The sequence below is a fragment of the Stenotrophomonas sp. STEN030 genome, from assembly GCF_056759995.1.
This window is the reverse complement of record NZ_JBRREB010000028.1, coordinates 1-55820: the sequence shown is the minus strand read 5'-3', so window position 1 is coordinate 55820 and position 55820 is coordinate 1. Positions and strand designations below refer to the sequence as shown.

Annotated in this window: 55 protein-coding genes and 1 riboswitch (1 of these 56 running past the window's edge); of the genes, 32 read left to right on the top strand and 23 right to left on the bottom strand. The window is 63.6% G+C overall.

The features are described from left to right. Positions 1 to 363, bottom strand: the 5' portion of a protein-coding gene (locus tag ACVOLR_RS11475) for a copper chaperone PCu(A)C (protein WP_481536527.1). The gene continues 81 nt to the left of window position 1, outside the view; only the first 363 of its 444 coding nucleotides appear in the window; the start codon lies at positions 361 to 363; the stop codon falls past the left edge of the window. A 36-nt stretch (positions 364 to 399) separates the two neighbouring features. Between ACVOLR_RS11475 and ACVOLR_RS11470 the strand changes: the two genes are divergently transcribed. The 4 genes from ACVOLR_RS11470 to ACVOLR_RS11455 all read left to right on the top strand — a co-directional run bounded on the left by ACVOLR_RS11470 (position 400) and on the right by ACVOLR_RS11455 (position 4053). Beyond that, a complete protein-coding gene (locus ACVOLR_RS11470; protein WP_481511116.1) occupies positions 400 to 1182 on the top strand; it encodes an enoyl-CoA hydratase/isomerase family protein in 783 nt (260 codons plus the stop codon). 92 nt (positions 1183 to 1274) lie between these two features. Then, on the top strand, positions 1275 to 2186 hold the full coding sequence (gene tesB, locus ACVOLR_RS11465) for an acyl-CoA thioesterase II (protein WP_481536526.1): 912 nt from the start codon (positions 1275 to 1277) through the stop codon (positions 2184 to 2186). 3 nt (positions 2187 to 2189) lie between these two features. Next, complete coding sequence (locus ACVOLR_RS11460; RefSeq protein WP_481536525.1) at positions 2190 to 2777, top strand: pathogenicity-like protein; 588 nt, start codon at positions 2190 to 2192, stop codon at positions 2775 to 2777. A 61-nt stretch (positions 2778 to 2838) separates the two neighbouring features. Then, complete coding sequence (locus tag ACVOLR_RS11455; protein ID WP_481536524.1) at positions 2839 to 4053, top strand: RNA polymerase sigma factor; 1215 nt, start codon at positions 2839 to 2841, stop codon at positions 4051 to 4053. A 66-nt stretch (positions 4054 to 4119) separates the two neighbouring features. Here ACVOLR_RS11455 and ACVOLR_RS11450 read toward each other — a convergent pair whose 3' ends face one another. Further along, positions 4120 to 4704, bottom strand: a complete 585-nt coding sequence (locus tag ACVOLR_RS11450) for an EF-hand domain-containing protein (protein WP_481536523.1) — start codon at positions 4702 to 4704, stop codon at positions 4120 to 4122. Between the two features lie 150 nt (positions 4705 to 4854). Between ACVOLR_RS11450 and ACVOLR_RS11445 the strand changes: the two genes are divergently transcribed. The 3 genes from ACVOLR_RS11445 to ACVOLR_RS11435 all read left to right on the top strand — a co-directional run bounded on the left by ACVOLR_RS11445 (position 4855) and on the right by ACVOLR_RS11435 (position 7422). Beyond that, complete coding sequence (locus tag ACVOLR_RS11445; protein ID WP_481536522.1) at positions 4855 to 5616, top strand: arginyltransferase; 762 nt, start codon at positions 4855 to 4857, stop codon at positions 5614 to 5616. Between the two features lie 120 nt (positions 5617 to 5736). Continuing rightward, on the top strand, positions 5737 to 6123 hold the full coding sequence (locus tag ACVOLR_RS11440; protein ID WP_481536521.1) for a hypothetical protein: 387 nt from the start codon (positions 5737 to 5739) through the stop codon (positions 6121 to 6123). A 105-nt stretch (positions 6124 to 6228) separates the two neighbouring features. Next, positions 6229 to 7422, top strand: coding sequence for an endonuclease/exonuclease/phosphatase family protein (locus tag ACVOLR_RS11435; protein WP_481536520.1), 1194 nt, complete (start codon positions 6229 to 6231; stop codon positions 7420 to 7422). Between the two features lie 244 nt (positions 7423 to 7666). On the opposite strand, the gene purT is transcribed toward ACVOLR_RS11435, so the two are convergent. Then, entirely contained in the window at positions 7667 to 8851 is a 1185-nt protein-coding gene (purT, locus tag ACVOLR_RS11430; protein ID WP_481536519.1) for a formate-dependent phosphoribosylglycinamide formyltransferase, read from the bottom strand. Between the two features lie 171 nt (positions 8852 to 9022). On the opposite strand from purT, the gene ACVOLR_RS11425 reads away from it, so the two are divergent. From ACVOLR_RS11425 to ACVOLR_RS11390, 8 genes are read left to right on the top strand one after another with little or no spacing between them, the layout of a single operon-like run. Next, entirely contained in the window at positions 9023 to 9904 is an 882-nt protein-coding gene (locus tag ACVOLR_RS11425; RefSeq protein ID WP_481536518.1) for an SPFH domain-containing protein, read from the top strand. Between the two features lie 22 nt (positions 9905 to 9926). After that, complete coding sequence (locus ACVOLR_RS11420; protein WP_481536517.1) at positions 9927 to 10211, top strand: hypothetical protein; 285 nt, start codon at positions 9927 to 9929, stop codon at positions 10209 to 10211. Beyond that, on the top strand, positions 10208 to 10387 hold the full coding sequence (locus ACVOLR_RS11415) for a type II toxin-antitoxin system antitoxin (RefSeq protein ID WP_481536516.1): 180 nt from the start codon (positions 10208 to 10210) through the stop codon (positions 10385 to 10387). Before ACVOLR_RS11420 ends, ACVOLR_RS11415 begins: the two co-directional genes overlap by 4 nt. Further along, complete coding sequence (locus ACVOLR_RS11410) at positions 10384 to 10566, top strand: DUF4177 domain-containing protein (RefSeq protein ID WP_481536515.1); 183 nt, start codon at positions 10384 to 10386, stop codon at positions 10564 to 10566. Before ACVOLR_RS11415 ends, ACVOLR_RS11410 begins: the two co-directional genes overlap by 4 nt. Before the next feature lie 8 nt (positions 10567 to 10574). Beyond that, positions 10575 to 11861 carry an alpha/beta hydrolase gene (locus tag ACVOLR_RS11405; RefSeq protein ID WP_481536514.1) on the top strand — a complete coding sequence of 429 codons (1287 nt, stop codon included), beginning with the start codon at positions 10575 to 10577 and terminating at the stop codon, positions 11859 to 11861. Next, positions 11858 to 12430 carry a PH domain-containing protein gene (locus tag ACVOLR_RS11400; RefSeq protein ID WP_481536513.1) on the top strand — a complete coding sequence of 191 codons (573 nt, stop codon included), beginning with the start codon at positions 11858 to 11860 and terminating at the stop codon, positions 12428 to 12430. Before ACVOLR_RS11405 ends, ACVOLR_RS11400 begins: the two co-directional genes overlap by 4 nt. A gap of 9 nt (positions 12431 to 12439) precedes the next feature. Then, entirely contained in the window at positions 12440 to 13255 is an 816-nt protein-coding gene (locus ACVOLR_RS11395) for a M15 family metallopeptidase (protein WP_481536512.1), read from the top strand. Continuing rightward, entirely contained in the window at positions 13239 to 14669 is a 1431-nt protein-coding gene (locus ACVOLR_RS11390) for an FAD-binding oxidoreductase (RefSeq protein WP_481536511.1), read from the top strand. Before ACVOLR_RS11395 ends, ACVOLR_RS11390 begins: the two co-directional genes overlap by 17 nt. A gap of 293 nt (positions 14670 to 14962) precedes the next feature. Here ACVOLR_RS11390 and ACVOLR_RS11385 read toward each other — a convergent pair whose 3' ends face one another. The 5 genes from ACVOLR_RS11385 to ACVOLR_RS11365 all read right to left on the bottom strand — a co-directional run bounded on the left by ACVOLR_RS11385 (position 14963) and on the right by ACVOLR_RS11365 (position 19426). Then, positions 14963 to 15637, bottom strand: a complete 675-nt coding sequence (locus tag ACVOLR_RS11385; RefSeq protein ID WP_481536510.1) for a DNA-3-methyladenine glycosylase family protein — start codon at positions 15635 to 15637, stop codon at positions 14963 to 14965. A gap of 3 nt (positions 15638 to 15640) precedes the next feature. Next, positions 15641 to 16012: a DUF423 domain-containing protein gene (locus ACVOLR_RS11380; protein ID WP_481536509.1), complete on the bottom strand. Its 372-nt coding sequence runs from the start codon at positions 16010 to 16012 to the stop codon at positions 15641 to 15643. Positions 16013 to 16110: 98 nt separating this feature from the next. Beyond that, positions 16111 to 17250 (bottom strand): polyketide cyclase, encoded by a 1140-nt coding sequence (locus tag ACVOLR_RS11375; RefSeq protein ID WP_481536508.1) that lies wholly within the window; start codon positions 17248 to 17250, stop codon positions 16111 to 16113. Between the two features lie 335 nt (positions 17251 to 17585). Continuing rightward, on the bottom strand, positions 17586 to 18227 hold the full coding sequence (locus ACVOLR_RS11370) for a response regulator (protein ID WP_057630117.1): 642 nt from the start codon (positions 18225 to 18227) through the stop codon (positions 17586 to 17588). Then, positions 18227 to 19426, bottom strand: coding sequence for a sensor histidine kinase (locus ACVOLR_RS11365; protein ID WP_481536507.1), 1200 nt, complete (start codon positions 19424 to 19426; stop codon positions 18227 to 18229). The genes ACVOLR_RS11370 and ACVOLR_RS11365 overlap by 1 nt, the downstream gene beginning before the upstream one ends. Before the next feature lie 148 nt (positions 19427 to 19574). On the opposite strand from ACVOLR_RS11365, the gene ACVOLR_RS11360 reads away from it, so the two are divergent. From ACVOLR_RS11360 to ACVOLR_RS11340, 5 genes are read left to right on the top strand one after another with little or no spacing between them, the layout of a single operon-like run. Next, the gene (locus ACVOLR_RS11360) at positions 19575 to 20165 is read left to right on the top strand and encodes a GNAT family N-acetyltransferase (protein ID WP_282271145.1); all 591 of its coding nucleotides are present in this window, start codon (positions 19575 to 19577) and stop codon (positions 20163 to 20165) included. 1 nt (position 20166) lies between these two features. Beyond that, positions 20167 to 20949: a septum site-determining protein MinC gene (minC, locus tag ACVOLR_RS11355; protein ID WP_481536506.1), complete on the top strand. Its 783-nt coding sequence runs from the start codon at positions 20167 to 20169 to the stop codon at positions 20947 to 20949. A 32-nt stretch (positions 20950 to 20981) separates the two neighbouring features. Then, the gene (gene minD / locus ACVOLR_RS11350) at positions 20982 to 21791 is read left to right on the top strand and encodes a septum site-determining protein MinD (protein WP_481536505.1); all 810 of its coding nucleotides are present in this window, start codon (positions 20982 to 20984) and stop codon (positions 21789 to 21791) included. Positions 21792 to 21793: 2 nt separating this feature from the next. Further along, positions 21794 to 22045 (top strand): cell division topological specificity factor MinE, encoded by a 252-nt coding sequence (gene minE / locus ACVOLR_RS11345; RefSeq protein WP_057630107.1) that lies wholly within the window; start codon positions 21794 to 21796, stop codon positions 22043 to 22045. Between the two features lie 40 nt (positions 22046 to 22085). Next, positions 22086 to 22574, top strand: a complete 489-nt coding sequence (locus tag ACVOLR_RS11340) for a hypothetical protein (RefSeq protein WP_481536504.1) — start codon at positions 22086 to 22088, stop codon at positions 22572 to 22574. Positions 22575 to 22659: 85 nt separating this feature from the next. On the opposite strand, the gene ACVOLR_RS11335 is transcribed toward ACVOLR_RS11340, so the two are convergent. After that, positions 22660 to 23940 (bottom strand): sensor histidine kinase, encoded by a 1281-nt coding sequence (locus ACVOLR_RS11335; protein WP_481536503.1) that lies wholly within the window; start codon positions 23938 to 23940, stop codon positions 22660 to 22662. Next, positions 23937 to 24629, bottom strand: coding sequence for a response regulator transcription factor (locus tag ACVOLR_RS11330; protein ID WP_481536502.1), 693 nt, complete (start codon positions 24627 to 24629; stop codon positions 23937 to 23939). The genes ACVOLR_RS11335 and ACVOLR_RS11330 overlap by 4 nt, the downstream gene beginning before the upstream one ends. Before the next feature lie 166 nt (positions 24630 to 24795). On the opposite strand from ACVOLR_RS11330, the gene ACVOLR_RS11325 reads away from it, so the two are divergent. The 6 genes from ACVOLR_RS11325 to ACVOLR_RS11300 all read left to right on the top strand — a co-directional run bounded on the left by ACVOLR_RS11325 (position 24796) and on the right by ACVOLR_RS11300 (position 32658). Further along, a complete protein-coding gene (locus ACVOLR_RS11325; RefSeq protein WP_481536501.1) occupies positions 24796 to 26526 on the top strand; it encodes an ArnT family glycosyltransferase in 1731 nt (576 codons plus the stop codon). A gap of 217 nt (positions 26527 to 26743) precedes the next feature. Next, on the top strand, positions 26744 to 27514 hold the full coding sequence (locus ACVOLR_RS11320; protein WP_481536500.1) for a phosphatase PAP2 family protein: 771 nt from the start codon (positions 26744 to 26746) through the stop codon (positions 27512 to 27514). Next, positions 27511 to 29163 carry a phosphoethanolamine transferase gene (locus tag ACVOLR_RS11315; RefSeq protein ID WP_481536499.1) on the top strand — a complete coding sequence of 551 codons (1653 nt, stop codon included), beginning with the start codon at positions 27511 to 27513 and terminating at the stop codon, positions 29161 to 29163. Before ACVOLR_RS11320 ends, ACVOLR_RS11315 begins: the two co-directional genes overlap by 4 nt. A gap of 243 nt (positions 29164 to 29406) precedes the next feature. Continuing rightward, positions 29407 to 31416, top strand: coding sequence for a M2 family metallopeptidase (locus ACVOLR_RS11310; RefSeq protein ID WP_481536498.1), 2010 nt, complete (start codon positions 29407 to 29409; stop codon positions 31414 to 31416). Positions 31417 to 31534: 118 nt separating this feature from the next. Next, positions 31535 to 31960, top strand: a complete 426-nt coding sequence (locus ACVOLR_RS11305; protein WP_481536497.1) for a hypothetical protein — start codon at positions 31535 to 31537, stop codon at positions 31958 to 31960. 296 nt (positions 31961 to 32256) lie between these two features. After that, on the top strand, positions 32257 to 32658 hold the full coding sequence (locus ACVOLR_RS11300; RefSeq protein WP_481536496.1) for a hypothetical protein: 402 nt from the start codon (positions 32257 to 32259) through the stop codon (positions 32656 to 32658). Positions 32659 to 32925: 267 nt separating this feature from the next. Here the strand turns inward: ACVOLR_RS11300 and ACVOLR_RS11295 are convergent, their stop codons facing one another. Continuing rightward, entirely contained in the window at positions 32926 to 33792 is an 867-nt protein-coding gene (locus ACVOLR_RS11295; RefSeq protein ID WP_481536495.1) for a J domain-containing protein, read from the bottom strand. Further along, entirely contained in the window at positions 33789 to 35486 is a 1698-nt protein-coding gene (locus ACVOLR_RS11290) for an Hsp70 family protein (RefSeq protein ID WP_481536494.1), read from the bottom strand. Before ACVOLR_RS11290 ends, ACVOLR_RS11295 begins: the two co-directional genes overlap by 4 nt. 324 nt (positions 35487 to 35810) lie before the next feature. Between ACVOLR_RS11290 and ACVOLR_RS11285 the strand changes: the two genes are divergently transcribed. Then, on the top strand, positions 35811 to 36089 hold the full coding sequence (locus tag ACVOLR_RS11285) for an LPXTG cell wall anchor domain-containing protein (RefSeq protein WP_481536493.1): 279 nt from the start codon (positions 35811 to 35813) through the stop codon (positions 36087 to 36089). A gap of 279 nt (positions 36090 to 36368) precedes the next feature. Here ACVOLR_RS11285 and ACVOLR_RS11280 read toward each other — a convergent pair whose 3' ends face one another. After that, the gene (locus ACVOLR_RS11280; protein WP_481517362.1) at positions 36369 to 36785 is read right to left on the bottom strand and encodes a hypothetical protein; all 417 of its coding nucleotides are present in this window, start codon (positions 36783 to 36785) and stop codon (positions 36369 to 36371) included. Between the two features lie 74 nt (positions 36786 to 36859). Then, positions 36860 to 38080: a multidrug effflux MFS transporter gene (locus ACVOLR_RS11275; RefSeq protein ID WP_481536492.1), complete on the bottom strand. Its 1221-nt coding sequence runs from the start codon at positions 38078 to 38080 to the stop codon at positions 36860 to 36862. A gap of 336 nt (positions 38081 to 38416) precedes the next feature. After that, positions 38417 to 38525, top strand: a riboswitch (glycine riboswitch). Between the two features lie 112 nt (positions 38526 to 38637). Here ACVOLR_RS11275 and gcvP point away from each other — a divergent pair. Continuing rightward, a complete protein-coding gene (gcvP, locus tag ACVOLR_RS11270; protein WP_481536491.1) occupies positions 38638 to 41502 on the top strand; it encodes an aminomethyl-transferring glycine dehydrogenase in 2865 nt (954 codons plus the stop codon). Positions 41503 to 41581: 79 nt separating this feature from the next. Here the strand turns inward: gcvP and ACVOLR_RS11265 are convergent, their stop codons facing one another. The 3 genes from ACVOLR_RS11265 to ACVOLR_RS11255 all read right to left on the bottom strand — a co-directional run bounded on the left by ACVOLR_RS11265 (position 41582) and on the right by ACVOLR_RS11255 (position 46716). Further along, on the bottom strand, positions 41582 to 43093 hold the full coding sequence (locus ACVOLR_RS11265; protein ID WP_481536490.1) for a PDZ domain-containing protein: 1512 nt from the start codon (positions 43091 to 43093) through the stop codon (positions 41582 to 41584). 141 nt (positions 43094 to 43234) lie between these two features. Further along, entirely contained in the window at positions 43235 to 45898 is a 2664-nt protein-coding gene (locus ACVOLR_RS11260) for a M1 family metallopeptidase (RefSeq protein WP_481536489.1), read from the bottom strand. Positions 45899 to 45984: 86 nt separating this feature from the next. Continuing rightward, positions 45985 to 46716: an AraC family transcriptional regulator gene (locus ACVOLR_RS11255; RefSeq protein ID WP_481536532.1), complete on the bottom strand. Its 732-nt coding sequence runs from the start codon at positions 46714 to 46716 to the stop codon at positions 45985 to 45987. A gap of 170 nt (positions 46717 to 46886) precedes the next feature. On the opposite strand from ACVOLR_RS11255, the gene ACVOLR_RS11250 reads away from it, so the two are divergent. After that, positions 46887 to 47294 (top strand): hypothetical protein, encoded by a 408-nt coding sequence (locus ACVOLR_RS11250; protein ID WP_481536488.1) that lies wholly within the window; start codon positions 46887 to 46889, stop codon positions 47292 to 47294. 118 nt (positions 47295 to 47412) lie between these two features. Here ACVOLR_RS11250 and ACVOLR_RS11245 read toward each other — a convergent pair whose 3' ends face one another. The 4 genes from ACVOLR_RS11245 to hflK all read right to left on the bottom strand — a co-directional run bounded on the left by ACVOLR_RS11245 (position 47413) and on the right by hflK (position 51484). Continuing rightward, a complete protein-coding gene (locus tag ACVOLR_RS11245) occupies positions 47413 to 48705 on the bottom strand; it encodes an adenylosuccinate synthase (RefSeq protein ID WP_481511078.1) in 1293 nt (430 codons plus the stop codon). A gap of 246 nt (positions 48706 to 48951) precedes the next feature. Beyond that, a complete protein-coding gene (locus ACVOLR_RS11240) occupies positions 48952 to 49137 on the bottom strand; it encodes a DUF2065 domain-containing protein (RefSeq protein ID WP_481511077.1) in 186 nt (61 codons plus the stop codon). Positions 49138 to 49517: 380 nt separating this feature from the next. Beyond that, on the bottom strand, positions 49518 to 50381 hold the full coding sequence (hflC, locus tag ACVOLR_RS11235; protein ID WP_481530284.1) for a protease modulator HflC: 864 nt from the start codon (positions 50379 to 50381) through the stop codon (positions 49518 to 49520). After that, complete coding sequence (gene hflK, locus ACVOLR_RS11230) at positions 50378 to 51484, bottom strand: FtsH protease activity modulator HflK (protein WP_481536487.1); 1107 nt, start codon at positions 51482 to 51484, stop codon at positions 50378 to 50380. Before hflK ends, hflC begins: the two co-directional genes overlap by 4 nt. A gap of 297 nt (positions 51485 to 51781) precedes the next feature. Here hflK and ACVOLR_RS11225 point away from each other — a divergent pair, with 297 nt between their 5' ends. Next, positions 51782 to 52777 (top strand): YhdH/YhfP family quinone oxidoreductase, encoded by a 996-nt coding sequence (locus ACVOLR_RS11225; protein ID WP_481536486.1) that lies wholly within the window; start codon positions 51782 to 51784, stop codon positions 52775 to 52777. Between the two features lie 90 nt (positions 52778 to 52867). Next, positions 52868 to 53251: a twitching motility response regulator PilH gene (pilH, locus tag ACVOLR_RS11220; RefSeq protein WP_481511073.1), complete on the top strand. Its 384-nt coding sequence runs from the start codon at positions 52868 to 52870 to the stop codon at positions 53249 to 53251. Between the two features lie 301 nt (positions 53252 to 53552). Here pilH and ACVOLR_RS11215 read toward each other — a convergent pair whose 3' ends face one another. Beyond that, positions 53553 to 54452 carry a DnaJ C-terminal domain-containing protein gene (locus tag ACVOLR_RS11215; protein WP_481536485.1) on the bottom strand — a complete coding sequence of 300 codons (900 nt, stop codon included), beginning with the start codon at positions 54450 to 54452 and terminating at the stop codon, positions 53553 to 53555. Positions 54453 to 54578: 126 nt separating this feature from the next. Next, positions 54579 to 55016 (bottom strand): Hsp20/alpha crystallin family protein, encoded by a 438-nt coding sequence (locus tag ACVOLR_RS11210; protein ID WP_481536484.1) that lies wholly within the window; start codon positions 55014 to 55016, stop codon positions 54579 to 54581. Between the two features lie 151 nt (positions 55017 to 55167). On the opposite strand from ACVOLR_RS11210, the gene ACVOLR_RS11205 reads away from it, so the two are divergent. After that, a complete protein-coding gene (locus ACVOLR_RS11205; RefSeq protein WP_481536483.1) occupies positions 55168 to 55650 on the top strand; it encodes a redoxin family protein in 483 nt (160 codons plus the stop codon). Positions 55651 to 55820: the final 170 nt, after the last annotated feature.

The window sequence follows — 55820 nt, the reverse complement described above, 5'->3', positions numbered from 1 at the left end:
TTGCGAGCCTTCGGCCAGCGGCACTTCCGGCTGCATCAGCATCAAATGCAGGCCACCCGGCTTCAGCTCGACCGATGCTCCCGCGGCAATCGGCAAGCGCTCGATCTCGCGCATGCGGCTGACGCCTTCCGTGACCGTGGTTTCATGCAGCGACACATCGCCAAAGGCCTTGCTGCCCGCACCGACGACAACCACCTCGCTGGCGCAGCCGTTGCGGATGCGCGCAAAGCCCGCCGCCATTCGCATCGCCGCCGGCGTCAACCGCACCCAGCCCTGTTCCACGGTCACACAGGCCGGTGCTGCAGCCACGGCCTCGAAAGCACACAAGGCCAACAGTACGCACACGAATGGTTTGGTTATCATCAGGCCACGACTCCTTGCCGTACGAGAACCCGCAGCATGACCACGCTCATCGAAGTGATCAACCATGGCCCCATCCGTGAACTGCGCCTGGCGCGGCCGCCGGTCAACGCGCTGGACACCGAACTGTGCCGCGCACTGATTGCCGCTGTCACCGTGGCCATGACCGACGACGTGCATGGCATCGTGCTGTCCGGCAGCGAGCGCATCTTCACCGGCGGCATGGACGTGCCGCACCTGCTCTCGCATGGCGATGACAAGCGCAAATTGATGGACAGCTGGCAGGCCTTCTTCGGTGCCGCCCGCGTGCTGGCCGAGAGCCGCGTACCGGTGGTGGCTGCGCTGACCGGCCATTCGCCGGCTGGCGGCTGCGTACTGGCGCTGTGCTGCGATTACCGGGTGATGGCGCGCAGCGCCGACCCGGCCAAACCCTATGTGATCGGCCTGAACGAGGTACAGGTGGGCCTGGTCGCGCCGGAAGGCATCCAGCGCCTGATGCGCCGTGTGGTTGGCCACCACCGTGCCGGCGTATTGCTGACCGGCGGCCAGCTGGTCAGCGCCGAGCGCGCCCTGGAGATCGGTCTGGTCGATGAACTGGCTGACGGCGCGCCACAGGTGGTCGAACGCGCCATCGGCTGGCTGCAGGCCCAACTCAAGCTACCGGCGCAGCCGATGCTGCAGACCCGCGCCATCGCCCGCGCCGACCTGCACGAGGCCATGCAAGCCGAGCACATCCAGCTGGAGCGCTTCGTCGAGGCCTGGTTCTCGCCGGATGCGCAGGGCGCTTTGCAGGCCTTGGCTGCTCGCCTGGGCAAGAACTGAGCATCGCTCGGTCCGGGCTGGGGATCGGTACTGGCAGCAGCGCCTGCCTGCGTTCCCCCTCCCCTGCTCGCCTATAATCGCGGCCTGTCGAAATGAAGGCCGCCGCCTTGTCCAATACGCCCGAACCCGTGGTATCCGAGCTGATTGACCTGCTGTCGCTGGAGCGGCTGGAGGACAACCTGTTCCGTGGCCAGAGCCGCGATATCGGCACCAAGTACGTGTTCGGCGGGCAGGTGCTGGGTCAGGCGCTGGCGGCCGCACAGGCAACCGTCGAGAACGGCCGCCACGTGCATTCGCTGCACGCCTACTTCCTGCGCGCCGGCAATATCGACCACCCCATCGTCTATGACGTGGACCGCACCCGTGACGGCGGCAGCTTCTCGGTGCGCCGGGTCACCGCCATCCAGCACGGCAAGGTGATCTTCTTCTGCGCAGCCTCGTTCCAGCAGGCCGAAAGCGGTGCCGAGCACCAGCACAAGATGCCGGAAGTGCCGCAGCCCGAAGACATCGAACCCAACCGTCCGGTGCCAGCCGATGTGTTGGAGCGGCTGCCGGTAAAGGTGCAGCGCTGGCTTTCGCGCGGTGGTCCGTTCGAGTTCCGCCATGTCTATCCGCGTGACGAACTGAACCCACCCAAGCGCCCGCCCTACCACCAGGTGTGGCTGCGTTTGAACGAGAAGATCGGCGATGCGCCGGAGCTGCATCAGGCGCTGTTGGCCTATGCCTCGGACTTCCATCTGCTCGGCACGGCGACCTTCCCGCACGGCATCAGCTATTACCAGCCGCATGTGCAGATGGCTTCGCTGGACCATGCGATCTGGTTCCATCGCCCGTTCCGCGTCGATGACTGGTTGCTGTACTCACTGGACAGCCCCAGCGCGCAGGACTCGCGCGGTCTGGCGCGTGGCCAGTTCTATACCCGCGATGGCGTACTGGTCGCCAGCACCGCACAGGAAGGCCTGATTCGCGTGACCCCCGACGACAACGAAGCGAGCAAGGGCTGAACCATGCGCAAGATTTTCAGCAGCCAGCGCGTCGAGAACGCCGAAGGTGTGGCGCAGATCCTGCGTGATGCTGGCATCGAGGTGCGCGTCACCAACGGCCGCTCCTACCACAGCAAGCGCCGCGGCCAGTTCAGCTATACCGACAAGGTCAACAACGAGAACCAGCCCGCGGTCTGGGTGGTGCATGCCAATGACCAGCCGCGTGCGCGCGAGATACTGCGCGACAAGCGCCTGCTCGACACCACCCGCCGCGACCATCCCACCGCCGAGTACGCGTTCCGCGAGACCCCGGCCGAAGCCGGCAACGGCCGTGGCTGGGCGTGGCGCATCCGCATCGCCCTGCTGGTGGTGATCGCCGGCGTGGCGCTGGTGATCATGATGCGTCACCGCACTGCACCGGCTCCGGCTGCCACTACGCCTGCCGCCAGCGCGGCACAGCCGGCCCAGCAGCCGCCGAGCGAAGACGAATTCCGCGTACGCATCCAGTCCCAGCCCGACAGCGCACCTCCGGCACCGGCACCGGCACCGGCTCCGGCACCGGCACCGGCACCGGCTCCGGCTCCGGCTCCGGCTCCGGCTCCGGAAAAATAATCGGTCACATCGGGCTTCGGTGCCCGTCCTGTTTGGCAGTACCGTCACAAAGGCCTGTCCGATGAGCACCGAAGCGCTGGAGATCATGCTGCAGAACGAACTGCCTGCCGCCCGCAAGGGTTGCACGCAGTCCTATGGACGCATCGTGCTTGGCTGCCAGAACACGGTGACCGCCATTGCCCTGGCCATCACCCGCGACGTACAGGCCAGCGAGGACATTGCCCAGGAAGCCTTCATCAAGGCCTGGCAGCAGCTGACGCAGCTCAACAACGCTTCCAGTTTCCTGCCGTGGTTGCGGCAGATCACCCGTAACCTTGCCCGCGACTGGCTGCGTGCCAACCGCAACCGGCCACTCAGCGGCGAAGGTGCGGAAATCGCCATCAGCATGGCTGCCGATCCCTCGCCCAATGGCGTCGATGCGCTGGCGCGGGTGGAGGAAGAACTGGTCGCCGAGGAAATCATCTCGGCGCTGCCCGAGGACAGCCGCGAAGCCCTGTTGCTGTACTACCGCGAAGGGCAAAGCTCGCAGCAGGTCGCCATGCTGCTGGGGCTGAGCGATGCCGCCGTGCGCAAGCGCCTGTCGCGTGCCCGCGCCAGCGTGCGTGAGGAGATGCTCAAGCGCTTTGGTGAGTTCGCACGCAGCACGGCACCTGGTGCGGCTTTCGCCGCCGTGGTCAGTTCGGCGCTGATGCTGGCCGCTCCTGGCGTAGCCAGCGCTGCGATCATCGCCAGCAGTGCAGGCGTTGCCGGCACGGGCGCGGGCAAACTCGGTCTGGGCGGACTGGGCGCCAGCACCGCAAGCAGCGGCGCCGCAGCGGGCACCCTCGGGGCCGCGGCAAACGTTCTGTTTCCCAGCATGTTCGAGCTGTGGCTGGTGCTGGGCTCCATCGCGCTTGGCGTGCTGGGCGCCTACCTCTCCAATCTATACCTGCTGCGCTATGCCGAGACACCCGAGGAAATCCAACGTGTTCGGCGCTTCATGCGTCTGCATACCATCAGCGCGTTCGTGTTCTGCGTCTGCGCCCTGGCTGGCGTGGTACTGCGGATGGGCCTGGTTGGCGGGCTGCTGATCCTGGCGGCAGGCATGGCCGCCTTGAACTACCAGTATCTGGTCACCCTGCCGCGGGCGATGGCACCGATGCTCGCCCGCGATGCTGCACGCCATGGCCGCAAGGGGCCGTCCTGGGTCTACCGCAGCATGTTCGGGCGCAGCGCCGTGATCGCCACATCGGTGCTGGCGGTGGCGGTGACGTTGTACGCACTGCTGCAGCAGTGATCACTCACAACAAAACACCCCCGCTGCTGCCAGCGGGGGTGTTGTCGATCGGCGCCTTTGTGCAACTTACTTCGCGGCCGGAGCCTGCGGCGGCATCGGGCCGCGCGGGCCACGATGCTCGCGGTGACCGTCCTTGCGCGCGGCCTCCAGTTCGGCCGGGCTCAACTTGCCATCCTTGTTGGTATCGGCCTTGGCAAACCACTCGGCACGGCGCTGCTCGGCACGGGCCTGACGATCAGCCTGGTCGATATAGCCATCCTTGTTGACGTCCAAACGGGTGAAGTTGGCCTGGTACTCGGCGGCGCTGATGCGGCCGTCGTTGTCGGTATCCATGCCGCGCATGAAGCCGCCATCGCGCTGACCGCGATGTCCGCCGTGACGATCACCGCCGTGGCGCCCGTCATGGCGCATCTGCGCCATTTCTTCGCGCGACAGCTTGCCGTCCTTGTTCTTGTCCAGCTCGTCGAAACGCTGCGCAAGATGCGGACGCGCCGCCGCTTCCTGGCGATCAACCACGCCATCATTGTTGGCATCCAGGCGCTGCTGCGCCGGGCTGGTGTTGGTCGGCGCAGCCGCGAACACCAAGCCGGTCGCCGAGGTGGCCAGCAACATCGCCAGCAGGAGGAGAGGTTTGCGGTGAGTCTTGGTCATGGTGTTGCTCCGTGGTGAGGCTGCGGACGCGGCATTGCGTCCTCGCTACGGTCAACGCGCCAGCTGCCGGCTCGGTTGACCTGTGCGCCGGCCATATTCATCACGCAGACAGGCGCAGGATTTGCGACGCGCCGCCGCTATGCTGTACGCATGGCTGCCCACGGCGAAAACAACGAAGAACTGCGCCTGTTCCAGACCGGCGAGCATCCCTGCGGCTATTGGCCGGAACGGCAGGCACGCGACCTTGTGCTGGATCCCCAGGACGAGCGTCTCGGGGCGCTTTACCCGATGGCGCTGACCTGGGGCTTCCGTCGTTCCGGTGACCTGGTCTACCGCCCGCACTGCGAAGGCTGCCGCGCCTGCGTGCCGGTGCGCATACCGGTGGAACGTTTCAATCCTGACCGCAGCCAGCGCCGCTGTCTGGCGCACAACGCCGACCTGCAATGCCGGATTCTGCCGGCCGAGCGTACCGATGAGCAGTTCGCGCTGTATCAGCGCTACCTCTCCCACCGCCATGCCAAGGGCGGCATGGACGAACACGGCCCGCATGAGTTCGACCAGTTCCTGATCGGCAGCTGGTCACACGGCCGCTTCATGGAGATCCGCACGCCGGGCGTGGCCGGCAAACGCGGGCAACTGCTGGCCGTCGCCGTCACCGACGTCACTGACCTCGGCCTGTCGGCGGTCTATACGTTCTTTGATCCGGACCAGGAAAAACGCAGCCTCGGCACCTTCGGCATCCTGCAGCAGATCGCCTGGGCGCAGCGTAACGGCTTGCCGCATTTGTATCTGGGTTATTGGATCAATGGCCACCGCAAGATGGACTACAAACGCCGCTTCCATCCGCTGGAGTATTTCGACGGCAAGCGCTGGGTGCAGGGCGAACAGGACCTTGGCAATGGGCGACCTTGATTGAGAAACAGCTCAATTGCGACCCGCTTTGATGCACATTTAACCGGGATTTATGCAGAATAGGAATGTCATCGCGCACTGTGGTGACGCAAGGAAGTATCCATTCAACAGGAGTAATGCGTGAAGACCCAACTTTTGATTCTGGCTGCAATTGGCACCCTGGCCCTCGCCGGCTGCAAGAAGGCCGAAACCCCGGCCACCGACGCACCGGCAGCCACCCCGGCCGCTGCAACTGCAGCTGCTGCAGCTGAAGTCACCCCGGCTCCCGCCACCGACACCGTCAAGGCCGGCACCGGCGTTCCGGAATGCGACCAGTACCTTGAAAAGGTCTACGCATGCATCAGCGACAAGGTTCCCGAAGCCCAGCGCGACATGATGAAGCAGGGCATCGAGCAGTCGCGTAGCGCCTGGGCTGGCGTCACCGACAAAACCGAGCTGGCCAACCAGTGCAAGACCGCGCTGGAACAGGCCAAGACCAGCTTCGGCGCGATGGGCTGCACGTTCTAAGCAACGTAACAGCGCTATCCATGGACGCCCCGCTTGCGGGGCGTTCGTGTTTTCGCAGCTTCATGTTTTCGCCTTATCGTCATGGCGACGTGAGAAAATCGGCGGATGCGCATCTCAACCCTACTCGCCCCGATGACCCTGCTGTTGGCAGCCTGCTCCACCTCACCCAGCGGCAGCGCCAGCCCGCCTGCCCAGCTGCGGCTGGCAACCTACAACACCTCCCTGTACTCCGAGGAGGAAGGCGGCCTGATCCGTGAACTGCAGGGCGACAGCGCGCACGCGCGCAAGATCGCTGCTGTACTGCAGCAGACGCGGCCGGATCTGGTTCTGCTCAACGAATTCGATTTCGACGACGCCCACCGCGCCGCCGACCTGTTCCAGCAACGCTATCTTGAAGTTGCCCAGCCCGGCGGCGGCGAAGCATTGAAATACCCTTATCGCTACCTGGCACCGGTCAACACCGGCGTGCCAAGCGGCCTGGACCTGGACAACAACGGCACCGTCGGCGGCAAGGGTCGCGAGCGCGGCAACGACGCTTGGGGCTACGGCCTGCACCCGGGCCAGTACGGCATGCTGGTACTGTCCAAGTACCCGATCGATGAAGCTGCCGTACGCACCTTCCAGCTGTTGAAGTGGAGCACCATGCCCGGCGCATTGCATCCGCTCGATCCCACTACCGGCAAATCGTTCTGGCCGGATGCGGTGTGGTCACAGCTGCGGCTGTCGTCCAAGTCACATTGGGACGTACCGGTGCGCACACCACTGGGCACCGTGCATGTACTGGCATCGCACCCCACCCCGCCCGTGTTTGATGGCAAGGAAAAGCGCAACGCTGCCCGCAACCACGACGAACTGCGACTGTGGAAGGAATACCTGGATGGCGGCGACAAGCCCTGGCTGTGCGATGACAAGGGCACATGCGGCGGCCTTGCTGCCGATGCGCGCTTTGTCATCGTCGGCGATCTGAACAACGATCCGGCAGATGGCGACGGCCGCCACGACGCCATCCTCGAACTGCTGGAACACCCACGCGTGCTGCGCTACCCGACCCCGACCAGCGTCGGTGCAGAACAGACCAGCCAGGCCTATGCGGAGAAAGGCATCGTCCGCCGCGGCGCCCCGCAGCATGCCACCGGCGATTTCGGCCCACGCTCGGGCACCATGCGTCTGGACTATGTACTGCCCTCCACCGGCCTGAGCTACATCGGCAGTGGCGTGTTCTGGCCCGCCAATGACAGCCCGGAGGCGAAGATCGCCGACGGCAGCGACCACCATCTTGTCTGGGTTGATGTGAAGTAAAAAAACGCCGGCTAAGCCGGCGTTTTTTTTAGCTACTGTATTTTGGGGCCGGGGGGACCGCGCCTAAGCTCGGACATCATCAGATGACGATGCATTCCGCTGCTGCAGCATTGCCAGCTTCGCGGCTTACGCCGCTCCCACAAGCTCGCGGCTAACTGCTGGTGTGGCAGCTGCATCACAGCGGTGAAGCTTTACCTCTCCCCAACCCTCCCCTTGCCTACGGCAAAGGGAGGGAGCAGAGCGCTCAGCGCAGTTCAATCCCAATTGCCGCTGCCGCATCACGTGCGATCGCACGCGCCTGATCCACATCAGCTGCACGCGCCAAGGTCACACCGACGCGACGCTGGCCCTGCACCAGCGGCTTGCCAAACATACGCAGTGCCGAGTCCGGATGGATCAATGCCTCGGCGACGTTGCTGAAGAACGGCACGCCATTGCCCTGCGCCAACATCGCGCAGGATGCCGATGCACCGTTGTGGCGGATGGTCGGAATCGGCAGACCAAGAATCGCGCGTGCGTGCAGTGCGAACTCGCTCAGTTCCTGCGAAACCAAGGTCACCAGACCGGTGTCATGCGGACGCGGCGAAACTTCGCTGAACCACACCGCATCACCCTTCACAAACAACTCGACACCGAACAGGCCCCAGCCGCCGAGGTCATCGGTGATGGCACGGGCGATCTGTTGCGCACCCTCCAGCGCCGTGGCCGACATCGCCTGCGGCTGCCAGCTTTCGCGGTAGTCACCGTCCTTCTGCAGGTGACCGACCGGATCGCAGAACGCGGTGCCGCCGGCGTGGCGCACGGTCAGCAAGGTGATCTCGTAATCGAAGTCGATGAAGCCCTCGACGATGCAGCGGCCAGCACCAGCGCGGCCGCCGGTCTGCGCGTATTCCCAGGCCGGACCGATGTCGGCGTCGCTGCGCAGCGTGCTCTGGCCCTTGCCCGAGGACGACATCACCGGCTTGACCACGCAGGGCAGGCCGATCGTAGCGACGGCTTCGCGGTACTCGGCTTCGGTATCGACAAAGCGATACGGCGAAGTCGGCAGCCCCAACGTTTCGGCGGCCAGACGGCGGATGCCTTCCCGGTCCATGGTCAGGCGCGCGGCGCGCGCGGTCGGGATCACCCGCAGGCCCTGCTCGGCTTCCAGCTGTACCAGGGTTTCGGTGTGGATGGCTTCGATCTCCGGCACCACCAGATGCGGCTGCTCCTGCGCGATCAGCGCCTTCAGCGCGGCCGGGTCCAGCATGTCCAGCACATGGCTGCGGTGCGCAACCTGCATGGCCGGGGCATTGGCGTAACGGTCGGCGGCAATCACTTCCACCCCAAAACGCTGCAGCTCGATGGCCACTTCCTTGCCCAGTTCACCCGAACCAAGCAGCAGGACGCGGGTGGCGGATGGGGACAGCGGGGTACCGAGAGTGATCATCAGGCGGGTCCGGGAAGGCGCTAAAGAGGATGCATATTCTAGGCAAGCCGGGCCGCGGAGGGGCGAGCGCGCTTACCCGGGCCTTGGTCGGGCTACGTCCCAATGACAGAACCACTTGCATGTTGATATCAATTTGATATCTTCAACATCAACTACCACGGAAGATGTGCCATGAAAGAGAAGTCCATCGGTTCCATGACCGGCATTCCCACCCTGCTTGGCACCCTCCTGATGATGCTTGCGGGCACCATCGCGATCATCGCAGCGATCGTCGTCACCAAGAACGGCACCGGTGGCGGTGGGCCGATGGTGATCGGCGGCATCGCCTTGGTGGTCGTCGGGCTCTTCCTCAGCTGCGGCCTGTACATGGTCCAGCCCAACCAGGTCGCCGTGATCAGCCTGTTCGGCAAGTACGTCGGTACGGTCAAGGAGAATGGCCTGCGCTGGAACAACCCGTTCTTCAGCAAGCGCACCGTCAGCCAGCGCGTGCGCAACTTCGAAAGCGGCAAGCTCAAGGTCAATGAACTGGACGGTTCGCCGATCGAGATTGCTGCGGTCATCGTCTGGCAGGTCGTCGATGCTTCCGAAGCGGTCTACAACGTCGACGACTACGAGAGCTTCGTGCACATCCAGTCCGAATCGGCGCTGCGTGCGATGGCCACCAGCTACCCCTATGACCAGCACACCGAAGGCCAGCTGGCCCTGCGCAGCCACGCCGCCGAGATCTCCCAGCACCTGAAGGACGAACTGGCCGAACGCCTGGCCGATGCCGGCGTGCAAGTACTTGATGCCCGCATCAGCCACCTCGCCTACGCACCGGAAATCGCCCAGGCCATGCTGCAGCGTCAGCAGGCCAGCGCGGTGATCGCCGCACGCACGCAGATCGTCGCCGGCGCCGTCGGCATGGTCGAGATGGCGCTGCTGGAACTGCAGAAGAACGCCGTCGTCACCCTCGACGAAGAGCGCAAGGCGCACATGGTCAGCAACCTGTTGACCGTGCTGTGCTCGGACCGTGGCACCCAGCCGATCGTCAATGCCGGTTCGCTGTACTGAACAACGTAGTGAGGTAATCGTAGTGAATGTTTTCGCCCCGCTGATCATCGCCGCCACCGGCATCCCTGCTCTCTGCTTCGCGGTATGGAGCGGACGCCCCGGCACCGCACACGCACGCGGGCTGGGCCTGCGCTGGGCCTTGATCGCGCTGTGCATGTTCGTGGCTGCCACCGGCGTCTACCTGGCCGGTGACAACCGCAACATCGCCTACGGTGTGATCGTCGCGCTGGTGGTGGCGGTCAATGCGCTGGGCATCTCGCTGGTACTGCATCTACGTCGCGGCAATAACGGAGCACCCCGCCGGTGAGCGAGAAGAAGGCCTATCCGCTGCGCATCAACGCTGATGTTCTGGCCGCGACCCAGCGCTGGGCCGACGACGAGCTGCGCAGCCTCAACGCGCAGATCGAGTATGTGATCCGCGACGCCCTGCGCAAGGCCGGGCGCCTCCCCAAGCCCAAAGATGAACCCAAGGAAGAACAATGAGCACGCAGTGGAAATACCTCGTCGTCGAATTGAAAACCAGCCTGATGGGCAGCTTCAAGGCTGAAGCATTGCAGGAAGAACTGGACAAGCAAGGCCGGCTTGGCTGGGAACTGGTCAACGTGGTCCATGCCACGCCGACAGTTTCCACACCCACGCTGATCTTCAAAAAGGGCGCGTAATGAAGGCCTTGAGTGGATTGATCACGGCAGCGATTCTTTCTCTCGCCGGCAGCGCACATGCTGCCGACCCGGCCAGCTTGGCCAACCAGCTACTGGACCGGCTTGATGCTGGCCAGTACGCCGCTGCCGAAGCGGATTTTTCGGCACAGATGAAAGCGGCGGTACCAGCAGACAAGCTCAAGGCGGTCTGGGAGTCGCTGCCCGCACAGATGGGCGCAGCCGGGCCACGTGGTGAAGCCGCAACCAGCGAAGCCGACGGCTTCCGCATCGTCGTCATTCCACTGCGCTACGCCAATGGTGCCGTGCAGGCACGCATCGCACTGGACAAGGACGACAAGGTTGCCGGCTTCCTGCTGCAGCCAGCAGCCGCCGCACCGGCACCACCGCCTGCAGCGGATGCCAGTGTCATCGAACAGGACTTCAACGTGCCAGCCACTGGCAGCGCCAGTGCGCCACTGCCGGGCACGCTGACCCTGCCCAAGGGCAAGGGCCCCTTCCCTGCCATCGCATTGGTGCACGGCTCCGGTCCGCAGGACCGCGATGAAACCATCGGCCCCAATCGCCCGTTCCTGGACATAGCGCGCGGCCTGGCAGCGCAGGGCGTTGCCGTGCTGCGCTACGAGAAGCGCAGCCACGCGCGTCCGCAGGATTTCAAAGGCAGTTTCAGCATCGATGACGAGACCACCGACGATGCGGTCGCCGCGGTAACCGCGCTGGCGACCAACGCCAACATCGATCCTCGACACATCTATCTTCTTGGCCACAGCCAGGGTGGATTGCTGGCCGGGCGCGTCGCCAAGGCGGCCAATGGCAAGCTGGCCGGACTGGTGTTGTTTGCTGCACCTGCGCGCCCCATTCTCGACCTGCTGGCCGAACAGAACCGCTACATGCTCGGCCTGGACGGCACGATCAGCGCCGAGGACCAAGCCCAGCTCACCGCACTGGATGCGGCCATCGCAGCCGTACGCAGTAATCCGGATGCACGATTGATGGAAGTCCCCGGGCGGTTCTGGCAACAGCTGGAAGCTGTCGACCCCATCACCGACGCACGCGACAGCAAGCTACCAGTGCTGGTGCTGCAGGGCGGCCGTGACTTCCAGGTGGTCGATACCGATTGGCAGTTGTGGAACAAAGGGTTGCAAGGCGAACGCTACCGCTTCCGGCACTACCCAGCGCTCAACCACCTCGGCATCGCCGGGGAAGGCAAGGGCTCACTGGAAGAATATGCGCGGCCGGGCCACGTTGATCCAGCACTGATCAACGACATCGCGCTATGGATCAAGGCGCAGCGATGAGCGGCCGCAATACCACGCCAACCGAGACAGAAACGTTCAACGTCGCCAAACCAACCAGTTCACTCCTGCTCTGGTTATGGGCGCCCATGCTGCTGGTGCTGAGCATCGATCCGCTGATCAGGTTGTTCGCCGGCAAGCCGCCGTTCCAGGCGACATTCGCCTCCTGGGGCGGATGGTTTGTACTGCCCTTGGTTGGCCTTGCGTTGACCCTGGCTTATCGCCGCCGCGAGCTGCGCGTGGAGCCGCAGCAACTGACCATTGCAGCCACCCTGTACACGCGGCGGGTGCCACTGAGTTCAATGTGGCTGGATCGCGCGCGCGCGGTCAATTTCGCCGAAAACCCCGACTTCAAGCCAGGCATGAAATCCAATGGCTTCCAGTTCCCCGGCTTCCGCGCCGGCCACTTCCATATGAAGGGTGGCGGCAAGGCGTTCTGCCTGATCACCGACAACAGCCGCGTACTGGTAATTCCGCTGCGTGACGGCAACAGCGTGCTGGTCAGCCCCGAGCAGCCGCGCGCCCTGCTGGATGAACTCAGGCGACTGGCCGACGGCGGCGCACGGGCCTAAGCTGCGGGTATGCGCAACGCTCCCCATATCCTGCTCAACACGCCCGACATCGAGATCTGGCCCGGCGGCCTGCTGCGCGCGCGCAGCAGTGACGACGCCCGCGTGCTGGCCCGGGCAACACATGTACTGCGCCGCAAGCGCGATGGCCTTTATCTCGCCGCGCAGCTGTCTGGTGGACTGATGCCACTGGTGACCCGGCTGGCGGATGAACCCGGCATCGACTTTGCGTTGACCGCGCTGGAAGCCCTGCGCACGCAGCCACCCCGTATTCCGCCGCCGAGCGGCAGGCTGCCGTTACATCAGCTGCATCTGCATCTGCAGCAACTGGATCTGGATGCCGATGCCTATGCCGCACAGACCGGTTTGCCGCTGGTCGCCGAACCGGCGCATCTGCGCCTGGCCGGTTTTGATCGCTACCGTCGCCCGCTCTGGCTTACCGGCGGTGCAGCGCGCGGCTGGCAGCGCATGCAGCAGGCAGCTGTCATTGATGGCGTCGCACTGGATGCGATTTCCGGCTATCGCAGCCACGACTATCAACTCGGTATTTTTGAACGCAAGCTGGCGCGCGGCCTGAGCGTGGACGAGATCCTCACCGTCAACGCCGCCCCCGGCTATAGCGAGCACCACGGCGGTGACGCTCTGGACATCAGCACACCGGGCGAGCCACCGGCCGAAGAATCCTTCGAGCAGACTGCCGGGTTTGCCTGGCTGCAGCAGCGCGCAGCAGGTTTCGGTTTTCACATGAGTTACCCGCGTGACAACCCACACGGCATCGTCTACGAGCCATGGCACTGGTGTTATCGCCGCAATGAAAACGCCGCCTGAGGCTGAGCGTCGGCGGCTGGTGCAGGCAGCGCTTGGCGCAGGCCTGCTCGCCCAACTGCCTGCATGCAAACCCCAGTCCAGTCAGACACTGGCCAGCGATGTCGCACAGCTGGACAGCACTGCCATTGCCGGCATGGTGCGTGCTGCCAGCAGCGCTGGCGTAGCTGCCGCCCTGCAGCGTTGGCCAGGCACGGTCTGCATCGCTGGTGGCCGCTACAGCATGGGCGGACAGACACGTGCAGAACATGCGCTGCAATTGGATATGCAACGCATGGATCGCTTGCTGTGGCTGGACCCGGAAACACCCAGCGTGCGCGTGCAGGCCGGCATGCGCTGGCGGCAACTGCAGGAACAGCTGGATCCGCTCGATCTGGCCGTCAAGGTGATGCAGAGCTACAGCAACTTCAGCATAGGCGGCTCGGTCTCGGTCAACTGCCATGGCCGTTATGTCGGCAGCGGTGCACTGGCGGGCAGCGTGCGTGCCTTGCAGCTGATCACCGCCGACGGTCAGTTGCTGGAGTTGTCGCGCCAGCAGCAACCGGCTTTGTTCGCCGCGGTAATTGGCGGTTACGGCGGGCTTGGTGTCATCACCGAGGTCGAGCTGGACCTCGCGCACAACGAAAGAATGGCGCGCAGCGTCGAACAGGTAGCCCTCACCGACTACCCGGCCTGGTTCAAAGCGCATGTACTGGGCCGTCCCGAGGTAGTGCTGCACAATGCCGATCTGCTGCCACCGGGCTTCGATGCTCCGCTGGCGATCAGCTGGAGCCGCAGCAGCGCAGCGCTGACCGATACAAGGCGGCTGATGCCCACCCGTGCAAGCCACGCCAAGGACCAGAACCTGATCTGGGCGGCATCTGAACTGCCTGGTGGCGACCAACTACGTGATGTTTACCAGACACGCGGCCTGCTTGCCGAACCGCGCGTGGTGATGCGCAACCTGGAAGCCAGCCTGGATGCAGCCTCGCTGGAACCGCGCACCCGCCGCATGTCTTCCTACCTGCTGCAGGAGTACTTCATCCCGGTTGCAGGCTTCGTATCATTCGCGCGCACGATGGCGGGCATCCTGCGCAGGCACGACGTCAATGCGTTGAATATCTCCGTTCGCCACGCAGCTGCGGACAATACCTCGTTGATGCGCTGGGCGAGCGAGGAAGTGTTCTGCTTCGTGCTGTATCACAAGCAGCGCAGCTGGAATGCGGCGGAGCAGTACAGCAACAACTGGACCCGCCGCCTGATCGACGCCGCACTGGAGCATGGCGGTCGCTATTACCTGCCTTATCGCCTGCACGCCACCCAAGCACAGTTCCAGCGCGCCTACCCGCAGGCGGCGCAGTTTGCCGCCATCAAGCAGCAGCTGGATCCAGACAACCGTTTTCGCAACCTGTTGTGGGACCGGTACCTATCGCCATGAGTGGGCCCAGAGCCAAAGTTGCCCATGTGCAGGCGAGCGTTCTGCTCTTGAAGGACATCGGCTTCGTGGCTTACGCCGCTCCTACGGCCAGAAGCGCAAGGTGTTTGTAGGAGCGGCGTAAGCCGCGAAGCTGACAGCCACCGAACCCCCGGGTAAAACCGCAATCAAAGGAAACATCCGGCTCAACGCCAAGGCAGATTCAGCCAGGCAGGCAGCAGTTCGGTGCTGACACTCTACGAGCCTCGCGGCTCACGCCGCTCCTACAAAAAGAGCGGCCTCCATAACGTTGCCACTCAGTCCTGCGAGCGATTGGTTTTTTGTTTGGGCTCGGTGCTGAAATCGGCAATGCGCCATAGATACAGGCTCGCCCAGGTGCGGTAGGGACCCCAGCGCTCGCCGCGCTCGGCCAAAGCTTTGGGCGTCAGCATTGTCTCGCTACCATCCACACGCTGGGCGCCTTTGCGGATACCCAGGTCATCGGCCGGCAGAATGTCGGGCCGGCCGAGGCGGAACATCAACATCATCTCCACGGTCCAGCGGCCGATGCCGCGCACCGCCACCAAGGCGTCGACGATGGCCTGATGATCCATCACCGACATCTGCCGCAGGCTCGGCAGTTCACCGGCGCTCTCGCGCCGGGCCAAGTCACGCAGCGCCAAGGCTTTGTTGCCTGATACACCACAGGCGCGCAGCCCGGGGTCGTCAATCAGATCAAAACTTGCGGCATGCAGACGCTTGCTGCCAATTGCTGTTTCCACCCGCCCGACTATCGTCGAAGCGGCCTTGCCACTGAGCTGCTGGAACAGGATCGCCCGCGCCAACGCATCTACCGGGTCGAACGAACGCGCCCAACCTTGCGGCGCCGGCAACGGCCCAACCCGGCGCATCCAAGTAGCCAGGCGCTTGTCCACCCGCTGCAGGTGCGCCTGCGCATCGTCGATATCGAAGCCGCGCCGGTAGCGGGGCATGACTCAGCGGCGCAAGGCACTGAGTGCCAGCAGCACCCAACCGCCCATCAAGGTGATGCCACCGGCCGGTGCCAGCGTCGTCGGCCACTGCATCAGCACATTGCCGACCAGGCTGCCGGAGAACAACAAGGTACCGACCAGCAATACATACAGCGCACCTCGACCCAACTGATTCACCGAGGATGCGCCCAATCCCACCAGCACCACGCCGTGGCCAAACGCGTACAAGGCGGCAGTGTTCAAATGCGACTGCGCCAGTGCCTCGCTCACCCCATGTGAGGCATAAGCCGACAAGCCGATCGATGCCGCCGCCAGCAGGCCGCCGCAGAAGGCCAGAAACGAAGGCTTACGCGTACGTCGTTCCACTCCCAACATCTCGTTCTCCCATCAATCCTGTAAACGCTGTCCATAAAAAAAACGCGCCGCTGGAAGCGGCGCGTTTTCTCGATCAGATCATCGACAACAACCGATGATTACTTGACCGCCCAGTACAGGTCGTAGGAACCATCGACGGTGAAGGCCTTGGCCACACCACCCTTCCACGACTCATACGGACGATCGACAACTTCGTTACCGGTGGTGGTAGCCCATGCACGCAGGCCGTTACGGGCCAGGTCCAGGCCAGCCATGTGGCCGGTGTAGGAAGCAAATGCCGAACGGTGCGCCGGAGCATGCACGTAGGTCACCGGGTTGCCCGCGGGGATCTTGACGCTCAGCTCGGCAGCATCACCAGCAGCAACCGGTGCAGCAGCAACGGCCGGAGCAGCGGCTTCGCCGTCCTTCTTGTCGGCAGCCGGAGCAGCAGCGCTGCCCTTGCGAACCGGCAGAGCCACGTCGAAGGCGTACTTCTCAGCACCGAAATCGGTGGTGACGATACGGACCGGACCAGCGGCAACCAGGCCATTGGCATCCATCGTGCGCTTGATCCATTCCATGTTGTCGTCAATCGACTTCTGGATGGCATCGTTGTTGCGATCGATGTTACCGGCGTTGACCACCAGCAGGTTCTCAGCCGGCACCTGTACAACCTTCAGGTCGGTCAGCGGCGCTTCGGCAGCGGCGTAGTCAACGTTCGGCACCGAGGCCAGCATGTTGGCCATGCGCGACAGACCCAGCTTCAGGTCGTCACCGATGTGACGGCTGACGTACAGGCCGGCGTAGCGACCAAACAGGTCGAAACCGTACTTGACGCTGTAGTCCTGGGTGATCTTGACGTTGCGATCGTTCTTGCCGGTCGGCTCGAGCGTGAACGAGGTCACCTTGTCGGTACCGCGGGTCGGATCTTCGATGGCAATCACGACGCGCTTGTTCTTTTCGCTATCGGTGATTTCCCAGCTGCCCTGGCCCATGTCCTTGGAGGAATAGTCCATACGGGCGCCCTTGCCGGCGTCCGGGCCGCTGAACTTCAGCTCCACGGCCTTGTCGCGCAGCACAAGCGGATTCCAATCCTTGAAGCGGCGCAGGCTGTTGACCGTGTCATACACGATCGTCATCTTGCGATTGGTTTCGATGCTTTCAGTAATGTGGCGCTCGCCCGGCAGACACACGCCAATGAGGACAAACAGGCCAGCCACGATCCCCAAAGCGATCAGGAACTCGATAATACGGGTCATTCAGGAGTCTCCGGGGCCGATCCCACGGCCGGGTTGATTTGAAGGGAAGCCCCCATCCTAGCAGGCTTTCCGCAGGTTGTTCAGCACATTTGGCGCACCGGTTTCCATTACCAGAATGCGCTATCTCAATCGATAGGCCGCAGGGTAGCGTATCAACCACCAACCCTACGCGCCTTCAGCCGATAGCTTGGACTGTACTTCGTCCGTAGCGGCGCTATTTTCCACTGTGAATGGTGTCCAGCACCAGTACCGGAACCACCTTTCCGCAAATCGCCCGCCACACCCTCCTCGACGCTGGGTGCCGCATTCATCCAGGCCAGTCGACCGTATCCAGCTCAGACCAACTGCAGCTCAAAGGCCTTGAGCACGGCGCGGGTGCGGTCACGCACCCCCAACTTGGAAAGAATGTTGGAGACGTGATTCTTGATGGTGCCCTCGGCCACGCCCAAGGAGTTTGCGATCTCCTTGTTGGAGAAGCCACTGGCCATCAGCCGCAGGATCTCGGTCTCACGGTCGGTCAGCGGATCCGGCCGGTCCAGGCTGACGAACTCATTGCGCATGTGTTCCAGCCCCGACAGCAGACGCTGGGTCACCGCCGGCTGCACCAGCGAGCCGCCGTTTGCCACCGTACGGATGGCGCCCACCAACTGCTCCAGGGTCACATCCTTGAGCAGATAGCCCTTGGCGCCAGCTTTGAGCCCGGCCAGCACCAGCTGGTCATCGTCGAAGGTGGTCAGGATGATCGAAGGCGGCAGCGTGCCGGCACGGCTCAGCGTCTGCAGCGCCTCCAGCCCGGACATAACCGGCATGCGCATATCCATCAGCACCACATCCGGCTGCACCTGCGGAATCACTTCCACCGCCTGGCGGCCGTCGATGGCTTCGGCCACCACCTCGATGCTGTCATCCAGCGCCAGCAGCGAACGGATGCCCTGCCGGACTAGGGTTTGGTCGTCGACCAGACAGACACGGATCATCAATTCACTCCTTGTGGCCCTGAGGCCAACATCATATTGGTAACCAGTGGCAGGCTGGCGCGAAGACGGAAACCCTCACCGCTTCGTGCCGATACGTCCAGCACACCCCCATACTGCGCCAGCCGCTCGCGCATGCCGCGCAAGCCGTTACCCGGCATTATTTCCTCGAAATCGCCGCCGATACCGTCATCATGCGCACTGATGACCACCTGGGCGGCGTCCCGCTCCACACTGATCCACAAATTTTGCGCGCCGGCGTGGCGCACAGCGTTGGTGATGATTTCCTGCGTGCAGCGCAGCAGCACATGGGCGCGCTCGGGATCTTCAACGCTGAACGGATCATCGATCTGCAGATGGATATCCAGCGACGGCACCCGCTCGGTCAGCGGCCGCAGGGCGGCCGCCAGGTCGATCGCACCGCTCTCGCGCAGCTGGCTGACCGCCTCGCGTACGTCGGTGAGCAACAGTTTGGCCAGGGTATGCGCCTGCCGCACGTGCTCCTGCGCCTGACCCTCGGTGATATGCCCGGCCACTTCCAGGTTCAGGCTGAGCGCCGTCAGATGGTGACCAAGCAGGTCGTGCAGCTCGCGGGAAATGCGCGTGCGCTCGTTGACCCGGGCACTTTCGGCCAGCAACAGACGGGTGGCGCGCAGCTCGGCATTCAAGCGCCGCTGCTCCTCGCGCGCCTGGGTCTGCTGCCGCGCCACCAGGCTGGTGACAAAGATGAACATCGAGAAACCGCCGTACAGCAACGACTGCAGCAGCGCCTCGAACAACGGCAGGCCCAGGATCAGGTTATAGACCGGCAGCACCGCCAACTGGCTCAGCACCAGCCAGATGACGCCCACCCAGCGGCTCAGCAGCCACGGGATCACCCCTGCCGCGACCATCATCAGGATGCTGCCCAGGCCGGTGGCGGACAGATAACTGACCACCAGCGCTGAAACCGTCAGCAACAGCAGCGCCAACCGGTCGTACCAGCTGGTGTGCCCGGCCGCATTGAGCCCGCGGGTCAGCCAGAAGTAGCAGCCACCAAAGGTCAGGTAGGCCAGGAACAGCCAGATCGCCTCCCCGGCGGCAGGCTGCAACACGCCCTCTTCCGGCGCGTACTGGGTATAGATCAAGGGCAGGCTGACCAGGGCCCAGGTAAACAGGCCGGCCAGGCGAAGGACTCGGGTATGGCTGAGGTATCCCAACATGCGTGCATGGTAAGGACCCGGCAGCCTCAGCGCCCTCCCTCGGAAGTCATGCATGGCGACTTCGGTGATGGCTCGCCCGGCTCGTGCCACCCATGCGATAATCGCGCCACAGCCCTTAGGGCCGACCGCGATACCCCACGGAGTCACAATGTCGATTGTTATCCGCGACGTGCGCGAGCACGAGCTCGATTCCGTCCTGGCACTGAACAACAACGCTGGTCTTGCGATTCTTCCGCTGGATGCAGCCAAAGTCCGCCGTTTCTATGAAACCGCCGAATACTTCCGGGTTGCCGAACGCGACGGCAACATGGCCGGCTTTCTGGTCGGCTATGGCAGCAACAGTGCCCATGACAGCTGCAACTTCGCTTGGTTCCAGCAGCGCTACCCCAGCTTCTTCTATATCGACCGCATCGTGGTGGCCAGCCGCCGCCGTGGCGGTGGTGTCGGCCGCGCGTTCTACGCCGATGCCCAGAGTTACGCTGAGCTGCGCTACCCGCAGATGGCCTGCGAGGTCTTCCTCGACCACGGCGCCGATGCCGCCCTGCTGTTCCACGGCAGCTTCGGTTTCCGCGAAGTCGGCCAGAACACCATGCCCTCGGTCGATGTTCGGGCCAGCATGCTGCTCAAGGATCTGTGCAGCTACGAGTGGGTAAAAGAGACCTATGGCGACAACCTGCCCGACGTTCCCTGGGTAGGCAACACACGCCGGCTGCTGCAACAGCGGCCGACCGGAACCTGAGATGGCAGTGAATTTGGATTACGAGCAAGCTGGTGAACTGAAAATCGGGCAGGTCGGCATCGCCAACCTGCGCATCCGCACCCTCGACGTGGAGCGCCTGGCCCAGGAAATGCGCGAACGCGTGGCGCGCGCGCCCAAGCTGTTCGGCCGCGCGGCGGTGATCCTGGATTTTGGTGGTTTAAGTCAACTCCCCGACCTGGCCACTGCACAAAGCCTGGTCAATGGCCTGCGCGACGCCGGTGTGCTGCCGGTCGCTCTGGCTTACGGCACCAGCGAAACAGAAACCCTGTCGCAGCAGCTTGGGCTGCCGGTACTGGCCAAGTTCCGCGCCCAGTACGAGCCGCTCGAAGCCGAACCGGCCGCCGCACCGGCGCCCGCCCCCAAGCAGAGCAAGCGCGCCGCAGCCGCAGTAGCGGCCCCGGCCGCACCGGCCGCCGCCGACGGCGCCGCGCCGCAGCCCGGCAAGATGCAGCTGAGCACGGTGCGCTCGGGCCAACAGCTTTACGCAGAGAACTGCGACCTGACCGTACTCTCAACGGTAGGCGCAGGTGCCGAGGTCATCGCCGACGGCAGCATCCATATCTACGGTACGCTGCGTGGCCGCGCATTGGCCGGTGCCCAGGGCAACACCAGCGCACGCATTTTCTGTCGCGACTTCCACGCTGAACTGGTCGCGATTGCAGGACGGTATAAGGTACTGGACGATATTCCGGACAACCTGCGCGGCAAGGCCGTGCAGGTGTGGCTGGAACAGGACCAGATCATGATTGCTGCGCTGGATTGACGCAGCTCACAACCACATTCAGGAGAGATCCTTTGGCTGAAATAATCGTAGTCACTTCCGGCAAGGGTGGCGTTGGCAAGACCACCTCCAGCGCAAGCATCGCCTGCGGCATCGCGCGGCGCGGCAAGAAAGTTGCCGTCATCGACTTCGACGTCGGCCTGCGCAACCTTGACCTGATCATGGGCTGCGAGCGCCGGGTGGTGTACGACTTCGTCAACGTCGTCCACGGTGAGGCCACGCTGAAACAGGCACTGATCAAGGACAAGCGCTTTGACAACCTGTTCGTGCTGGCTGCCTCGCAGACCCGCGACAAGGATGCACTGAACAAGGAAGGCGTGGAGAAGGTCCTCAAGGATCTGGCCGCCGACGGCTTCGATTACATCATCTGCGACTCTCCGGCCGGCATCGAGAAGGGCGCGTTCCTGGCGATGTACTTCGCTGATCGCGCCGTTGTGGTGGTCAACCCGGAAGTGTCTTCGGTACGCGACTCGGACCGCATCATCGGCCTGCTCGACTCCAAGACCGCCAATGCCGAAGCCGGCAAGGCCGTGCCGGCCTACCTGCTGCTGACCCGCTACAGCCCCTCGCGCGTTGAAAGCGGCGAGATGCTGAGCATCACCGACGTGGAAGAAGTGCTGGGGCTCAAGGCCATCGGCGTCATTCCCGAATCGGGCGACGTGCTCAATGCCTCGAACAAGGGCGAGCCGGTCATCCTGGACACCGAATCGCCGGCCGGACAGGCCTACGATGACGCCGTGAGCCGTATCCTGGGCGAAGAGCGCCCGATGCGCTTCACCACCGTGGAGAAGAAGGGCTTCTTCAGCAAGTTGTTTGGAGGATAAGCATGGGACTGCTCGACTTCCTGAGACAGAAGAAGACCACCGCCGAAACGGCGAAGAACCGCCTGCAGATCATCATCGCGCAGGAACGCAGCACCCGCGGCGGCCCGGACTACCTGCCGCTGCTGCAGCGTGAGCTGCTGGAAGTGATCAAGAAGTACGTCAACATCGACGCCGATGCGGTCCGCGTGGACCTGGTCAAGGACGGCGCCAACGACGTGCTCGACATTTCCGTGGCACTGCCTGACGACAAGTGATATCAGCCCGGCGGCCGCGGCCGCCGGGACTCAAACAGCCGTGAACGAAACCCCTGCCAACGAACCAACCCGGCCCGTGCTGTGCGTTGGCGATATCCAATGGACCGACGCTGCGGGCCTGCTCGCGCGCCACGGCCTGCGCCTTAATCACGTAGCCGCTGGTGAGAAGATTCCCGGCAGTTATTGGGGTGAGCCCGAGGCCGGCATCATTGCCTGCGACGTCTATGTGCGCGACGACACGCCGGTGCATTCGATGCTGCACGAGTCCTGCCACCTGATCGTGCTGCCGCCCGAGCGTCGCGCGCAGGTGCATACCGATGCCACCGACTCGATTCCTGAAGAAGACGCCACCTGCTACCTGCAGATCGTGCTGGCCGGGCAATTGCCAGGCGTAGGCAGCGCGCGGCTGATGGCCGACATGGACAGCTGGGGCTATACCTACAGGCTGGGCTCGACCCAGGCCTGGTTTGAGCAGGACGCCGAGGATGCCCGCAGCTGGTTGATCGAGCGCGAGCTGCTGCCGCCGTGAGCCTGTAGTGCCGAGCCATGCTCGGCAGAAGCCTTCCCGGTAATGCCCCAGCGCAGCATGGCTGCGCTCTACAGGTAGAGCACTCCTACCGCGGCTTGGAACTACTCATATCCAAGGTGACCCGCGTACCCCGCTCCGGCTGCGAATGAATTTCCAGCTGCCAGCCAAGGTGATCACACAGCCGCGCAATCAGATCCAGACCAATACCCGCACCCGGATTGCGTTCGCCCTTGCTCATGCGCGCATACACCTGAGCGACCTCTTCCGGGCTCATGCCGTGGCCAGGGTCCTCAATGGTCAGCACTGCATTGGCGGATATCCCAAGCCGCACCACGCCACGGTCGCTGTTCTCGATGGCATTGCGCAGCAGATTGCCAACCGCCGCCTGCACCACCGCCAACGGCGCGAGCAACTGGCAAGGAGCAGCTTCCACCAGCACAAGCTCCAGCTCCTTGCCCTTGGCCAGGTAGCGATGGTCTTCGGCGATTTCCGGCAGCAGCTCGTCCAGCGCCACCAGCTCGCTCATCGCAGCCAGCTTGGCCGGATCACGCGCAAGCACCAGCAGCAGCTGAATCAACTGCTCCATCCCGGTCGACGTATTGCGCACGCGCAGCAGCTGCTGACGCGCTCTTTCCGGCAGGCCCGGCTGCTCCAACGCAAGTTCGGCGGCACCGGTGATCACCGCGATCGGCGTACGCAACTCATGGCTAGCGGTACTGATGAACGCCCGTTCGCGCTCAACGAAATGTTCATTGCGCTGCAGGTAGTCATTCAAAGCACCGGCAATCACTTCCAACTCGGTACTGCCGCGCTTGTCCACCAACACCTGTTGTCCGCGTCGCTCGGGGCTCAGCTTGGCGATGTCCTCCGCGAGCACCGACAAGGGCCTCACCAGGCGGGTCATGCCAACCCAGGCCATCAGCAAGGTCACCAGCAGCAAGGCCACACCAGCGAGCAGTGCCCAGCGGGTGATGAAGTGCTCCAGCTCACCGAAGTCGGAGATATCCAGCGCCAATACCACCCGGCCGAAGTCGGAGGTATCGCGCACCATCACCGCGGTGTCCTTGCCATCCAGCAACGCACCATCGTGCAAGCCGGGATGCAGCCGCCTCAGACTCTCGGGAATACCGCCAGGCTCGTGCTCGGCGTAAAACCACAGCGTGTCCGAGTCCTGCCAATGGTACGCAGGGTCGGTGCGCATCTGGCCGATGATGCTGTCCAGCTCGGTGTTCAACAACGAGCGCCACACCGCGTGTTCCGCGTGTTCGTGCACATAGTTGGCGGCACTGAATACCGCCAGCGTCACCAGCGCCACATAGATCGCCAGCCAGCCCAGCAGTTTGCGACGCAGCGTGCGGCGTGTCATCGCGCACTACCTGCTGCAGGTGCAGACAGGCGATAGCCGACGCGCGGCAGGGTCTGCAGCAGCTTCTGCTCGAACGGGCCATCTACTGCGCGCCGCAGTTCGTAGATATGCGAGCGCAGCATGTCGCCATCCGGTGGCTCATCGCCCCACAGCGCATATTCCAGCTGGTCGCGGGTAACTGCGGCCGGGCTGGCGCGCATCAGCACCTCCAGCAACTTTCGACACGCCGGATACAGATGCAGCACCTGCCCACCACGTTGCGCCTCGAACGTGGCCAGATCCAGCTGCAGGTCATGGACTTCCAATAGCTTGCGTGGATTGCGCCCATGCGTGCGTGCCAGCACCGCCTCCAGCCGTACTTCCAGCTCCGGCAGCGCAAATGGCTTGGTCAGGTAGTCATCGGCACCGGCACGGAAACCAGTGATCTTGTCCGGCAGCTCGTCGCGGGCGGTGAGCATGATCACCGGCACCTCCGAGCGGAACTCCTCGCGCAGCTTGCGCAGCACCTCCGGCCCTTCCATGCGCGGCAGCATCCAGTCCAGCAGGATGGCGTCGTAGCTCTGGGTGCCGGCCAAGTGCAGGCCGGTGATACCGTCCGGGGCCACGTCCAGGGTGTGCCCGCGCGCTTCGAAATAATCGAACAGGTTGGCGATCAGATTGCGATTGTCTTCAATGACCAGCAGCCGCATGCGGGCATGACCTTGCTGCCCCGGGCCGAGGCATTACCGACGTATCCTAGCGCCGCCAACGTCGGATTTTCGTCGAAACGCAGCCGATGTCGGCCGCCTGTCGTTTCGACGTGTTTCCAACGTTGTTTGCGGCATCATCCTGCCAGCCTTTGATACCGAGCCATCTGTGCGCCCAAATCCGCCCCGCTCTTCGTCCAATCGACTGTGGTTCGCCATCCTGATCGCCTTGGTCATCGCCAGCCTGTTGGCGGGGTTGGGCATGCGCTCACCGCAACCGCCCGACGAACCCCGCTTCGTGCTGGCCGCGCGGCACATGGTGGAGACCGGGCAGTGGCTGCTGCCGCAACGCGGCAGCGAGTTGTATGCGGAAAAGCCGGCCACCTTCATGTGGATCCAGGCAGCCACCTACAAGGTCATCGGCGATTGGAACCTGTCCTTCCTGGTGCCCTCGCTGCTCGCCGCCCTGCTCACCCTGTGGTTGACCTGGGACATGAGCCGGCGGCTGTGGAACCGGCAGATCGCCCGTTATGCGGTGGTCGGCCTGTTCGTCTGCATCCAGTTCGGGCTGATGGCCAAGCGCGCGCAGATCGACATGGTGCTGGTCGGCATGACCACGCTGGCGCTGTGGGGGCTGGTACGCCACCTATTGCTTGGCCCGAACTGGTGGGCGCTGGCCCTGGCAGCATTCGCGGCCGGTGCCGGTACCGTCACCAAGGGCGTTGGTTTCCTGCCGCTGCTGATGTTGCTGCCGTGGATGGCCTGGCGCTGGCGTCACCCGCAGGCCGCCGGGCCAGGCCGCAGCTGGGGCTGGTGGCTGCTATTGCCCGCCTTCCTGGCCGGCACCGCGATCTGGCTGGGCCCGCTCGCCATCGCCCTGCTGCAGAACCCCGACCCGCACCTGCAGTCCTATGCCAAGGAATTGCTGTTCAAGCAGACCGGCACCCGCTACGCCAACGCCTGGCACCATCACCAGCCGTTCTGGTACTACCTGCAGGTGATGGCCACACTGTGGCTGCCGGGCAGCCTGCTGGCGCCATGGCTGCTGCCGGCCTGGTGGCGCCGCTGCCGCCGCGCCGATCCACGCTACATCCTGCTGCTGGGTTGGGCCCTGCTGGTATTGGTCTTCTTCAGCGCCAGTCCGGGCAAGCGCGAGGTCTACATCCTGCCGATGCTGCCTGCCCTGGCCGTAGCCGCGGCACCGCTGCTGCCCGGCCTGCTACGCCGCACCGGCGTGCGCTGGCTGCTGCTGTTGTATGTGCTGCTTCTGGCGGTGGCCACGCTGGTGGTCGGCTATGGCGCGGTGCACGGCGATGGCTGGGCCCAACGCAACGCGATCAAGCGCGCGATCGACCCATGGGTGTTGCCGCAGGTTGGCTGGTGGCTGATCGGCTTTGGCGCCGCCTCACTGCTGTTGGTGCTGGTACTGCGCCTGCGCCGCGCAGGGCTGGCAGTGGTGCTGACCACGGTAATGCTGTGGTCGATGTATGGGCTCGGCGCGATGCCTGCACTTGATCCCTACAGCTCCGCCTCGCTGGTGATGGACAAGGTGCGCGCGCGTATCGGCCCGGACGCGGAGCTGGGCATGGTCGCCTGGCGCGAACAGAACCTGCTGCAGACCCATCCACAGGCTACCGACTTCGGTTTCAAACGCCCGGTCGCCGAACAATGGGAAGATGCAGCACGCTGGGTGACTGAAGACCCGCAGCGACGCTGGCTGTTCGTGCTCGACAAGGCAATGACGCCCTGCGCCGATCGTAGCCAGGTCATCGACATCGGCAGCGCCAACCGCAACAACTGGCAGCTGCTGCCCGGTACCGCGCTGCACGCCGACTGCGTAGCCAAGACCCACGGCGTGGTCGCCGGCAGTGAGAGCGCACTGGAAAACGACGGCGATTGACGCCCGCTGATTGCAGCGCGTTTATTGAAGCGGACTTATTGAAACACAGGTAAGAGAGGCGGTGCCGCGCCCGGCACCGCCTCTCTCGCGTTTACGGCACTGCAGCCATATCGGCGGCCAAGCTGAAGCACTGACAAATTCACGACATCGTTCCGACCTGTCTCCGACACAGGCCGACCGAGCATGGCCGCATCCAGATTGACGGTGCCCCAGCTCCATGTCGCAGCAACCCACTTCCACCGCCCTGATTCCGGTCGCCGAGCGCAGCCGCCTGAGCTTCGCCGGGCGTGCCCTGCTGATCCCGCTGGTGATCGCCGCCATCGGCAGCCTGTTGTTGATGGCCGGCAATGGCGATCAATGGCTTGCCGATCAACTGTACCGCTGGCAAGGCAGCCAATGGGTATTCAAGGACGCGTGGTGGACCAGCCACCTTATCCATAAGGGCGGCCGCAATCTGACCTGGTTTGTCGGCCTGCTGGTGATCCTGGCGCTGATCCGCAGTTGCATGGACATGCGCTGGCGCCCACTGCGGCGGCCACTGGCCTACCTGCTGTCATCGGTAGCACTGACCACCAGCATCGTCGCGCTGCTGAAATCCTGGACCCATATGGACTGCCCTTGGGACCTGGAGCGCTACGGCGGTATGCGCCCCTTCATCGGCCTGTTCGAGCAGCGCCCGGTTGCCCTGGGCCACGCCGCGTGCTTCCCGGCCGGTCATGCCGGCTCGGGCTATGCATGGGTGGCACTGTTCTTCTTCATGTTGCATGTGCGCCCGCAATGGCGCTGGCCGGCACTGAGCATCGCCCTGCTGGTCGGCATGGTGTTCGGCCTGGCCCAGCAGCTGCGCGGCGCCCACTTCGCCTCACACGACCTATGGGCCTTGGCGATCAGCTGGCTGGTCGCAACCGCCCTGTATTTGTGGATGTTCCCTTCGCCTGCGACAACCAACTCGCTGTCGCGCATCACACCAGTTGGAGAACGCGCATGAGCGTTGTCGCCAGTCGCCGTCTTGTTTCCCCGCTGTCATGGTCACGCCTGCAGGACTGGCGACCAGAGATCAGCACTGAAGCCCTGATCCTGATCGCCAGCACATTCTTCGCGCTGGTCTGCAACAACCTGTTCTGGCGCAGTGCGATTGCCACCAATCCTGGCAGCATGCTGTTCGCGGTCTCGTTGTTTGCCTTGCTGGTAAGCGTGCACGCCATCCTTTTCAGCCTGCTGATCTGGCGCTGGAATGCCAAGGTCGTGCTGACGGCGTTGTTCATCACCACCGCCTTCGCCACGCACTACATGAACAGCTACAACGTCTATCTGGACGCGGACATGCTGCGCAATGTACTGGCCACCGACCACAAGGAATCACGCGAGCTGATGACACCGGCCTTGTTGCTGCCGCTGATCGGCTACGGCCTACTGCCGACCTTGTTGCTGTGGCGCGTGCGGTTGCGCAAGCGCAGCTGGGGGCGAGCCCTCCTGTGGCGTGTCGCCTTCCTGATTGGTGTGATCGTGGCGGGCGGCGCCGGCACCATGCTGTCGTTCCAGAATGTTTCCGCGTTGATGCGCAATCACCGTGAAGTGCGTTACCTGGCTACGCCGGCCAACTATCTGATCGCGCTGAAGCAGAACTTTGCCAGTTCCAGCCCTATGAAGAAGCAGCCCAAACTGCCATTGGGTACCGATGCCAAAGCCACGCCACGTGCCGCCGGCAGCAAGCCGCGCCTGCTGGTACTGGTTGTGGGCGAAACCGTGCGTGCGCAGAACTGGGGGTTGAACGGCTATGCTCGCCAGACGACCCCGGAGCTGGCGCAGACCGGCGTGATCAACTTCCCGGACATGCATTCCTGCGGCACCAGCACCGAAGTCTCGCTGCCGTGCATGTTCTCGCCGTTCGGTCGTCACGACTACGACGAAAAGAAAATCCGTGGTCACCAGTCACTACTGCATGTGCTTGAGCATGCCGGTATCGCCACCCTCTGGCGCGACAACCAGTCCGGTTGCAAGGGCGTTTGCGACGGTTTGGAAATCCAACGTCTGGATGATGCGACCACGCAGGGCCTGTGCGCCGACGGCCGCTGCATGGATGAGATTCTTCTGGAAAACCTCGCTGCACAGGTACGCGCCAAACCCGGCGACCGCGTGGTTGTGCTGCACCAGCTGGGCAACCACGGCCCGAGCTACTTCCAACGCTATCCGGCGCAGTTCCGTCAGTTCGCGCCCACCTGCGATACCGCAGACCTGGGCAAGTGCAGCCGCGAGGACATCGTCAACAGCTACGACAATGCGATCCGCTATACCGATCATTTCCTGACCCGCACCATCGCATCCCTGCGCGGAATGGAAGACTACGACACAGCGATGATCTACCTGTCCGATCACGGTGAATCACTGGGTGAAAAGGGCCTGTATCTGCACGGCGTGCCGTATGCGATCGCCCCCGAAGAGCAGACCCGGGTACCGATGGTGATGTGGTTCTCACCGGGTTTTACGGCGGATCGTGGCCTGGACATGAGCTGCGTACGCCGCCGTGCCGCGCAGCGCAGCGACCAGGACAACCTGTTCCCCTCGGTGCTTGGCCTGATGCAGGTGCAGACGTCGGTGTATGACCGCTCCCGAGACCTGTTCGCCCCCTGCACATGAAGCACTCCCCTGTAATGCCGAGCCATGCTCGGCAGAGGCCTTCCAAGCAATCCCAGTGTAGTGCCGAACCATGCTCGGCAGAGGCCTTCCCGGTAAAGCCCCTGCCGAGCATGGCTCGGCACAACAAAAATGACTCCTCCTGCCGAGCATGGCTCGGCACTACAGGGACCTATCCCTTTCCCCACTTGCGGCCCGGCCGCTGCCCCACTAGCCTTCGCCGGTACTTACAAACCGGGGTTTGCTGTGAAGAATCGTCATTTGGTCCTGGCCGCCGCCGTTGGCGTGGCCGTGCTCTCGTTGGCTGCCTGTAAAAAGGACGCCACCACCGACGCCGCCAAGCCGGCCACCACCCAGGCCGCACCGGCCGAAAGCGCCGACCAGTTCATCGCCCGGGTCAATGCCGAATACAAGGCCATGTACCCGGAAATGACCTCGGCCCAGTGGCTGTCGTCAACCTATATCAATGACGATTCCGCACGCGTTGCCGCCAAGGCCAACGAGCGCTGGTTGACCGTGCTCAATGGCTGGATCGAGCAGGCCAACAAGTACGAAGGCCAGCCGATGAGCGCCGACACCAAGCGCGCCATCAGCCTGCTCAAGCTGATGACCTCGATGCCCGCCCCGCGCGACCCGCAGAAGCTGGCCGAACTGGCTGGCATCGCAACCAAGCTGGAAGGCGACTACGGCGCCGGCACCTACTGCGTGGGCGAAGGCGACAACAAGAACTGCCGCCAGCTCGGCGATCTGGAAAAGGTGCTGGCCACCTCGCGTGACTACGACAAGCAGCTCGATGCCTGGCAGGGCTGGCAGTCCACCGCGGTGCCGTCGCGCGCCAACTACCAGCGCTTCGTCGAACTGGTCAACGAAGGCGCCCGCGAACTGGGCTATAGCGATGCCGGCCAGATGTGGCGCAGCGGCTACGACATGCCGGCCGACCAGGTTGGCCCGGAAACCGATCGCCTGTGGGAGCAGGTCAAGCCGCTGTACGAGCAGGTACATTGCTATACCCGCGCCAAGCTGGACAAGGAATACGGCAAGGACAAAGCCGAAGTTGGCGGCGGCATGATTGCCGCGCACCTGACCGGCAACATGTGGCAGCAGGATTGGAGCAACCTGTGGGACATGACCGCGCCGTACCCGAACGCGGGCAGCCTGGACATCACCGCTGCGCTGGAAAAGCAGTACCAGACCAACCTCAGCGCTGCGCTGGCCAAGGCCGGTGGCGCCGATCCGGCAAGCCGCTTCAAGGCACAGCGTGAGGCCGAGCTGGTCACCGCCCGGCAGATGACCGAGCGCGCGCAGGACTTCTACGTCTCGCTGGGCATGCCCAAGCTGCCGGAGAGCTACTGGCAGAACACCCAGTTCATCAAACCACTGGACCGCAACGTGGTCTGCCACGCCAGCGCCTGGGACATGAACATGGGCGGCGACGGCAAGGACATCGGCGCCGACGTGCGCACCAAGATGTGCATCACCCCGAACGAAGAAAACTTCACCACCATCTACCACGAGCTCGGCCACATCTACTACGACCTGGCCTACAACCCACTGCCACCGTTGTTCCAGGGCGGTGCCAACGACGGCTTCCACGAAGCCATCGGCGACACCATCGTGCTGGCGATGACGCCGAAGTACCTCAACTCGATCGGTCTGGTCGGCGCGCAGCAGGAAAGCCGCGAAGCCACCATCAATGCGCAGATGCGCATGGCGATGTCGGGCGTGTCGTTCCTGCCGTTCGGTCTGATGATCGATCGCTGGCGCTGGGGCGTATTCGACGGCTCGATCAAGCCGGACCAGTACAACCAGAAGTGGTGGGAACTGAAGGCGCAGTACCAGGGCGTGGCCCCGGCCAGCGCACGCGGCGAAGAGTTCTTCGACGCCGGCGCCAAGTACCACGTGCCGGGCAACACCCCGTACCTGCGCTACTTCCTGGCCCGCATCCTGCAGTACCAGTTCTACAAGGGCCTGTGCGACGCGTCCGGCTACACCGGCCCGCTCAACGAGTGCAGCTTCTACGGCAACAAGGAAGCCGGGCAGAAGTTCTGGGCGATGCTGAGCAAGGGCTCCAGCCAGCCGTGGCAAGCCACGCTGAAGGAACTGACCGGCAACGACAAGCTCGACGCCGGCCCGATGCTGGAATACTTCGCACCGCTCCAGGAATGGCTGAAGCAGCAGAACGAAGGGCAGATGTGTGGCTGGCAGGCAGCGGCCCCGGCGGCGACGCCCGCTGCGCAGCCGGTGGCTGCAAAGTAAACCCTGTCGTAGTGATCCCGAAGAAGGGCGCCTTACCGGCGCCCTTCTTCTTCAACATCAAGCCACCCTCACTCGGATGTTTGAACCAACATCCAACCAACAACACAAGGAGTCCAAGATGCGTCATAAGTTGGCTGCGGGCCTCATGATTTTCTGTGCTTCGCAACTCTGCAACGCACAGGCAACCGACGTTGCTCCCGAGCAGGAAGACAGCAAGAGTGGCCTCTGTCTTTTCACCGGAACGCCTCCGTCTGAATTTACGTATACCGTCGTAAAAGAGCTCGACTACGGCAAAGGCAGCTATGGAAGTGTCAACGACCTGCTTCCCATCGTCGTAGCTGATGCCAAGGCCGCCGGTGCAGATGCGGTCATTCATTACAATGGCGCCCAGCACTTCGGTTTCTGGCCGTGGCGATTCGTGAGACCAGTGGTAACAGGCACCGCCGTAAAGTGGACGCCTGCGCGCGACATCGACTGCGCTGGTGCAGGCGGGCATCACACCACCGGAACACTGAAAGAGGCCCCACCGCCGCCGCAGAAATAGCACAGCACCCCTGCGCTTGATGGTGGCGCCAGAGGTGCATTGGCAAGCGGCGCTCAGCGAGGCTGGGTCGACCGTTGTTCCGTAACCAACTCGGCAGTCCGCAGTGATGCCTTGTTGGTCAGGCTCTCCTCCAGGCGGCGCGACCGCTTTTCACCTAGCTCACGCGAGCGTTGAATACGTGCATCAATTCGTGAACTGGTCAATCAAGCGATAACATCAACGTCGCCCCGCAACCGGGGCGACCGGCTTCCTGACCTGTATCCGTACCACCACCCGGCACAACCGGAGTACATCGCATGACCTGGATCATCGTTGTCGCTCGTTGGCTGTACGCCCTGTTTTACCTGCATGTTGGCGTGCGCTGGTTCTCGTACAAACTCTTTGGCACGTCCTGGCCGGATCATGACGAAGCACCTGCCGCCAAAGCGCTGACCACCGCAATGACGGAAAGCGGCATTGTCGATCCGATGATTGCCTCGGCCTGTCTTGTCGGCGGACTCTTGCTGCTGTTCCGGCGCACCGCGCCATTGGGCATCGCGGTACTTGCACCGCTGGTGACCGGCATCTTCATCTTCCACCTATGCCTCAACCAGCAATGGCCGTGGGGAACGCTCCACCTCAGCTACCTGGCCGTGCTTGCATGGCTGCACCGCAGTGCGTTTCGGCCATTGTGGAATTACCGGGGCAATGTTGGTTGAGGGCTCAGCCACGAAGCTGAAGATCAGTTCCGCAGCAAAAGGACAACAGCAGCACCGAGCCAGGCTGGCGCCTCCCCCGCGCTATCCACGGAGAGCGCCAACCAGCTCCTATACTGTTGCTCTGCAGGCCAATCTTGATGATCTGCCCTTGTTTCGCCTCCGTCGCGGTTGTGATGCCGCTAGCGGGCGCTATTGTCAGCGCCATCCCCATTGATACCTGCAAAGACTACGACCCTCTGCCAACAAGGTGCGTGGCGCCCGGCAGCGTCAACTCGTCTCCATGACATAGAGAAGGAACATCGCAAGCGCAAATATGACCAGTGCAATTTCCACCGCCCTTGCCTTGGCCTGCTCGAACGGCGTCATCCGCAGATGGTTCTTGCGCGGCTTATCCTTGAATGACGCACCGAAGTCATTCCAGCCCTCGGGCATCGTGGGCTCCGGCGCCGGTACTTTGTTCCGCCATGTGCCGGCCTCCAGGTAGTTCAATGGCGGTGCCAGTGACGGGTGCTGGCGCAAGCGGGCGTCCACCCCGAAGAACTCCATCAATACATGGATATGCTCCCGGTGCGGGTCAAGCTCAACGGCTGCGTGCGCCAGTGCATCGAAAACATGCGGCATCAACGCCCACTTCAGTTCGATGGAATACAGGTCCGGATGATCGCTCAGCCACTCGCGGAGTATCGTCGGGTTGCGCTCCCGTACCCGTGCCGCGAGATCGTCGAAGAAGGGAGCGAACGGGTATCCGCTGGACTGCTCCTGCACCTGCTGCGTGGCTGTTGGCGTATCTTCGCCCGTCCCATTGCCAACTTCGGCACCGGCCGGCTCCAGGCCAGTCCCTGGGGGAAGCTGGTTCTGATCTCGATTTTCGGCATCATGTGCACCAATCGAAGCAACTGATCCCGCACACGCGGCAGTATCCCCAGCCTCTTCCACAGCTGCTTGAGCCTGGGCCTGCGCAAGCATGTGGCGTGCATAGCCCAGCGCCCACTCATAGGCATCGGTAAGCAGTTGGAAACCTTCTGCATCCTCATCCGGCCGGGTATGTTTTAGCGCTGTCGCATAAGCGCGACGGATGGCCTTGGTATCGCAGGTTTCCTCAGGGCCCAGCACCTCCCATGCACTGCGACTCATTGAGACCTCCCCTCCTCGAAGTCATCCAGGGCCGCCGACAGCGCATGCCGATGCTCTTCCACGCGTTTGGGATCCTGCATGCCAAGCACCGCCTGGAACTGCAACAGCATCTCCTGCAACCATGGCCGCTGCTCGCCCAATGATTCCGCATACAGCCGCTCGATACGCGAAAGCGCGGCGATATTGCGCTGCTCATCGCGCGGATGGACCTTCAGTGCCGCAAGCTCGGTCATGCGCTGGCGTGCTTCAGCCTCGCTGATCTGGCTCCCGGCCTGCATGAGGATGAGTTCGCGGACGATGCCCGTTTTCTGCACCTTCGCCTCCACCTGCAGGACGCCGTTGATGTCGTAGGTGAAGCGCACATCCACTCCATTCTCCGCCGGCGCGCCCGGCGTGATCGGGATGTTCAACGAGCCCAGCAGGATGTTGTTGCGGGTGACCGGGCTCTCTCCCTGGAATACATTCAAGGTCAACTGTTCCTGACGTGAACCCACAGGGTAATACGCGCGCATGCGACTGACCGGCACGGTGCTGTTGCGCTCGATTATCGGGTCGAACTGGCCAGCGCTGTGCTGCCCGTTGCCGATTTCGATACTGACCTCCACACCCAACGAATGCGGGCAGACATCGGTCAGCACGATCTCCTCCAACGCGATGTTCCTCGCCTTCAAGCCAGCGGCAACGCAGGCACCCTGCGCCACGGCTTCGTCCGGCGCCACATGCCGCAATGGCAACCTGCCGAGCAGGCGCGCCGCCAACTTGGCCAGCTGCGGCATGCGCGATGCGCCGCCGACCATCACCACATCGGCCAGATCAGTGCCGCGCAAACCTGCATCGCGCAGCGCGCGCTCGATCGGCTGGCGCATCCGCTGCACCAGCGGCGCAATCATTTCTTCAAAGGTCGCTTCGTCCACCTCCAGCGTGTACTCACGGCCGGCCACCGTCGCGGTCAACGCAACGGCCCGCCCGCCACTCAAGGCGAGTTTGGCGACCTCGGCACGGCGGCGCAGCTGCGCCAGTTCACCCGATCGCATCGCCTCCCGGTTGATGCCATGCCGTCGTATCCATGCCATTTCCAACGCGGCGGTGAAATCGTCGCCGCCCAGGTAGTTGTCACCAGCGCTGGCATGCACCTTCACCACGCCACTGAAAATCTCGAGGATGGAAACGTCGAACGTACCCCCACCCAGATCCAGCACCATGACAAAGGCGTCATCCAGTTTTTCGGCCAGACCATAGGCCAATGCCGCTGCGGTCGGCTCGTTGATCAAGCGCTCGACGCGGATGCCGGCAAGTTCACCTGCACGCTTGGTCGCCCGTCGCTGGCTGTCGCTGAAATAAGCAGGAACGCTGATCACCGCCTCTTCAGGGCGCACCCCCAGCGCCGCCTCGGCATCGTCCAGCAACGCCCGGATCACAAGCGCCGACAGTTCTTCCGGCAGGTAGGTTCTGCCACCCAGCACGGTGTCACGCCTTGCCCCCATCCAGCGCTTGAAGCTGCCCACGCTGCGATCAGGGTGGCTGACCAGTCGGTCCCTTGCGGCCCGCCCGACCAGTACGCTGCCGTCCTCGCCAATGCTGACCGCCGATGGGGTCAGGTAATCGCCCAATGCATTGCGGATCAACTGCAGGCCGCTGCCCCCATACACCCCAATCAAGGAATTGGTGGTCCCCAAATCGATACCTACGATCATGCCCCTGTCCCGGATCCTTCCTCTGATCAACGCAGTCTAGCCGTGCCGCCGCGCCGCGTGGCGAACCCCCTCGTCCAAAGCTGTCATCAAAGGTAGGCATGTCCCTCGACCGGTCAGATCCGGAGGCTGGCTCCATGCCTGTACCTGCATTACATCCCTTGCGATGCCCCCATAACCAATGATCCAGGCCCAATGACGGATCGGACCCACCATGTTCACCGGCCAGGTTTGCCAGCCGAAGCACGGCGCCGATGGCGCAGGCGCCAGCAACCGTAAGACCCCTGCTGCATGCCGCTCGCAGGCAGGCCGTCAGCCGTGACAGACTTGTCTTCCATCCCCCCCACCAGCACCACCGCCCTGGGCTGGTGCATCTTGGCAGCCCGCCAAACCGGAGCGATCGTGAGTACGAGCCTTCTGCTGCTTGGGGTTCTCTTCAGTTCCCTCGGGCTGGGTTACTTCATCTACGGGAAGCGCCAGCAAGCGCCGGTACCCCTGGTCTGCGGGCTGACCTTGATGATCGGGCCGTACTTCGCCCCCAACGCAATTGTCATGCTGCTACTGGGCGCTATCGTCAGCGCCATCCCATGGTTGATAAAAGTTTGATCGTGGTCATGCAAACGGGGCGAGTGAGACCTGCCGCTCATCTTTGCCTGGCACTGTGCTTGTTGGCAGTATCCGCCTGCGCGTCGGCCCCAAATCCACGTGCCGCAGCGTCTAAGACACAGCCCCTGTCTGCCGAGGAAAACTGTGCCTTGGCCACGGAAAGACAGAACATGCTCGCCATCGAGTACTGGTGCCGCTGGCAGCCCAAGCCATCGCCGGCCACAAGAAACGACAAGGGCGCCAACGGCGCCCTTGTCGGTTTCAAGCTTTCACGCAGGCTCAGTGTGTGCCCGCAGCCGCCTTGCCCACCGCACCCAGCTCACCAGCCAGATTGCGCTTATAGGTGTCGAAGTCGATGCCCTGCTCTGCTGCCTCGGCATGCGCGGCGTCCTTGAGCGCATCGGAATACATCAGTCGCACCGGCGTGTCGTTGTTCTCGTGCCACTCGGCAGCCTGCATGATCAGCGCCAGCACGCGTGCGGCACTGGTGGTCTCACCGGCGATCTTGCCGTCCATGCCCAGCACCCACTCGCCATCGCGACGGACGATACCGGCGAGCAATGCACGGTTCTGGTCGCGCAGTTCGGCATGCGGCTCCACTTTGGCCTTTACCGGCGGATTGGCTTCGGCCTGGTTGCGCTCGCGCTCGGCCAGCTTCTTCTTCGCCTCGCGGCGGCCTTTGGATTGGATCGACATCAGTTGTTCACTCTTTGAACGGCCGCCGGTGATGGCGGCACGGCTATTGTCCCCGATGCGGGGGTGAATTCGTGTCAGGACGCGACTTCGTCGCGCTGGGTGCGCTGGCTGACCCGCTCCCACTTCCACATCGCCCAGCTGCCCAGGCCGAACAGGGCCGCGCCGATGGCCAGGGTCAGGCCGCTGCGGCTGAGCATCGGCGAGAGCACGCCAGCGATGATAGCGTTGGTGACCAACGTACTGAATGCCTGCATCGATGAGGCAGTACCGCGCTGGCGCGGGTACATGTCGAGGATGGCCAGGGTCAGGATCGGGAAGATCAGGGCCACGCCAAACGAGGTCAGGGTGAACGGCAGCACCGCCCACGGCACCGTCATCTCGGTGGCGAAGGCGTTGTAGCTGATGTTGTAGATGGCCGCGACCGCCATGAAGCAGTAACCGATACGCACCGCCCGCGCGCCGTCCATGCGCCCTGCCGCGCGGCCGGAGGCGTAGGCCCCCAAGGCCATGCCGCCGATGGTAGGGATGAACAACCAAGCGAACTGACGCTCGTTCATGTGCAGCAGATCGAGCACGAAGGCAGGCGCCGAGGCGATGTACAGGAACAGCCCACCGAAGCCCAGCGAGCCGGCCAAGGCCAGGCGCAGGAAACGCGGGTTGATGCCGATGCTGATGTAGTCCTGCAGCAAACGCTTTGGATGCAGGCTCAGGCGCGCATGCGGCGGATGGGTTTCCGGCAGCCAGATGCAGGTGATCAGCAGCAACAGCGCCGAGAACCCGACCAGAAACCAGAAGATGCCCTGCCAATGCGTCCAGCCCAGCAACCAGCCGCCGATGATCGGGGCGATGGCCGGAGCGATGGAGAAGATCATCGAGACCTGGCTCATCAGCCGCTGCGCGTCGTCACCGTCGTATAGATCGCGAATCACCGCGCGGCCGATGATGTAGCCAACGCCAGCCGAAAGACCCTGCAGGAAGCGGAACAGCAGCAAGGTTCCCATGTCGGTAGACAGTGCACAGCCGATGGATGCGCCGATGAACACCACCAAGCCACCGATGATCACGACTTTGCGGCCCAACGCATCGGACAGCGCGCCATGCACCAGGCTCATCAGCGCATAGGCCAGCAGGTAGACACTGATCACCTGCTGCATCGCCAGTTTGTCGGCGCCTAGATCGGCACCCATTTGCGGGAACGCGGGGAACACCGCATCGATCGCGAACGGGCCGAACATCGACAAACCGGCTACCAGAATGGCGATACGACGCAATGAAACCTGCTTGCTTGCTTCCATGGCTTTCAATAACCAGCAACGGCACCAGCGCGGGGGCCGGTGCGGGGTGAGAGACCAGATGAACAGGGCCGGGCGCGACGGCGCGGACGGCCATGATGCGGTAATTTGTCCGGACATTCACCCGCTTCAGCCAGCGGTTCCGGGACGCCCGGCCGTACGCCTGCAAGGCGCGGGGTTGAAACCGGAATGTAGATGGTAATCCAAGCCGTTGCGCGGGTCTGCCCCGGGCCTTTACCGAGCTATAATCGCCAGGTTGCACGAACAAGGTGGGAGAAGCGGTTCACCCCGCTGCCGAAGGCGCAAACGCCCGTAATCGCTCAGGCCCGATACCACCCGTACCAAAACTCTGGAGAGACCGGTTCAATCCGGCGCCGAAGGTGCACGAAGCGCACGATCCTCGTCGCGTCGCTTCCAAACTCTCAGGCAAAAGGACAGAGGGGCGCGAGGTAAGCCCTTGGCTTGCCGGCTGTGCTGTCGCGCGTGCGCGGCAACCGGACGGCAGCAGGGCAAGCCTGGCTCACCGCCCCTGCCCTGCATGCCTTCTCCGGACGTCAGCCATGACCCAGAACACCTCTTCGCTGCGCGAGCTCGAACACCACTCCGCGTTTGTTGACCGCCACATCGGCCCCAACGACGCTGAAATCGCGCAGATGCTGCGCACCGTTGGCCATGATTCGCTCGAAGCGCTTACCGACGCCATCGTGCCCGGTTCGATCAAGTCGCCGGCACCGCTGGCGCTGCCCGAGTCGTTGACCGAAGTCGACGCGCTGGCCAAGATCCGCGCCATCGCCGACAAGAACAAGGTCCTGCGCAGCTTCATCGGCCAGGGCTATTACGGCACCCACACGCCGAACGTGATCCTGCGCAACATCCTCGAGAACCCGGCGTGGTACACGGCGTACACACCGTACCAGGCAGAAATCTCGCAGGGCCGCATGGAAGCGCTGATCAACTTCCAGACCATGGTCGCCGACCTTACCGGCATGGAAATCGCCAACGCCTCGCTGCTGGACGAAGCCACCGCCGCTGCCGAAGCGATGACCCTGGCCAAGCGTTCGGCCAAGTCCAAGTCCAAGGTCTTCTTCGTGCAGGACAACGTGCACCCACAGACGCTGGAACTGCTGCGCACCCGCGCCGAGCCGATGGGCATCGAACTGCTGATCGGCAAGCCGGCTGATGCGCTGAGCGCCGACACCTTCGGCGTGCTGCTGCAGTACCCGGACAGCCTGGGCAACATCGGCGACTACAAGGCGCTGGTCGAGGCCGTGCACGCCCGCCAGGGCCTGGTGGCCGTGGCCACCGACCTGCTGGCACTGACCCTGATCGCCGCCCCCGGCGAATGGGGCGCGGATATCGCCATCGGCAACAGCCAGCGTTTCGGCGTGCCGTTCGGTTTCGGCGGTCCGCACGCCGCCTTCATGGCCTGCCGTGACGCCTACAAGCGCTCGATGCCGGGCCGCCTGATCGGCGTCTCGGTGGATGCCGAAGGCCGGGCCGCTTACCGCCTGACCCTGCAGACCCGCGAGCAGCACATCCGTCGCGAGAAGGCCACCTCCAACATCTGTACCGCACAGGTGCTGCTGGCCGTGATGGCCTCGATGTACGCCGTCTACCACGGCCCGGAAGGCCTGCAGCGCATCGCCCGCCGCACCCACCGCCTGGCTGCCATCCTCGCCGCCGCGCTGCGTGGCAAGGGCGTGGCGGTCGGCAACGACTTCTTCGACACCCTGCACATCACCGGTGTTGATTCGGCCGCGTTGAAGGCCAAGGCCGAAGCCGCCGGCATCAACCTGCGCATCATCGACGCCGGCTCGGTCGGCATCAGCCTGGATGAAACCGCCACCCGCGCCGACGTCGTCGCGCTGGGCCAGCTGTTCGGCGCCAGCGTCGATGTGGATGCACTGGACGCCAACACTGCCGATGCATTGCCGAAGAGCCTGCTACGCAGCAGCGAGTTCCTCGCCCACCCGGTGTTCAACACGCACCACAGCGAGCACGAAATGCTGCGCTACCTGCGTTCGCTGGCCGACAAGGATCTGGCGATGGATCGCACCATGATCCCGCTGGGCAGCTGCACGATGAAGCTCAACGCCACCGCAGAGATGATCCCGGTGACCTGGCCGGAATTCGCCAACATCCACCCGCTGGCACCGGCGGATCAGGCTCAGGGCTACAAGGAACTGATCGACGGTCTGGAAGCGATGCTGGTCGAGTGCACCGGCTACGACGCAGTGAGCCTGCAGCCGAACTCCGGCGCGCAGGGCGAATACGCCGGCCTGCTGGCGATCCGCGCCTATCACCGCTCGCGCAACGAAGGCCATCGCGACATCTGCCTGATCCCGGACTCGGCGCACGGCACCAACCCGGCCTCGGCACAGATGTGCGGCATGACCGTGGTCGTGACCAAGACCGACAGCAACGGCAACGTCGATGTCGAAGACATCCGCCGCAACGCCGAGAAGTACAGCGACCGCCTGGCCGCGATCATGATGACCTACCCGTCCACGCACGGCGTGTTCGAGGAAGAAGTGGTCGAGATCTGCGAGATCATCCACAAGCACGGCGGCCAGGTGTACACCGACGGTGCCAACATGAACGCCCTGGTCGGCGTGGCCAAGCCCGGCAAGTGGGGCTCGGACGTGTCGCACCTGAACCTGCACAAGACCTTCTGCATCCCGCACGGCGGCGGCGGCCCGGGCGTAGGCCCGTGTGCGGTCAAGTCGCACCTGGCACCGTTCCTGCCGGGCAAGCTCGGCGACAACGGCCCGGTCGGCATGGTCAGCGCGGCCAGTTTCGGCAGCGCCTCGATCCTGCCGATCAGCTGGATGTACATCACCCTGATGGGCACTGCTGGTCTGCGCAAGGCAACCCAGGTTGCGCTGCTCAACGCCAACTACATCGCCAAGCGCCTGGCCCCGCACTACGCCACGCTGTACACCGGCCGTAACGGTCTGGTGGCGCATGAGTGCATCCTCGACGTGCGTCCGCTGGAGAAGACCTCCGGCATCGGCGCCGAGGACGTGGCCAAGCGCCTGATCGACTTCGGCTTCCATGCCCCGACCCTGAGCTTCCCGGTTGCCGGCACGCTGATGGTCGAGCCGACCGAGAGCGAATCGCAGCACGAACTGGACCGTTTCATCGACGCGATGATCCAGATCCGTGAAGAAATCCAGGCCATCGAAGACGGCAAGCTGGACCGCGAGGACAACCCGCTCAAGCACGCCCCGCATACCGCAGGTGCGGTAACGGCCAGCGAGTGGACCCATGCGTACCCGCGTGAGCTGGCAGCCTTCCCACTGCCGTCGCTGAAGCTGCAGAAGTACTGGCCGCCGGTTGCACGCGTGGACAACGTCTACGGCGACAAGAACATCATGTGCGCCTGTATCCCGGTGGATGCGTACAAGGAAGATGTGGAAGCCTGATCAGGCAGCCACCGGTAAAACGGAATGGCCCGCGCAAGCGGGCCATTTCATTTACGGTCTCCCGGCTGGAAATGCCGACCTACTGCGGCGGCCAGTCGAAGGCCTGGGCACTTCCGCCATCAGCCTTGTTCATTTCCCGCGAGCGCGCCTCGATATGCTCGCGTGACCCATTGCAGAACAACATGGCACTCTGCAGCCCGCCCATGTACTTCTGGCTGGCGGAGATGCACATCGTTTCGCCTGGGAACACACTGGAGCTCTCCTGACAGTAGGCCTGCTGGTCGCGCCAACTGCCCGGATACGCCTGTCTGGCCGCTGCGTACAACGACGCCAACGTCGCCTGCAGTGTCGCCGGATCCGCATCCGCCGTTGGCTGCTGGCGTATCGGCGTGCGCAGCAACAACGCCGGCTTGGTCCGCTGTACCGACCCCAGGCAGTACAGCGCGGCGGGCGCCTCCGCCGCCGCTACCTTGCCGGCCACCGCCCCGGTAGCCGGCGCAGCCAGCTGTTCGGCAATCGCGGGGGCAGGTGGTCCCGGCATGATGATCTTCAGGCCCTGCTCGCTCCCAGCACGCCATACCCGCACAGGTACATCGGAACCAGGCGCAAGGCGACTGACAATGTACGCCAGCTCATCTGGCTCCATTACCGCCTGCCCATCCATCTCAAGCAGCACATCCTTTGCCCGGATTCCGCCGACCGCAGCCGCGCCACCCTCGGCAACCTCGATGACCCACACACCGCGCGGAGCATCCAGCCCCACTGCCTGCGCCAGCTCGGCACCAACCACACCAACGCGCACACCCAAGCGACCACGATGCACATCAGCATCGCTGGCTACCGGTGCATCTGCAGCAGGCGACCGCACTGCCTGCTGGTCGCCCGGCACCCAGCGCACCACGTCGTATTTTGCGGTGAAACCGCCAATCAAACGGCGGTAATCCTGTTCGGCCTTGTCCGCCTCGGCACGGGTGTCGTAAGCGAAACAGTAGGCAGCTTCAGCAGGGATGCCTGCGGCCTGCGCCACCGGTTTGAACGCCTCACGATACGTCCCAGCCTGCTCCAGCGCCGCAGCCAAGGCACGATCGCCCGGCACCGATTTCTCGAAGACGCCACTGCTCACGGTCAATGCGGTAACCAGCCGCCCCGGCACATCGGTGGCAGTTGCATGACAACGGAAGAAATGCGGCTGGGCCTGGGTGACGCCGACAGCGGCAAGTACGTCGGCAGGAAGTGTCCATGGCACGTCATGCCATTTGCCCACCTTCACGAACAACGTGCGTTTGTCCCACAGGCCGCGCTGTTCCTCGCGCAGGGCTTCTGCTTCGGCCCGAGTGCGCATCGCCACGCAGCTTTTCTCGCCTGCTCCGCCGAGCCCTGCCACGTGGCGATGAAAGGCGCCGGCGACGCGGTTGACCGCCTCCATGTCCAGGATCGATGCGTTGAACTCGAGTACCGGCGACGCCCAGACGCGCGCCGGTGTGTGGCCGGTATCGGTGACGGTACAAAGAACGTAACCGCCCGCCGGCTGCGCCGCCGCCAACGGCGACAGCCCCAGTGCGACAAACGCCAGCAAAGCAAGACGATGCATGCTCACTCCCCCGTGATGCGGAGCCCCCTCCGCACCGGTCTGATTGACCGGCGAGGCAGTGTGCCACGAATCCCGATGCCCTTTAGCGGAAAGGCGGCCCCGCAAGGCCGCCTTTTAGCATCATCCTGGGCAAGCACAGGATCAGTACCCCTGCTTCTCCAACCAGGCATCCACCTGCGGCTTGCGCTGTTCGCGCAGCCGCAGCTTGGTCTGGATCCCGGCAATCACCGTCTCCGCATCGCGCCGCGAGGTTGGTGCGATATAGGCATCGGCGAACGCCTGGATCTTCTCCACCATCTGCAGGTTGTCAGCACTGCGCCCCAAGCCCGGATAGTAACGCGCGCGCGAGGTGCTATCGACCAGTGTGTCCACCTTCTCGCGATGGGCAACGGCGAAGTCGAACGCAAGATCAGCATGTTCACTTGATACACCTCCGATCATGCGTGCGCTGTTGGTTGCGCCAGGCTCGTCGGTCAGCGCCATGTCCAACGCACGTTGCGCCAACGCCTTGTCCTTCGGCAGCGCCAGCAAACCGTAGTACTGGTCACGCACCATTGCCGAGGTTTCCTGCCTGGCCAGCGCGTGCAGCTTGTCCCAGGTTGCCGCGTCGGCGTTACGTGCAACCACACCCAGCACACTGCTGCGCAGTTCTGGTGACAGCGAATCCGGCTTGGTCAGGAAGGCATCAAAACGACGCCGTGCTTCGGCGATCACCTTCGCATCTTCCAACCCCGCCAAGGTATCGATCAGGCTGCTGCGCAGCTCCTTGGTCTGTGCCGAGTCGCCATCCTTGCCATCCCAACCCAGTGACTGCAGCACCGGCGACAGACGCGAACGCGCATAACTGCGGAAGGCCGCCTGCCGCGCGGTGTCGCCGTCGAACATGCCGTCGATGCCACTCAAGGTGCCGGCGGCCATATCCCACAGATCGGTCGGCGCATCAGCGCCGATCTTCGCCGTCAGATCCAGCAGATCCGCATCAGGCTGCAGGCCGGCTGCAGCCAGTGCACTGGTATCCATCATCACACCGAGCTTGTCGACCACCGGCAATTTGTCGAAGCCTGTACTCAGCGCCTTGAACTGCGTCGGCGCATACAAGGTGCGGTAATAGCCCTTCTGCCCGGCATTGACCAGCAACGGACCGCTGCAGCCCGGCAGCTGCACGGCGGTGTCACCATCGACCAGCGTGTGCGCCACTTCGCCACCACCAACACGCAGGCTTACCGGCACGCGCCAATGCAGTGGTTGTTTGTCCTTGCGATCAATCGTGTACTCGCCCTGGCTCAACTTCACCTGGGTGTTGCCAGCCACACAGCTGCTGCTGGCACGGATCAAAGGCACGCCCGGTTGCAGGGTGAAATCATGTGCGACTTCCATGAAGCGCTTACCCGGTGCCGCCTTGTCGATCTCAGCCCACAGGTCGTCGGTGACTGCATTGCCATAAGCGTGAGCAGCAACATAGCGACGCACGCCATCACGCCAGGCATCCGCGCCCACGTAATCCTCGAACATCGAGATAACCGCCGAACCCTTTCCATAGGTTATGCCGTCGAAGGCCTGACTGGCCTGCTCCACCGTCTCCACGTGCTGCACGATCGGATGGGTGGTGACGTAGGCATCGCGGCCCATCGCGCCGCGACTGGTATGCGCGGCATCGACGTTGTTGATGTCCCACTCCGGATGCAGCTTGCGGGTGGTGCGTGCCTCCATCCACGAAGCGAAACCTTCGTTGAGCCAGAGGTCATCCCACCATGCCATCGTCACCAGATTGCCAAACCACTGGTGCGCGATCTCATGCGCGGCAATCGAGAACACAGCCTTCTTGTCGGAGACGCTGGACACGGCCGGGTCCAACAGCAAGGCATATTCGAAGGTAAAGATCGCGCCCCAGTTTTCCATCGCGCTGAAGAACTGGCTGCCACCCGGCGCAGCGATATTGTCGAGTTTTGGCAGCGGATACTTCACCCCAAAGTAGTCGTTGTACTCGCGCAGCACCTCTGCACTGCCTTCAAGGGCGAAGCGCGCCTGATCGACCTTGCCGGCCTGGGCGATGACGCCGATCTCGGTGCCGCCTTCGTCAACGGTGGCGCGCTCAAACTCACCGGTGGAGAAGAACAGCAGGTAGGTCGACATCTTAGGCGTGGTCTGGAACACCACCTGCTTCAAACCCTTCCCCACCGACTTGCTGCTGGCCACCGGCATGTTGCTGACCGCCATCTCGGCTTCCGGCACGGTCACGCTCAAGTCGAATGTCGCCTTGAACCCCGGCTCGTCCCAGGACGGAATGAAGCGGCGTGCATCGGAGTTTTCGAACTGGGTGAACAGCGCGCGTTTCTTGCTGCCATCAGCCACCGGGTAATCCAACGCGAACAGGCCATTGGCCTGGGTGTTGATGGCGCCGTCGTAATCGATGCTCAGCGTGTAGCGGCCGGGCTGAAGCGGCTTAGCCACGCCGAAGCTGGCGGTCTGGTTGGCCTCGTCGACGCTGACCGTGGCAGGCATCGCCTTGCCTCCACCGGCCGGCTGCAGTTGGCTTTTACCGAAGCGCATGCCCGCCGCCTGCAGCACGATGGTGTTGGTTGGCTGCAGCACTTCCAGGTCGATGCTGACCTTGCCGCCGAAGCGCATCTGCCCTGCGTGCGGAGTGATCTGCACCCGGTAGTGATCCGGACGTGCAGTACGTGGCAACTGGGTGGTGACTTCGTTCGCCAACGATGCGTGAACTGCTGGCTCAGCAGCAAACACAGCAGGAGTGGCAACGCAGGAAAGGGCGAAACCAATAGCAATAACAAGGGAACGGCGCATCAAAACTCCGGACGGACGGGCTTGGGCCCTAGGCCCACCAGACCCGAATCATCTGCCCCTGCATCGCCCCCCAACACCCCCGGAAGTCATAGCCGGGCGCGAGCTGTTTCCTGTTGCGCGCGTTCGGCAATCATCGCCCGGTACTGGCGCGGCGCCATGCCAACCTCTGCCTTGAACTTGCGGGTGAATGCGCTCTGGTCACTGAAGCCACAGGCCTGGCCAATGCTGGCCACGCTGTCCTCGCCGTGCAGCAGGTGCAGGGCGATCTGGATGCGCAAACGGGTCAGCACCTGCTGCGGCGTCATCTGGAACACCTTGCGGAACGAGCGCTCCAGCTTGGACAGCGAGAAGCCGGTGATGTCCAGCAACGTCTGCATGCGCACGTTTTCCGCGTAATGCGTGTTGAGGTAATCCAGTGCCAGCCGCAGCGGCTCGTATTGAGATTCCAATCCGCCGCGCTGGCCCAGGTCCCGCGAGATCCCGATCAAGCCGACCACCTTGCCGTTCTCGACGATGGGCCGCTTGCAGGTCAGGCACCAACCGGGCTGCTGGTTAGGAAACAACTGCAGTTCCATCACGTTCTCGATCACCTCGCCGGCCAGCACCCGCGCGTCCTGCTCGGTGTAAGCCTCACTCATGCCGACCGGGTACAACTCATCGGCGCGCTTGCCGATCGCGTCGTTGCGCGACTTCATGCCCAATCGCTGCATCATCGTCATGTTGACGTGGGTATAGCGCCCATCGATGTCCTTGGCGAAAAACAGCACGCTGGGAATGGCGTCGAACAGGGCTTCGATTTCGGCGGGGTCAATACGCATCGGGTCAGTCAGGCTGGCAGCGGGGGCGTGCGCAGCCATTCTAGCCAGCCCCGGGCCACTACGGCGCTGGCCATAAGTACTTGCCGCTGCCCGCACCCGCCAAGGGAAAAGAAGACCCAAGCCCAAGTTGCTGGCATCATCTGGCCCAACTTCCAACGAATCCGTGCCCGATGAGCCAAGTCAATCCACCAGGCCACTATACTGTCGGCCAACTATGGGCCTGCCAGGGTCGTCATGACGGCGAGCACCCCACCCTGCTGATCAATCGCATCGACCAGCATCCGCTCGGCGGCAACATCTACCACGTCACCCTGAACGGGCTGAGTATCCGCAATCCCCGCGTACCAGAGGGTGTCATGACCCAGCTCGCCCACGCCCCGGTCACCGACCAGACCCTGCAACGCAGCCAGCTTCGCCTGCTTGGCCAGCAGGCAGCAGATCCGGCATACCTGCAGGGCTATGCTCAATGGCGCGAAGCATTTGATGCCGGCAATGCTGGTTCGTTCGGGGTCAGCGTGATCGCCATTCTGGAAATAGTCGAGCGACAGCTCAACGGCATCCCGCTGGACCAGCCGTAGTACCGGGCCTTTCTCGGCAGAAGCCTTGCCGGTAACGCCCCTGCCGGGCATCGGTCGGCACTACAACGACAACGCCCCGCTTTCGCGGGGCGTTGTCTGTTGCATCACGGTGCGGCTATCAGCCCCACGGATCCTGCAGAACCATGGTGTGGTCGCGGTCCGGGCCGGTCGAGACGATCGACACCGGGCAGCCAGCCAGTTCTTCCAGCGCGCGCAGGTAGGCGCGTGCGGCCGGCGGCAGCTTGTCCCACTCGGTCACGCCGTGGGTGTTCTCGGTCCAACCCGGGAACTCCAGGTACACGGGCGTGCATTCTTCCCAGCCCTGTGCGTCCAGCGGGGCGTATTCCGAACGCTTGCCACGGTATTCATAGGCAATGCAGACCTTCAGCTTTTCCATGCCGTCGAGCACGTCGAGCTTGGTGATGCACAGGCCGGAAATACCGTTGATGGCCACGGCGCGCTTCAGCGCGACGATATCCATCCAGCCGCAGCGACGCGGACGGCCGGTCGACGCGCCGTACTCGGCGCCACGGTCACGGATGCCCTGGCCGATTTCATCGTCCAGCTCGGTCGGGAACGGACCACCGCCAACGCGGGTAGCGTAGGCCTTGGCGATACCCAGCACGTAGTCGATGGCATCGGCGCCGACGCCGGCACCGGCCAGTGCACCACCAACGGTGGTGTTGGAGCTGGTGACGTACGGGTAGGTGCCGTGGTCGATGTCGAGCAGTGCGCCCTGGGCGCCTTCGAACAGCACGCGCTTGCCCTGCTTGCGCAGGTCATGGCAGATGCCGGCAACGTCGGACTTCATCGGCTCGACGTATTCGCCGAAGGCCAGTGCTTCCTGGTACACGGTGTCGAAATCGACCGGCTCCACACCCAGGTACTTGGTCAGCACGAAGTTGTGGTAATCCAGCGCGGTACGCAGCTTTTCAGCCAGCTGTTCCGGGTAATGCAGGTCGGCGATACGGATGCCGCGACGTGCAACCTTGTCTTCATAGGCCGGGCCGATGCCGCGACCGGTGGTGCCAATGGCCTTGCCGCCAGCTGCCTTCTCACGCGCCTGATCCAGGGCGATGTGGTACGGCATGATCAGCGGCGCTGCCGGCGAGATCTTCAGACGCGAACGCACTTCCACGCCAGCCGTTTCCAGCTCTTCGATTTCCTTGCGCAGGGCGGCCGGGGAAATCACCACGCCATTGCCGATCAGGCACAGCGCGTCATCGCGCAGGATGCCAGACGGGATCAGGTGCAGGACGGTCTTCTTGCCGTTGATGACCAAGGTATGGCCAGCATTGTGACCACCCTGGAAACGAACAACTGCGCCGATTTCTTCGGTCAGCAGATCGACGATCTTGCCCTTGCCTTCATCGCCCCACTGGGCGCCGAGAACAACAACTGATTGACCCATGACGGGTAACTCCTGAATTTTGCTGCGGCCATCGGGGCCGCGGACGGGGCCGTGCGCTGCGCTGCAGTCCGCCATCATGGACACCCCATCGGGGAGCATCCGGCAAACGCCAGGGCCATACACGGAAAAAGCCGAACGGAGCACTCCAAGAGGAGCAAGCCCGACCGGCTTTTGTGGATTATCCGGGTTTTGCCTGACAGCTACCACCCCCGAGGCTGCAGGTTGGTATGGGCGTCAGGGTTTGGTTCAGTGGCGGACCCACCAAAGCACTGCCAGGCCGATGAACAGTGCCGCAGCGCCCATTCCGCGCAGGGAGGCGGCGGGCTGTTCCAGCAGCTGCGCGGCCATCCGCTTCCACGCCAAGGGCGCGATGAACAGGAACAGGCCTTCGATGATGGCCACGAGACAGAGGGCGGAAAAGAGGTCTTGCATGCGTCAGAGTCTTTAAAAAAAGCAGGTAGTGCCGAGCCATGCTCGGCAGGGGCTTTACCGGAATAACCGAACCTGTAGTGCCGAGCCATGCTCGGCAGGGGTATTACCGGAACGACCGTTGTAGGAGTGGCGTCAGCCGCGAAGCCGGCAGCGATGAAATCACGGGCTTGGCTGCAATCTGATCAATTTAGGGCTTCGCGGCTGATGCCGCCGCCAAACAATGCTTGGAAAGCCCTTGCCGAGCATGGCTCGGCACTACATGCCTGGGCATTGCTTGGAAAGCCCCTGCCGAGCACGGCTCGGCACTACGAAGCTGCCCTCACCCCAACCCCTCTCCCGCAGGCGGGAGAGGGGCTAAAGCAAGGGCTAGAGCAAGGCGATCAGCGATCGCTCTTCATGTACTGCAGGAACGGGTCGTTCTTGTCGAGCACGATCACGCCGTTGCCGTCGGTCATCGAGGCGCGGTACGCCTCAAGGCTGCGGTAGAAGGCGTAGAACGACGGGTCGGCCGAGCCAGCCTTGCCGTAGATCGAGGCGGCGGAGGCATCGCCTTCACCGCGCAGCTGCTGCGCATCACGTTCGGCTTCAGCCACGATCACGGTGCTTTCGCGGTCGGCCTGGGCACGGATGGTCAGCGACTGCTCTTCACCCTCGGCGCGTAACTTGGCCGCCTCCTGCTTACGCTGGGCGCGCATACGCTCGTAGACGTCGGCGATCACCTGGCTGTCGGTCGGCAGGTCGATCTGCTTGATGCGCAGGTCGATGATCTCCATGCCCAAGGCGGCAATCGCCTCGTTGATCGATTTCAGCTGGCCGGCAATCAACTCACCACGGTCACCGGACACCAAGGCCTGCAAAGTGCGCGAGTTGATCTGGTTACGCAGCGAGTCGGTGATGATCGGCGCAAGGCGGGCGTTGACGATCTTGCTGTCGCCGCCGGTGGCGCGGTAATAGGCGCGCACGTCGGAGATCTTGCCAATGGCGAAGAAGTCGACGCTGACGTCCTTCTGCTCGGCGGTGAAGTAACGCGCCGGGGCGGTATCCAACACCTGGAAGCGGCGGTCGAACACGCGCACGGTTTCAACCAGCGGCACCTTGAAGTGCAGGCCCGGCTTGATGTCGGCACGCACCACCTTGCCCAGGTTGAGCACCATCGCGGTCTGGTCTTCACGCACCACATAGACCGAGCCCAGCAGGCCCAGCAACACTGCGACGACTACGCCGATAACGACTGAATTTTTCATCGGCCGGCCTCCTCACGCGATGCCGAGCGCGAGACCGAACGGTCCGCGTTGCGAATGCTGTCGGTCGCCGCCGGCAATGCCGGTGCCACCATCTCCGGGGTCAGCTGCGGCGCAGCCGAGCTCTTGCCCGCATCAGCCGGCATCGGCACGTAGATCAGCTGACGGCCGTCACCACCGATGACCTTGCGGTTCTCGGCCAGCACCTGCTCCACCGTTTCCAGCCACAGACGCTTGCGGGTGACGTCCGGCGCATTCTTGTACTCACCCTGCAGCAGGGTGAAACGGCGTGCGTCACCCTCGGCGCGAGCGACGATGGCCTGCTTGTAACCTTCGGCGGTGGTACGGGCACGCGAGGCCTGGCCGCGCGCTTCCGGTACCACCTTGGCGGCGTAAGCCTGGGCTTCGTTGATCAGACGTTCCTTGACCTGCTGGGCACCGTTGACCTCGTCGAAGGCCGGCTTCACTTCTTCCGGCGGACGCGCGTCAGGCAGGGTCAGGCCGGTCACGCTGAGGCCGGTCTTATAAGCCTTGAGCGAAGCCTGCAGACGCTGCTCGGCAACCACAGCCAGCGGCCCACGGTTGTTCAGCACGGTGTTCAGATCGGCGCGGCCGACCTGCTCACGCACGGCGCTCTGTGCGGACTGCTCCAGCATCTGGTCGGCATCGACGGTACCGAACAGGTATTCGCGCGGGTCGTCCACGCGGTACTGCACGTTGACCGACACGTTGACGATGTTTTCGTCGCGGGTCAGCACCGGTACGTTGCTGCTGAAGGTCTTGATCTGGGTCGCGTTGACCTTGACCACCGATTCCAGCGGCCACGGCAGCTTGAAGTTGGGGCCAGGCTGCAGGATGCGCGAGTACTCGCCAAAGCGCAGGACCACGCCGCGCTGCTGTTCGCCGATCAGCTGGAAACTGGAGAACAACAACAGCAGACCCAATGCGACCAGCACCCAGCGCCAGATACCACCATCAAACAGGTCGCGCAGCGGCCCGGGCAGTCCACCGCCCCAACCTCCGCCATTGCCGCCACGTGGCGTACGCGGCGCGCGGTTGTTGTCCGCACCACCACCGCTGTTGCCGCCGGGTGTATTCCAGGCCATGCATGCTCCATCTGTAAGGGCCAGGCTGCGGGGGCTCCCGCCGAGGACCTGACCATCTATCGAATCCCGATTCTAACAAGGCAGACTCTGAACAGGTTCGGGGCTACCTGAACGGAAAGATTTGCCCACCGATCAGCGAGCCAAGTTGCTGATCCTGCGGCGCGGACCCCAGCCAAGACCGGTCCCGCGGTATCCATGCAGGCCCTGGTCGGCACCTGCTATGAACAGGAATAAGGGCAGACCGGCCATTTCACAACAGTTATGGTTGCACTCCCCCGTTCCGACGCAGGCCTACCGATGTCCCCTACCGCCCCGTTTACCGCCTTCCGCATCCATAACGACGACGCTGGCTACCGCAGCGGCCCCGAACAAGTGGGCCTGGACCAGCTGAGCCCGGGCGAAGTGGTGATCCGCGCCCGCTGGTCTTCGGTGAACTACAAGGATGCGCTGGCCGGTACTGGCAAGGGCAAGATCCTGCGCCGCTTCCCGCTGGTTGGCGGTATTGATGTCGCCGGCGAAGTGGTCGCTTCCAGCGACCCGGCCTTCCGCGAGGGCGACCAGGTACTGACCACCGGCTGCGGCCTGAGCGAGACCCGCGACGGCGGCTACAGCCAGTACGTACGCCTGGAATCCAAGTGGGTGATTCCGCTGCCGGCCCAGCTCAGCCTGCGCGAGGCCATGGTGTTGGGCACGGCCGGCTTCACCGCCGCGCTGGCGCTGCTGCGCATGACCGACAACCGGCAGACGCCTGCCCATGGCCCACTGGCCGTCACTGGCGCTACCGGCGGAGTCGGCTCGCTGGCGGTGGATATCTTCAGCCAGGCCGGCTACGAGGTGCATGCGATCAGCGGCAAGGCCGAGGCGGCGGACTATCTCACCGCCATCGGTGCCAGCCAGATCCTCGGCCGCGACGCCCTCGCTACCACCCGGCCGATGGAATCGGCGCGCTTCGGCGGCGGCTTGGACAATGTCGGCGGCAGCATGCTGACCAGCCTGCTGGCGCAGACCAGTCCCTATGGCAACGTGGCTTCGGCCGGCCTGGCTGCCTCGGGCGAGCTGGACATGACGGTGATGCCCTTCATCATCCGCGGCGTTTCCCTGCTGGGCGTGGCCTCGGCCGGCACCGCCCGCGACATCCGCGAGCAGGTCTGGCAGCGCCTTGGCAGCGACTGGAAACCGCGCCACCTGGACCGCATCTGTACCCGCGAAGTCGGCCTGGACGGCCTGCCCGAGGTGTTCGCGACGATGCTGGACGGCAAGTCCTTCGGCCGCACCGTCGTAAGAATCGACTGATATCGGCTACAAGTGGCCCCGGCGTGAGGCGCGTCACTTCACGCCGGCGGCGCGCCAGCACTACACTGCCGCCACTACTTGGGGAAAAACATGGCGCGTATCCTGATCGTCGACGATTCACCATCGCAGTTGATGGGCATCCAGCGCATTGTGGAAAAGCTGGGGCATGAGATTTTCACCGCAACTGATGGCGCCTCTGGGGTGGAGGTTGCCAAACAGGTGCTGCCGGACCTGGTGTTGATGGACGTGGTGATGCCGAACCTCAATGGTTTCCAGGCCACCCGCACACTGCGCCGCGAGGCGACCACGCAGCACATTCCGGTGATTCTGGTGACCACCAAGGATCAGGACACCGATCGCTTGTGGGGCATGCGCCAAGGGGCGAAGGCTTACATCACCAAGCCGTTTACCGAAGACGACCTGTCGGCGGTGATCGCGCAGGTGTTCAGTGCCGAGGCGCCGCCGGTTGGGTGATGCTGCTTTCTTGGGGAAAGCTGTTTGGAAAGGCGGGCTTTGCCCGCCTTTCTTGTTTTTTTGGGTTGGGGTTTGCTTTGGGTCTGCTTGCTAGAAGCGTCCCCTCACCCGAACCCCTCTCCCGCGCGCGGGAGAGGGGCTAGTGCACTAGCAGCCGACGCGTGATCCGAGCCCCTCTCCCGCATGCGGGAGAGGGGTTGGGGTGAGGGCAAGCTTCTAGCTAAAGACGTAAACCAGAGAAAAAAGAAAAGCGGGCAAAGCCCGCTTCTCTTCAACAGCAACAGCGCGAACCGAACCGCACTCAGTCCTCGCCAAACGCCTTGGCCAGATCCTTGTACGCCTTGCGCTGGGCCTCATTGCTCGCCACTGGCGCCACAACTTCCAGCTCAACAATCTGGTCTCCATCCGGGCTGCCCGGCAAGCCACGGCCGCGCAGGCGCAGTTTGCGGCCGCTGTCCGAATCGGCTGGCACCTTCAGCTCCACCGAACCACCAAGCGTCGGCACGCTGATGCTGGTTCCCAAGGCGGCCTGCCACGGGGTCACCTGCAAGGTGTACAGAATATTGCGGCCATCCACCTCGAACTGCGGGTGCGAGGCATATTCGACTTCCAACATCAAATTGCCGCCGCCACTGCCCTGCCCGCTCAGGCGGATCACCTGGCCCGGTCGGATGCCTTTGGGCACACGCACGTCGAGCTGGCGACCGTCCACGGTGATGCGCAGGCTATCGCCGTTGTAGGCAGCCTCCAGCGGCACCGACAGCTTTGCGCGGGTATCGCGCATCGGCTGCGGGCCGGCACCACCGAAACCCGGGCCCGGACGCCGTCCACCCGCACCTGCGCCACCGCGCTGGCGAGCAAACAGGCTCTCGAAGAAATCGCTGAAACCGCCGTTGGCATTGCCGCCGCCGAACACTTCCTCGAAATCAAAGCCCTGCCCGCCGCCAAAGCCCGGCGGGGCATTGAATTCCTCGCCCGGGCGATAGCCCTGCGCGCGCAGCTGGTCATAGGCCTTGCGCTTGGCCGGATCGCGCAGCGCCTCATAGGCCTCGTTGATCGCCTTGAACTTGTCCTCGGCGCCGGCTTCCTTGCTTACGTCCGGGTGGTATTTGCGCGCCAAGCGACGGTAGGCCGTCTTGATTTCGGCATCACCGGCGCTGGGTTCAACCCCAAGCGTGGCGTAGTAATCCTTGAATTCCATCCTCACACCTCTGAAAAAAAGCTGGCCCGACACCTTGCGGCAACGGGCCATCGTGCAATCGGCAGGCACCGTGGCCCCATTCTACCGGGCCACGGTGCCTGCGCAGGTGGAAGTTCGCTCACGCCATCAGGCGTTGGGCTGGCCCTGCACCACCTGGATGCGGCGCGGTGCCGCCTCGCTGCGCTTGGGAATGCGCACTTCCAATACGCCATTGTGGCTGTGGGCAACGATGCCCTCGGCATCGGCGCTGTCGGGCAGCACAAAACGGCGGTTGAAAGCGCCCTGGCCGCGTTCGCTGCGGGTCAGGCGCTGGCCTTCGGCCAGTTCCGGCGCACTGCGCTGGCCGCTGATGGTCAACACACCCTTTTCCATCTGCACTTCGATGCTTGCGGGATCAACGCCAGGCAGGTCGGCCGAAACGACGAACCGGTTGGCTTCCTCGCGGATATCGACCGCTGGCACCCAAGCTGACGCGGTGCTGCCGGTGACGGTTTCAAGCAATGGCGACAACAACTGATGAACCTCGGACTGGGTCGGCCACTGGCGGTAACGTACGATGCTCATGATGTCCTCCTGCAAGATGTGGGGACTGGCATGCCGGAATGGCGCTGCCTTTCCCATGCCAAGGACGTATTGTGTGAAGACCGCCTTTTCAAGCTGTAGACGCGGCACCTGCACTACCGCTTTAAACTAAAATTCAGCCTAGGAGCCCCCAATGCCCATCAACGTCGGCGACCGTATTCCAGAAGTAACCCTCAAGCGCCTGCGCGAAGGTCTGGAAACGATCGACACCCATGCATTGTTCGATGGCCGCAAGGCCGTGCTGTTTGCCGTGCCTGGTGCGTTCACCCCGACCTGCTCGGCCCGCCACTTGCCCGGTTACGTCGAGCATTTCGAAGATTTCCGTAACCGCGGCATCGAGGTGTTCTGCATGGCGGTCAACGACCCATTCGTGATGCAGGCCTGGGCCAAGAGCCAGTCGGTGCCGGATGGGCTGCAGATGCTGTCCGATGGCAATGGTGATTTCACCCGCGCATTGGGCTTGGAAATGGATGCCAGCGCTTCGGGTATGGGCATTCGCTCGCGTCGTTTTGCGCTGTATGTGGAAAACGGTGTGGTGCGCGCTGCGTATATCGAACAGCCAGGGCAGTTCGAGGTCTCCAGCGCCGAGCATGTGTTGGCTAATTTGCCTGCGTAACGTCCCAGCGGAAGAGCGGCTACGGTAGTGCCGAGCCATGCTCGGGAGGGGCTTTACCGGTGAGGCCCGCGCCGAGCATGGCTTGGCAGTGCATTGCGATGTTCAGTTCTCTAAGTGGAAGCGGACGAGTGTCCTTGTTGCGTCGTATGCCAACGCGGTCAGGTTATGTT

Excerpts from the sequence above, each read along its gene's own strand:
- hflK (WP_481536487.1), bottom strand. The coding sequence starts at position 51,484 with ATGGCCTGGAATACACCCGGCGGCAACAGCGGTGGTGGTGCGGACAAC.
- gcvP (WP_481536491.1), top strand. The coding sequence starts at position 38,638 with ATGACCCAGAACACCTCTTCGCTGCGCGAGCTCGAACACCACTCCGCG.
- ACVOLR_RS11240 (WP_481511077.1), bottom strand. The coding sequence starts at position 49,137 with ATGCAAGACCTCTTTTCCGCCCTCTGTCTCGTGGCCATCATCGAAGGC.
- ACVOLR_RS11385 (WP_481536510.1), bottom strand. The coding sequence starts at position 15,637 with ATGCCCCGCTACCGGCGCGGCTTCGATATCGACGATGCGCAGGCGCAC.
- ACVOLR_RS11390 (WP_481536511.1), top strand. The coding sequence starts at position 13,239 with ATGAAAACGCCGCCTGAGGCTGAGCGTCGGCGGCTGGTGCAGGCAGCG.
- ACVOLR_RS11455 (WP_481536524.1), top strand. The coding sequence starts at position 2,839 with ATGAGCACCGAAGCGCTGGAGATCATGCTGCAGAACGAACTGCCTGCC.
- ACVOLR_RS11460 (WP_481536525.1), top strand. The coding sequence starts at position 2,190 with ATGCGCAAGATTTTCAGCAGCCAGCGCGTCGAGAACGCCGAAGGTGTG.
- ACVOLR_RS11360 (WP_282271145.1), top strand. The coding sequence starts at position 19,575 with ATGTCGATTGTTATCCGCGACGTGCGCGAGCACGAGCTCGATTCCGTC.
- ACVOLR_RS11365 (WP_481536507.1), bottom strand. The coding sequence starts at position 19,426 with ATGTTGGGATACCTCAGCCATACCCGAGTCCTTCGCCTGGCCGGCCTG.
- ACVOLR_RS11265 (WP_481536490.1), bottom strand. The coding sequence starts at position 43,093 with ATGCATCGTCTTGCTTTGCTGGCGTTTGTCGCACTGGGGCTGTCGCCG.
- purT (WP_481536519.1), bottom strand. The coding sequence starts at position 8,851 with ATGATCACTCTCGGTACCCCGCTGTCCCCATCCGCCACCCGCGTCCTG.
- ACVOLR_RS11260 (WP_481536489.1), bottom strand. The coding sequence starts at position 45,898 with ATGCGCCGTTCCCTTGTTATTGCTATTGGTTTCGCCCTTTCCTGCGTT.
- ACVOLR_RS11400 (WP_481536513.1), top strand. The coding sequence starts at position 11,858 with ATGAGCGGCCGCAATACCACGCCAACCGAGACAGAAACGTTCAACGTC.
- ACVOLR_RS11375 (WP_481536508.1), bottom strand. The coding sequence starts at position 17,250 with ATGACCCGTATTATCGAGTTCCTGATCGCTTTGGGGATCGTGGCTGGC.
- ACVOLR_RS11305 (WP_481536497.1), top strand. The coding sequence starts at position 31,535 with ATGCGTCATAAGTTGGCTGCGGGCCTCATGATTTTCTGTGCTTCGCAA.
- ACVOLR_RS11320 (WP_481536500.1), top strand. The coding sequence starts at position 26,744 with ATGTCGCAGCAACCCACTTCCACCGCCCTGATTCCGGTCGCCGAGCGC.
- ACVOLR_RS11395 (WP_481536512.1), top strand. The coding sequence starts at position 12,440 with ATGCGCAACGCTCCCCATATCCTGCTCAACACGCCCGACATCGAGATC.
- minE (WP_057630107.1), top strand. The coding sequence starts at position 21,794 with ATGGGACTGCTCGACTTCCTGAGACAGAAGAAGACCACCGCCGAAACG.
- ACVOLR_RS11280 (WP_481517362.1), bottom strand. The coding sequence starts at position 36,785 with ATGTCGATCCAATCCAAAGGCCGCCGCGAGGCGAAGAAGAAGCTGGCC.
- ACVOLR_RS11210 (WP_481536484.1), bottom strand. The coding sequence starts at position 55,016 with ATGAGCATCGTACGTTACCGCCAGTGGCCGACCCAGTCCGAGGTTCAT.
- ACVOLR_RS11370 (WP_057630117.1), bottom strand. The coding sequence starts at position 18,227 with ATGATCCGTGTCTGTCTGGTCGACGACCAAACCCTAGTCCGGCAGGGC.
- ACVOLR_RS11470 (WP_481511116.1), top strand. The coding sequence starts at position 400 with ATGACCACGCTCATCGAAGTGATCAACCATGGCCCCATCCGTGAACTG.
- ACVOLR_RS11315 (WP_481536499.1), top strand. The coding sequence starts at position 27,511 with ATGAGCGTTGTCGCCAGTCGCCGTCTTGTTTCCCCGCTGTCATGGTCA.
- ACVOLR_RS11300 (WP_481536496.1), top strand. The coding sequence starts at position 32,257 with ATGACCTGGATCATCGTTGTCGCTCGTTGGCTGTACGCCCTGTTTTAC.
- ACVOLR_RS11410 (WP_481536515.1), top strand. The coding sequence starts at position 10,384 with ATGAGCACGCAGTGGAAATACCTCGTCGTCGAATTGAAAACCAGCCTG.
- pilH (WP_481511073.1), top strand. The coding sequence starts at position 52,868 with ATGGCGCGTATCCTGATCGTCGACGATTCACCATCGCAGTTGATGGGC.
- ACVOLR_RS11245 (WP_481511078.1), bottom strand. The coding sequence starts at position 48,705 with ATGGGTCAATCAGTTGTTGTTCTCGGCGCCCAGTGGGGCGATGAAGGC.
- ACVOLR_RS11250 (WP_481536488.1), top strand. The coding sequence starts at position 46,887 with ATGAGCCAAGTCAATCCACCAGGCCACTATACTGTCGGCCAACTATGG.
- tesB (WP_481536526.1), top strand. The coding sequence starts at position 1,275 with ATGAAGGCCGCCGCCTTGTCCAATACGCCCGAACCCGTGGTATCCGAG.
- ACVOLR_RS11255 (WP_481536532.1), bottom strand. The coding sequence starts at position 46,716 with ATGCGTATTGACCCCGCCGAAATCGAAGCCCTGTTCGACGCCATTCCC.
- minC (WP_481536506.1), top strand. The coding sequence starts at position 20,167 with ATGGCAGTGAATTTGGATTACGAGCAAGCTGGTGAACTGAAAATCGGG.
- ACVOLR_RS11290 (WP_481536494.1), bottom strand. The coding sequence starts at position 35,486 with ATGATCGTAGGTATCGATTTGGGGACCACCAATTCCTTGATTGGGGTG.
- ACVOLR_RS11450 (WP_481536523.1), bottom strand. The coding sequence starts at position 4,704 with ATGACCAAGACTCACCGCAAACCTCTCCTCCTGCTGGCGATGTTGCTG.
- ACVOLR_RS11295 (WP_481536495.1), bottom strand. The coding sequence starts at position 33,792 with ATGAGTCGCAGTGCATGGGAGGTGCTGGGCCCTGAGGAAACCTGCGAT.
- hflC (WP_481530284.1), bottom strand. The coding sequence starts at position 50,381 with ATGAAAAATTCAGTCGTTATCGGCGTAGTCGTCGCAGTGTTGCTGGGC.
- ACVOLR_RS11445 (WP_481536522.1), top strand. The coding sequence starts at position 4,855 with ATGGCTGCCCACGGCGAAAACAACGAAGAACTGCGCCTGTTCCAGACC.
- ACVOLR_RS11275 (WP_481536492.1), bottom strand. The coding sequence starts at position 38,080 with ATGGAAGCAAGCAAGCAGGTTTCATTGCGTCGTATCGCCATTCTGGTA.
- ACVOLR_RS11215 (WP_481536485.1), bottom strand. The coding sequence starts at position 54,452 with ATGGAATTCAAGGATTACTACGCCACGCTTGGGGTTGAACCCAGCGCC.
- ACVOLR_RS11330 (WP_481536502.1), bottom strand. The coding sequence starts at position 24,629 with ATGCGGCTGCTGGTCATTGAAGACAATCGCAATCTGATCGCCAACCTG.
- ACVOLR_RS11435 (WP_481536520.1), top strand. The coding sequence starts at position 6,229 with ATGCGCATCTCAACCCTACTCGCCCCGATGACCCTGCTGTTGGCAGCC.
- ACVOLR_RS11425 (WP_481536518.1), top strand. The coding sequence starts at position 9,023 with ATGAAAGAGAAGTCCATCGGTTCCATGACCGGCATTCCCACCCTGCTT.
- ACVOLR_RS11335 (WP_481536503.1), bottom strand. The coding sequence starts at position 23,940 with ATGACACGCCGCACGCTGCGTCGCAAACTGCTGGGCTGGCTGGCGATC.
- ACVOLR_RS11205 (WP_481536483.1), top strand. The coding sequence starts at position 55,168 with ATGCCCATCAACGTCGGCGACCGTATTCCAGAAGTAACCCTCAAGCGC.
- ACVOLR_RS11380 (WP_481536509.1), bottom strand. The coding sequence starts at position 16,012 with ATGTTGGGAGTGGAACGACGTACGCGTAAGCCTTCGTTTCTGGCCTTC.
- ACVOLR_RS11225 (WP_481536486.1), top strand. The coding sequence starts at position 51,782 with ATGTCCCCTACCGCCCCGTTTACCGCCTTCCGCATCCATAACGACGAC.